The sequence below is a fragment of the Terrabacter koreensis genome (assembly GCF_054783315.1).
In genome coordinates, this window is record NZ_BAAGQU010000002.1 from 171,026 (window position 1) to 227,500 (window position 56,475).

52 protein-coding genes, 4 tRNA genes and 1 pseudogene (2 of these 57 only partly in view) are annotated in these 56,475 nt (G+C 71.8%); 36 read left to right on the top strand and 21 right to left on the bottom strand.

Features of this window, described 5'->3' with window-relative positions; all coding sequences use genetic code 11:
• Positions 1-374 carry the start of a nicotinate phosphoribosyltransferase gene (locus tag ACYVNR_RS01140; protein ID WP_461045989.1) on the bottom strand. Its footprint begins 940 nt before the window's first position, so only the first 374 of its 1,314 coding nucleotides appear in the window; the start codon lies at positions 372-374; its stop codon lies beyond the left edge, outside the window.
• 98 nt (positions 375-472) lie between these two features.
• Between ACYVNR_RS01140 and clpS the strand changes: the two genes are divergently transcribed.
• The 7 genes from clpS to ACYVNR_RS01175 all read left to right on the top strand — a co-directional run bounded on the left by clpS (position 473) and on the right by ACYVNR_RS01175 (position 6,345).
• A complete protein-coding gene (gene clpS / locus ACYVNR_RS01145; protein ID WP_045190263.1) occupies positions 473-778 on the top strand; it encodes an ATP-dependent Clp protease adapter ClpS in 306 nt (101 codons plus the stop codon).
• Positions 778-1,503 carry a DUF2017 domain-containing protein gene (locus ACYVNR_RS01150; protein WP_045190262.1) on the top strand — a complete coding sequence of 242 codons (726 nt, stop codon included), beginning with the start codon at positions 778-780 and terminating at the stop codon, positions 1,501-1,503. The genes clpS and ACYVNR_RS01150 overlap by 1 nt, the downstream gene beginning before the upstream one ends.
• A gap of 56 nt (positions 1,504-1,559) precedes the next feature.
• Entirely contained in the window at positions 1,560-2,327 is a 768-nt protein-coding gene (locus ACYVNR_RS01155; protein WP_045190261.1) for an MBL fold metallo-hydrolase, read from the top strand.
• A gap of 104 nt (positions 2,328-2,431) precedes the next feature.
• Positions 2,432-3,301 carry an aldo/keto reductase gene (locus ACYVNR_RS01160; RefSeq protein ID WP_045190260.1) on the top strand — a complete coding sequence of 290 codons (870 nt, stop codon included), beginning with the start codon at positions 2,432-2,434 and terminating at the stop codon, positions 3,299-3,301.
• A 55-nt stretch (positions 3,302-3,356) separates the two neighbouring features.
• Complete coding sequence (gene rph, locus ACYVNR_RS01165; RefSeq protein ID WP_461045992.1) at positions 3,357-4,166, top strand: ribonuclease PH; 810 nt, start codon at positions 3,357-3,359, stop codon at positions 4,164-4,166.
• A complete protein-coding gene (gene rdgB, locus ACYVNR_RS01170) occupies positions 4,163-4,783 on the top strand; it encodes an RdgB/HAM1 family non-canonical purine NTP pyrophosphatase (RefSeq protein ID WP_045190258.1) in 621 nt (206 codons plus the stop codon). Before rph ends, rdgB begins: the two co-directional genes overlap by 4 nt.
• Complete coding sequence (locus tag ACYVNR_RS01175) at positions 4,780-6,345, top strand: molybdopterin-dependent oxidoreductase (protein WP_045190256.1); 1,566 nt, start codon at positions 4,780-4,782, stop codon at positions 6,343-6,345. Before rdgB ends, ACYVNR_RS01175 begins: the two co-directional genes overlap by 4 nt.
• Here the strand turns inward: ACYVNR_RS01175 and ACYVNR_RS01180 are convergent.
• Complete coding sequence (locus ACYVNR_RS01180; protein ID WP_045190254.1) at positions 6,326-6,730, bottom strand: RidA family protein; 405 nt, start codon at positions 6,728-6,730, stop codon at positions 6,326-6,328. The genes ACYVNR_RS01175 and ACYVNR_RS01180 overlap by 20 nt on opposite strands.
• The gene (locus ACYVNR_RS01185; protein WP_045190252.1) at positions 6,727-6,945 is read right to left on the bottom strand and encodes a hypothetical protein; all 219 of its coding nucleotides are present in this window, start codon (positions 6,943-6,945) and stop codon (positions 6,727-6,729) included. The genes ACYVNR_RS01180 and ACYVNR_RS01185 overlap by 4 nt, the downstream gene beginning before the upstream one ends.
• Before the next feature lie 126 nt (positions 6,946-7,071).
• On the opposite strand from ACYVNR_RS01185, the gene ACYVNR_RS01190 reads away from it, so the two are divergent.
• The 4 genes from ACYVNR_RS01190 to ACYVNR_RS01205 all read left to right on the top strand — a co-directional run bounded on the left by ACYVNR_RS01190 (position 7,072) and on the right by ACYVNR_RS01205 (position 8,464).
• Positions 7,072-7,155, top strand: a tRNA-Leu gene (locus ACYVNR_RS01190).
• 159 nt (positions 7,156-7,314) lie between these two features.
• Positions 7,315-7,788, top strand: coding sequence for a thioredoxin-dependent thiol peroxidase (gene bcp / locus ACYVNR_RS01195; RefSeq protein ID WP_045190250.1), 474 nt, complete (start codon positions 7,315-7,317; stop codon positions 7,786-7,788).
• A 27-nt stretch (positions 7,789-7,815) separates the two neighbouring features.
• Complete coding sequence (locus tag ACYVNR_RS01200; RefSeq protein ID WP_045190248.1) at positions 7,816-8,070, top strand: DUF3618 domain-containing protein; 255 nt, start codon at positions 7,816-7,818, stop codon at positions 8,068-8,070.
• 52 nt (positions 8,071-8,122) lie between these two features.
• On the top strand, positions 8,123-8,464 hold the full coding sequence (locus ACYVNR_RS01205; RefSeq protein ID WP_461045996.1) for a GroES family chaperonin: 342 nt from the start codon (positions 8,123-8,125) through the stop codon (positions 8,462-8,464).
• 16 nt (positions 8,465-8,480) lie between these two features.
• On the opposite strand, the gene ACYVNR_RS01210 is transcribed toward ACYVNR_RS01205, so the two are convergent.
• From ACYVNR_RS01210 to ACYVNR_RS01225, 4 genes are all read right to left on the bottom strand, one after another.
• The gene (locus ACYVNR_RS01210) at positions 8,481-8,978 is read right to left on the bottom strand and encodes a VOC family protein (protein WP_461045998.1); all 498 of its coding nucleotides are present in this window, start codon (positions 8,976-8,978) and stop codon (positions 8,481-8,483) included.
• A gap of 98 nt (positions 8,979-9,076) precedes the next feature.
• The gene (locus ACYVNR_RS01215) at positions 9,077-10,408 is read right to left on the bottom strand and encodes a hypothetical protein (protein WP_461046000.1); all 1,332 of its coding nucleotides are present in this window, start codon (positions 10,406-10,408) and stop codon (positions 9,077-9,079) included.
• A 3-nt stretch (positions 10,409-10,411) separates the two neighbouring features.
• Positions 10,412-12,835: a zinc dependent phospholipase C family protein gene (locus tag ACYVNR_RS01220; protein ID WP_461046002.1), complete on the bottom strand. Its 2,424-nt coding sequence runs from the start codon at positions 12,833-12,835 to the stop codon at positions 10,412-10,414.
• 57 nt (positions 12,836-12,892) lie between these two features.
• A complete protein-coding gene (locus ACYVNR_RS01225; protein WP_461046004.1) occupies positions 12,893-13,660 on the bottom strand; it encodes a class I SAM-dependent methyltransferase in 768 nt (255 codons plus the stop codon).
• A gap of 109 nt (positions 13,661-13,769) precedes the next feature.
• On the opposite strand from ACYVNR_RS01225, the gene ACYVNR_RS01230 reads away from it, so the two are divergent.
• From ACYVNR_RS01230 to ACYVNR_RS01240, 3 genes are all read left to right on the top strand, one after another.
• Positions 13,770-14,246 (top strand): NUDIX domain-containing protein, encoded by a 477-nt coding sequence (locus ACYVNR_RS01230; protein WP_461046006.1) that lies wholly within the window; start codon positions 13,770-13,772, stop codon positions 14,244-14,246.
• Between the two features lie 242 nt (positions 14,247-14,488).
• Positions 14,489-15,583, top strand: coding sequence for a glycerophosphodiester phosphodiesterase family protein (locus ACYVNR_RS01235; protein WP_461046008.1), 1,095 nt, complete (start codon positions 14,489-14,491; stop codon positions 15,581-15,583).
• 56 nt (positions 15,584-15,639) lie between these two features.
• A complete protein-coding gene (locus ACYVNR_RS01240) occupies positions 15,640-17,655 on the top strand; it encodes a phosphocholine-specific phospholipase C (RefSeq protein WP_461046010.1) in 2,016 nt (671 codons plus the stop codon).
• 160 nt (positions 17,656-17,815) lie between these two features.
• Here the strand turns inward: ACYVNR_RS01240 and ACYVNR_RS01245 are convergent, their stop codons facing one another.
• From ACYVNR_RS01245 to ACYVNR_RS01270, 6 genes are all read right to left on the bottom strand, one after another.
• Positions 17,816-19,081 carry an alkaline phosphatase family protein gene (locus ACYVNR_RS01245; protein WP_461046012.1) on the bottom strand — a complete coding sequence of 422 codons (1,266 nt, stop codon included), beginning with the start codon at positions 19,079-19,081 and terminating at the stop codon, positions 17,816-17,818.
• 8 nt (positions 19,082-19,089) lie between these two features.
• Entirely contained in the window at positions 19,090-20,754 is a 1,665-nt protein-coding gene (locus tag ACYVNR_RS01250; protein WP_461046014.1) for an alkaline phosphatase D family protein, read from the bottom strand.
• Positions 20,755-20,983: 229 nt separating this feature from the next.
• Positions 20,984-21,056 (bottom strand) — tRNA-Lys (locus tag ACYVNR_RS01255).
• Positions 21,057-21,346: 290 nt separating this feature from the next.
• Complete coding sequence (locus ACYVNR_RS01260) at positions 21,347-21,976, bottom strand: LutC/YkgG family protein (protein WP_461046016.1); 630 nt, start codon at positions 21,974-21,976, stop codon at positions 21,347-21,349.
• A complete protein-coding gene (locus ACYVNR_RS01265; protein ID WP_461046018.1) occupies positions 21,973-23,478 on the bottom strand; it encodes a lactate utilization protein B in 1,506 nt (501 codons plus the stop codon). The genes ACYVNR_RS01260 and ACYVNR_RS01265 overlap by 4 nt, the downstream gene beginning before the upstream one ends.
• Positions 23,475-24,218 (bottom strand): (Fe-S)-binding protein, encoded by a 744-nt coding sequence (locus ACYVNR_RS01270; RefSeq protein WP_461046020.1) that lies wholly within the window; start codon positions 24,216-24,218, stop codon positions 23,475-23,477. Before ACYVNR_RS01270 ends, ACYVNR_RS01265 begins: the two co-directional genes overlap by 4 nt.
• Positions 24,219-24,393: 175 nt before the next feature.
• On the opposite strand from ACYVNR_RS01270, the pseudogene ACYVNR_RS01275 reads away from it, so the two are divergent.
• The 3 genes and pseudogenes from ACYVNR_RS01275 to ACYVNR_RS01285 form a co-directional block, all read left to right on the top strand.
• A pseudogene (locus ACYVNR_RS01275) lies at positions 24,394-24,609 on the top strand (hypothetical protein); the annotation flags it as partial.
• 56 nt (positions 24,610-24,665) lie between these two features.
• Positions 24,666-25,865: a right-handed parallel beta-helix repeat-containing protein gene (locus ACYVNR_RS01280; protein WP_461046022.1), complete on the top strand. Its 1,200-nt coding sequence runs from the start codon at positions 24,666-24,668 to the stop codon at positions 25,863-25,865.
• A complete protein-coding gene (locus ACYVNR_RS01285; protein ID WP_461046024.1) occupies positions 25,862-26,320 on the top strand; it encodes a hypothetical protein in 459 nt (152 codons plus the stop codon). The genes ACYVNR_RS01280 and ACYVNR_RS01285 overlap by 4 nt, the downstream gene beginning before the upstream one ends.
• A gap of 75 nt (positions 26,321-26,395) precedes the next feature.
• Here the strand turns inward: ACYVNR_RS01285 and ACYVNR_RS01290 are convergent.
• Together ACYVNR_RS01290 and orn are read right to left on the bottom strand one after the other, a co-directional pair.
• Positions 26,396-26,471, bottom strand: a tRNA-His gene (locus ACYVNR_RS01290).
• A 110-nt stretch (positions 26,472-26,581) separates the two neighbouring features.
• Complete coding sequence (gene orn, locus ACYVNR_RS01295) at positions 26,582-27,205, bottom strand: oligoribonuclease (RefSeq protein ID WP_461046025.1); 624 nt, start codon at positions 27,203-27,205, stop codon at positions 26,582-26,584.
• Between the two features lie 80 nt (positions 27,206-27,285).
• On the opposite strand from orn, the gene ACYVNR_RS01300 reads away from it, so the two are divergent.
• The 6 genes from ACYVNR_RS01300 to ettA all read left to right on the top strand — a co-directional run bounded on the left by ACYVNR_RS01300 (position 27,286) and on the right by ettA (position 34,742).
• The gene (locus tag ACYVNR_RS01300) at positions 27,286-28,476 is read left to right on the top strand and encodes a PrsW family intramembrane metalloprotease (RefSeq protein WP_458803144.1); all 1,191 of its coding nucleotides are present in this window, start codon (positions 27,286-27,288) and stop codon (positions 28,474-28,476) included.
• Between the two features lie 67 nt (positions 28,477-28,543).
• Positions 28,544-28,616: transfer RNA gene (locus ACYVNR_RS01305), tRNA-Arg, on the top strand.
• Between the two features lie 94 nt (positions 28,617-28,710).
• Positions 28,711-30,420: a GTPase family protein gene (locus tag ACYVNR_RS01310; protein ID WP_461046027.1), complete on the top strand. Its 1,710-nt coding sequence runs from the start codon at positions 28,711-28,713 to the stop codon at positions 30,418-30,420.
• Entirely contained in the window at positions 30,417-32,126 is a 1,710-nt protein-coding gene (locus ACYVNR_RS01315; RefSeq protein WP_461046029.1) for a GTPase, read from the top strand. The genes ACYVNR_RS01310 and ACYVNR_RS01315 overlap by 4 nt, the downstream gene beginning before the upstream one ends.
• A gap of 204 nt (positions 32,127-32,330) precedes the next feature.
• The gene (locus ACYVNR_RS01320) at positions 32,331-32,930 is read left to right on the top strand and encodes a single-stranded DNA-binding protein (protein WP_045190189.1); all 600 of its coding nucleotides are present in this window, start codon (positions 32,331-32,333) and stop codon (positions 32,928-32,930) included.
• Positions 32,931-33,059: 129 nt separating this feature from the next.
• Positions 33,060-34,742, top strand: a complete 1,683-nt coding sequence (ettA, locus tag ACYVNR_RS01325; protein WP_045190187.1) for an energy-dependent translational throttle protein EttA — start codon at positions 33,060-33,062, stop codon at positions 34,740-34,742.
• A 130-nt stretch (positions 34,743-34,872) separates the two neighbouring features.
• Here ettA and ACYVNR_RS01330 read toward each other — a convergent pair whose 3' ends face one another.
• The gene (locus ACYVNR_RS01330) at positions 34,873-35,928 is read right to left on the bottom strand and encodes a magnesium transporter CorA family protein (RefSeq protein ID WP_461046032.1); all 1,056 of its coding nucleotides are present in this window, start codon (positions 35,926-35,928) and stop codon (positions 34,873-34,875) included.
• 20 nt (positions 35,929-35,948) lie between these two features.
• On the bottom strand, positions 35,949-37,394 hold the full coding sequence (gene yczR, locus ACYVNR_RS01335) for a MocR-like transcription factor YczR (protein WP_461046034.1): 1,446 nt from the start codon (positions 37,392-37,394) through the stop codon (positions 35,949-35,951).
• Between the two features lie 61 nt (positions 37,395-37,455).
• Between yczR and yczE the strand changes: the two genes are divergently transcribed.
• A complete protein-coding gene (gene yczE, locus ACYVNR_RS01340; RefSeq protein WP_461046035.1) occupies positions 37,456-38,160 on the top strand; it encodes a membrane protein YczE in 705 nt (234 codons plus the stop codon).
• 16 nt (positions 38,161-38,176) lie between these two features.
• Here yczE and ACYVNR_RS01345 read toward each other — a convergent pair whose 3' ends face one another.
• Positions 38,177-38,689, bottom strand: a complete 513-nt coding sequence (locus tag ACYVNR_RS01345; RefSeq protein WP_461046037.1) for a 2'-5' RNA ligase family protein — start codon at positions 38,687-38,689, stop codon at positions 38,177-38,179.
• Between the two features lie 41 nt (positions 38,690-38,730).
• Entirely contained in the window at positions 38,731-39,399 is a 669-nt protein-coding gene (locus tag ACYVNR_RS01350; protein ID WP_461046039.1) for a TetR/AcrR family transcriptional regulator, read from the bottom strand.
• Positions 39,400-39,497: 98 nt separating this feature from the next.
• On the opposite strand from ACYVNR_RS01350, the gene ACYVNR_RS01355 reads away from it, so the two are divergent.
• The 12 genes from ACYVNR_RS01355 to ACYVNR_RS01410 all read left to right on the top strand — a co-directional run bounded on the left by ACYVNR_RS01355 (position 39,498) and on the right by ACYVNR_RS01410 (position 54,326).
• Entirely contained in the window at positions 39,498-40,643 is a 1,146-nt protein-coding gene (locus ACYVNR_RS01355; RefSeq protein ID WP_458803160.1) for an acyl-CoA dehydrogenase family protein, read from the top strand.
• Positions 40,643-41,401: an SDR family oxidoreductase gene (locus tag ACYVNR_RS01360; protein WP_461046041.1), complete on the top strand. Its 759-nt coding sequence runs from the start codon at positions 40,643-40,645 to the stop codon at positions 41,399-41,401. Before ACYVNR_RS01355 ends, ACYVNR_RS01360 begins: the two co-directional genes overlap by 1 nt.
• 135 nt (positions 41,402-41,536) lie before the next feature.
• Positions 41,537-42,265: an SDR family NAD(P)-dependent oxidoreductase gene (locus tag ACYVNR_RS01365; RefSeq protein WP_461046043.1), complete on the top strand. Its 729-nt coding sequence runs from the start codon at positions 41,537-41,539 to the stop codon at positions 42,263-42,265.
• A 125-nt stretch (positions 42,266-42,390) separates the two neighbouring features.
• A complete protein-coding gene (locus tag ACYVNR_RS01370) occupies positions 42,391-43,449 on the top strand; it encodes an iron-siderophore ABC transporter substrate-binding protein (protein WP_461046044.1) in 1,059 nt (352 codons plus the stop codon).
• Positions 43,446-44,495: a FecCD family ABC transporter permease gene (locus ACYVNR_RS01375; RefSeq protein WP_461046046.1), complete on the top strand. Its 1,050-nt coding sequence runs from the start codon at positions 43,446-43,448 to the stop codon at positions 44,493-44,495. Before ACYVNR_RS01370 ends, ACYVNR_RS01375 begins: the two co-directional genes overlap by 4 nt.
• 50 nt (positions 44,496-44,545) lie before the next feature.
• A complete protein-coding gene (locus ACYVNR_RS01380) occupies positions 44,546-45,559 on the top strand; it encodes a FecCD family ABC transporter permease (RefSeq protein WP_461046359.1) in 1,014 nt (337 codons plus the stop codon).
• A gap of 1 nt (position 45,560) precedes the next feature.
• The gene (locus ACYVNR_RS01385; protein WP_461046048.1) at positions 45,561-46,427 is read left to right on the top strand and encodes an ABC transporter ATP-binding protein; all 867 of its coding nucleotides are present in this window, start codon (positions 45,561-45,563) and stop codon (positions 46,425-46,427) included.
• On the top strand, positions 46,424-47,392 hold the full coding sequence (locus ACYVNR_RS01390; RefSeq protein WP_461046050.1) for a siderophore-interacting protein: 969 nt from the start codon (positions 46,424-46,426) through the stop codon (positions 47,390-47,392). The genes ACYVNR_RS01385 and ACYVNR_RS01390 overlap by 4 nt, the downstream gene beginning before the upstream one ends.
• Before the next feature lie 154 nt (positions 47,393-47,546).
• Positions 47,547-49,718 carry a glycogen debranching protein GlgX gene (glgX, locus tag ACYVNR_RS01395; protein ID WP_461046052.1) on the top strand — a complete coding sequence of 724 codons (2,172 nt, stop codon included), beginning with the start codon at positions 47,547-47,549 and terminating at the stop codon, positions 49,716-49,718.
• Positions 49,715-52,192, top strand: a complete 2,478-nt coding sequence (gene treY, locus ACYVNR_RS01400; protein WP_461046054.1) for a malto-oligosyltrehalose synthase — start codon at positions 49,715-49,717, stop codon at positions 52,190-52,192. Before glgX ends, treY begins: the two co-directional genes overlap by 4 nt.
• Positions 52,189-53,997 carry a malto-oligosyltrehalose trehalohydrolase gene (gene treZ / locus ACYVNR_RS01405; protein WP_461046056.1) on the top strand — a complete coding sequence of 603 codons (1,809 nt, stop codon included), beginning with the start codon at positions 52,189-52,191 and terminating at the stop codon, positions 53,995-53,997. The genes treY and treZ overlap by 4 nt, the downstream gene beginning before the upstream one ends.
• A gap of 119 nt (positions 53,998-54,116) precedes the next feature.
• On the top strand, positions 54,117-54,326 hold the full coding sequence (locus ACYVNR_RS01410; protein WP_458803180.1) for a dodecin: 210 nt from the start codon (positions 54,117-54,119) through the stop codon (positions 54,324-54,326).
• A 48-nt stretch (positions 54,327-54,374) separates the two neighbouring features.
• Here the strand turns inward: ACYVNR_RS01410 and ACYVNR_RS01415 are convergent, their stop codons facing one another.
• Positions 54,375-55,343 carry an acyl-CoA thioesterase gene (locus ACYVNR_RS01415; RefSeq protein ID WP_461046059.1) on the bottom strand — a complete coding sequence of 323 codons (969 nt, stop codon included), beginning with the start codon at positions 55,341-55,343 and terminating at the stop codon, positions 54,375-54,377.
• Positions 55,344-55,404: 61 nt separating this feature from the next.
• Positions 55,405-56,475, bottom strand: partial view of a RecQ family ATP-dependent DNA helicase gene (locus ACYVNR_RS01420; protein WP_461046061.1) — the 3' portion only. 1,071 nt of this gene lie beyond the right edge of the window; 1,071 of the gene's 2,142 nt are visible here — the last part of the coding sequence; its start codon lies beyond the right edge, outside the window; the stop codon is at positions 55,405-55,407.

Genomic DNA, 56,475 nt, shown 5'->3' on the forward strand with positions numbered 1-56,475 from the left:
CCCTCGGCGAAGGTGGACTCGACGACGAGCACGGGCGACTGCGGGAAGTAGCACTCGCCCTCGGCGTAGCCGCTCACGTCGCCCGAGAACCGGTAGGACGCGAGCCAGTCGACGGTCGCGCGGTCGACGACGTCGTTGTCCCTGAGGAAGCGCAGCTCGTCGTCGCCGAACCGGAACTGCTCGAGCGCCTCGAGCACCCGTCCGGTGCCGGCGATGACGCCGTAGCGGCGCCCGTCGGGCAGCCGACGCGCGAACGCCTCGAACACGCACCGGCGCTGCGCCTCGCCCGAGGCGAGGGCCGCCTGGAGCATGGTCAGCTCGTAGTGGTCGGTCAGCAGCGCCGTGCTCGCGGCGCGAGGGCTCGTCGGGCTCACCCTTCTCACCCTAGGGGTGCGCGGGCGCCGAACGCCCGAGGAGCCGTGGGGCTCGCCTCCGGGTCGGGGGCGGCCGCCCGGGGACCTAGGGTGGCTCTGTGACCGCAGCCACCCTCTCCCTGGCCCCCGTCGAGCAGGAGGTGACCTCGACCCAGGACGTCGTCGCGCCCGACCTCCCGTGGGTGACGATCGTCTGGAACGACCCGGTCAACCTCATGACGTACGTGACGTGGGTCTTCGAGACGTACTTCGGCTACCCGCGGCCCAAGGCGGAGAAGCTGATGATGGACGTCCACGTCAAGGGCAAGGCGGTCGTCTCCAACGGGCCCCGTGAGTCCATGGAGCGCGACGCCGAGGCCCTTCAGGGCTACGGACTCTGGGCGACCTTCGAGAAGGACGAGTGATGGCACGCGCCTTCCTGCGCGAGGACGACGACTACGTCGCGCTGCTCGACACGACCGAGCGCACGGTTCTCTACGGGTTGATGCAGCAGACCCGCACCCTGCTGTCTCCCGAGATCGAGCCCACGGGTGACACGTTCGACGACCTCGTCGCGACGATGGGGCTGTCCTTGAGCGCGAGCGACTCTGCGACGCAACCGGACTCGTCCGGCCTTGCTGACCGCGACCCCGCCCTCGACCGGCTCCTGCCGACCGCGCACCGCGGTGACGACCAGGTGGCGGCGGAGTTCCGTCGGCTCACCGAGGAGGGCCTGCGGCAGCGCAAGAGCGGCAACCTCGACGTCGCACTCGACCGCCTGTCGGACGCCTCCGGCGACCGGGTGGTCCTCGGCCCGCACCAGGCGCCGGCCTTCCTCATGGCGCTCACCGACGTGCGCCTGCTCCTCGGCGAGCGGATGGGCATGCGCACGGAGGAGGACGCCGAGGCGCTGCACGCCGCGATGGAGGTCATCGACGACGACGACCCGCTCGGCTACGCCATGGCCTGGTACGACTTCCTCACCTGGCTGCAGGAGACGCTGACCCACGCGCTCATGGGCACCGACCTCGCGCTCGGCGAGGCGGCCTACGACGAGGACGACGTCGACGACCTCACCGAGGACGACGACTACGACGACGTCGACGACCGCGACCACGACGTCGAGGACGGGCCGCGCGGGGCGGTGTGACACACCCGACGTCCGGGTCGCGGTCCGGCGTCGGCGTCGGCACCTAGGCTCGTCCCGTGGACGTCACGATCGTCGGGTGCTCGGGATCCTTCGCGGGGCCGCGCTCGCCCGCGTCGTCGTACCTCGTCCAGGCCGAGCACGAGGGGCGCACGTGGAGCATCGTGCTCGACCTCGGCAACGGGGCGCTGGGCGCCCTCCAGAACCACATCCAGCCGTATGCCGTCGACGCCGTCCTGCTCAGCCACCTCCACGTCGACCACTGCATCGACATGTGCGGCCTCTACGTCATGATGCGCTACGTGCCGGGTGGCCCCGGCCGTCCGGCGATGCCGGTGTGGGGTCCGCCCGGCACCGGCGTGCACCTGGCCCGTGCCTACGGCGGCGGCGACAGCGAGGACGTCTTCGGCACGTTCGACTTCCACGACCTGCGCGACCGCGAGCCGGTGTCCGTCGGGCCGTTCACGGTCACGCCGGTCCGGGTCAACCACCCCGTCGAGGCGTTCGGCTTCCGGGTCGAGGCCCACGGCCGCACCCTCGCCTACACGGGCGACACCGACACCTGCGACGAGCTCTCCGACCTCATGGCCGACGCCGACCTGGTCCTGGCCGACTCCGCCTTCGTCGACGGGCGCGACAGCGTGCCCGACATCCACCTCTCCGGCAGACGTGCCGCAGAGGCGGCCATCCGGGCCGGGGGAGTGGGACGCCTCATGCTCACGCACATCCCGGCGTGGAACGACCCCGAGGTCTGCCGCGACCAGGCCGCGGCCGTCTGGCCGGGCAAGGTCGAGCTCGCCGAACCGGGCGCCAGCTACACCCTCTGAGCCGGCCACGAGGTGGACGGCCGGGGTGGTCACGGCGGTCGCCCGGGTACGGAGACTCTCGGTGCGGGCGCCGACGGCCCCACCCCGAACCCACAGGAGGCACCGTGCAGCAGCGAACCATCGGGACGAGGAAGGTCAGCGCCATCGGGCTCGGCGGCATGCCGATGTCGATCGAGGGACGACCCGACGAAGAGCGCTCGATCCGCACGATCCACGCGGCCCTCGACGCCGGGGTCACCTTCATCGACACGGCGGACGCGTACCACCGCGACGCCGACGAGGTCGGGCACAACGAGTCGCTCATCGCCAAGGCGCTCTCGTCGTGGGCGGGCGGCGGGTCCGACGTGCTCGTCGCGACCAAGGGCGGCCACCTGCGCCCGGGCGACGGCTCCTGGACGCTGAACGGCCGTCCCGACCACCTCGAGGCGGCGGCCAAGGCCTCGCTGGCGCGGCTGGGCGGCGACGCCATCGGGCTCTACCAGTTCCACCGGCCCGACCCCGACGTGCCGTACGCCGAGTCGGTGGGGGCACTCGCCGACCTGCTCGACGAGGGCGTCATCGAGATGGCCGGCATCTCGAACGCCGACCCCGCCCAGATCCGCGAGGCGCAGGAGGTGCTCGGCGGCCGGCTCGTCTCGGTGCAGAACCAGTTCTCGCCGGCCTTCCGCAGCAGCACGCCCGAGCTCGAGCTGTGCGCCGAGCTCGGCATCGCCTTCCTGCCGTGGAGCCCACTCGGCGGCATCAGCAAGGCCGGCGAGCTCGGCAGCCGCCACGACGCGTTCGCCGACGTGGCCCGCGCGCACGACGTGAGCCCGCAGCAGGTCGCCCTGGCGTGGGAGCTCGCGCTCGCCCCGGTCGTCGTGCCGATCCCCGGTGCCTCGCGCCCCGAGAGCATCCGCGACTCGGTGCGGGCGGTCGACCTCGAGCTGTCGCCCGACGAGGTGGAGCGGCTGTCGGCGGCGTCCGCGGACTGACCACCCGGCACCCGCGGTGCGGACCCGCGCCCCCGGCATGGCTAGCCTCGACGTCATGACCAACCGACATGACGGACGTGCCCCCGACCAGACGCGCGAGGTGCGGATCACGCGCAACTGGCTCGACCATGCCGAGGGGAGCGTCCTCGTCGAGTTCGGCCGCACCCGGGTGCTGTGCGCGGCGTCCTTCACCGAGGGTGTGCCCCGGTGGCTCAAGGGCAAGGGCACCGGTTGGGTCACCGCCGAGTACGCCATGCTGCCGCGGGCCACGAACACCCGCTCCGACCGCGAGAGCGTCAAGGGCCGCATCGGCGGCCGCACGCACGAGATCAGCCGGCTCATCGGACGCAGTCTCCGAGCCGTCATCGACACCAAGGCGCTGGGCGAGAACACCATCGTCCTCGACTGCGACGTGCTCCAGGCCGACGGCGGCACCCGCACGGCTGCGATCACCGGCGCCTTCGTCGCGCTCGCGGACGCCATCGAGGACGCGCGCGCCAAGGGCCTCATCGCCAAGAAGGCCGAGCCGCTCACCGGTTCCGTGGCCGCCGTCTCCGTCGGCGTCGTGGGCGGGCAGGCCGTTCTCGACCTCGACTACCCCGAGGACTCCACGGCCGAGACCGACATGAACGTCGTCATGACCGGCGACGGACGCTTCATCGAGGTGCAGGGCACAGCCGAGGGCGAACCCTTCGACCGCGACCTGCTCGACCAGCTGCTCGACCTCGCGAAGAAGGGGTGCGCCGACCTCACCGAGCGCCAGCAGCAGGCGCTCGCCTCCCCGGCCCTCGACACGGTCGACACGGTCGACACGGTCGGCTCGGCCGGCACGGCGGACGTCGCCGACGGGGGGTCGGTCGCGTGACGAAGGTCGTCCTCGCCACCCGCAACTCCCACAAGGTCGAGGAGCTGCGCGAGATCCTCGCCGACGTGAGCGCCGAGCTCGGGCTCGAGATCGTCGGACTCGACGAGTTCCCCGACGCGCCCGACGTCGTCGAGGACGGCGTCACCTTCGAGCAGAACGCCATCCTCAAGGCCGCGTCGGCGGCGCACGCCACCGGTATGCCGGCACTCGCCGACGACTCCGGGCTCGCCGTCGACGTGCTCGGTGGAGCCCCGGGCATCTTCAGCGCGCGCTGGTCCGGTGGGGGCGGCGACCGCGCCAACCTCGAGCTGCTCCTCAACCAGCTGGGTGACGTGCGCGACGAGCACCGTGCGGCGGCGTTCGTCTGCGCGGCGGCGCTCGTACTGCCCGACGGACGCTCGGCCGCCGAGCTCGGCCGGTTCCCGGGCACGGTGGGCCGCGAGCCGCGGGGCACGAATGGTTTCGGTTACGACCCGATCTTCGTCCCATCCGACCAACCGGACGGCAACGAACGCACACTGGCGGAGTACGACGCCGACGAGAAGAACCACGTGTCGCACCGGTCGCTCGCCTTCCGAGCCCTGGTGCCGCACCTGAAGGAGCACCTGAGGCCATGACCGCAACCAGCCCGGCCACCCGTCCCGAGACCGCTCAGGAGCCGGTGGCTCGCCCACTGTGGTGGGGAGCCGTCGACGGGTTCGTGGCCGGGCTGGTCACCGTCGGTCTCGCGACCCTGGCGGCGGCCGCGCTCGTCGCGGTCGGCCAGTCCTCCGGACAGCCGGCGCCGATCGCGGCGGTGAGCGGAGCCTTCATCGACCGGACGCCGCCGTGGCTCAAGGACTTCGCCGTGTCCACCTTCGGCACGAACGACAAGCGAGCCCTGCTCGTCGGCACCGTGGTGGTGCTCGCGCTCGTCTGCGCCGCGATCGGCGCGGTCGCCATGCGGCACCTGGTGCCGGCGCTCGTCGCCTTCGCCCTCGTCGGGGTCGTCGGGGCCGCGGCCGTGATGACCCGACCGGGTGCCGGGCCGCTCGACGTCCTCCCGACCGTGCTCGGAACCGTCGCCGGGCTATGGTTCCTCAGCCGCGCCGCCCCAGCACCGACCGGCGCTGCCGGCGCTGCGAACCCGGGCAGGCGCTGGCTGCTCGGTGGCGCGGTGGGTGCCGTGACGGCATACCTCGGCGGTTATGCGGGTGGCGGCTCGTCGGCGGCCACCGTGTCGCGTGACGCGCTCAAGAGCGCGCCGGTCAAGGGCACGAAGCTCGCCATCCCTGCCGGGGCCGACCTGCGCATCCCCGGCCTGACGCCCTACATCGTCCCGAACGCCGACTTCTACCGCATCGACACGGCGATCGTCGTGCCGCGCATCGACGCCAACGACTGGAGGCTCAAGGTCACCGGCATGGTCGACCGTGAGGTCGAGATCGACTGGAAGACCTTGCAGGGCAAAGAGATGCAGGAAGCCCTCGTGACGTTGACGTGCGTCTCGAACGAGGTCGGCGGCGACCTCGTCGGCAACGCCGTATGGACCGGGTGGCCGGTGCGCGAGCTGCTGGCGCTCGCCGGGCCGAAGGCCGGCGCCGACATGGTGCTGCAGACGAGCATCGACGGCTTCACGGCCTCGACGCCGCTCGGGGCGCTCACCGACGACCGCAACGCGCTCCTCGCGATCAGGATGAACGGCGAGCCGCTGCCCTTCGAGCACGGCTTCCCCGTACGCGTCGTCGTCCCGGGCCTCTACGGCTACGTGTCCGCGACGAAATGGGTCACCGAGCTCAAGGTGACGACGTACGAGAAGGACGTAGCGTACTGGTCGACGCGTGGTTGGTCGGCGACCGGGCCGATCAAGACCGCCTCGCGCATCGACGTGCCTCGAGCCGGCGCCACCGTCAAGGCCGGGACGGTGGCCGTGGCAGGTGTCGCGTGGCACCAGCACACCGGCATCTCCAAGGTCGAGGTGCAGGTCGACCAGCAACCCTGGGCCGAGGCGCGGCTCGCCGCGGACGCCAGCATCGACACCTGGCGGCAGTGGGTCTACCAGTGGCAGGCGACGCCCGGCAGCCACGAGCTTCGGGTGCGCGCGTACGACGCGAAGGGCGAGGCGCAGTCACCGCTCGAGGCCCCGCCGGCACCGGACGGCGCGACCGGCATCCACGTCGTCACCGTGAAGGTGGAGTGACACCGCTGCCGACGACGGCCTCGGCCTCGATCTCGACGAGCAGCTCGGGCTCGACGAGCGCGCCGACCTGGACCATCGTCGACGCCGGCCGCACCTCGGCGAAGACCTCGCCGTGCGCGCGGCCGACGGCCTCCCAGTCGCGGATGTCGGTGACGTAGAGGCGGGTGCGCACGACGTCGGCGGGGGAGGCCCCGCACTCGGCGAGGGCAGCCACGACGATCTCGAGAGCCACCTGCGCCTGCCGGTACGCGTCGCCGGGCGCCACCACCTGCCCGTCGCGCACCGCGGTGGTGCCGGCGACGTGCACCGTGTCGCCGACGCGCACGGCGCGCGAGTAGCCGACCACGCCCTCCCACGGGCTCCCCGTGCCGATGTTGCGTCTCATGCACGCAGGCTAGCCACCGGCACGACGACGGTCGGCAGGCCGGCGGTCGGCAGGAGGAACCAGTGCCGCGCGAGACACACGACGCGGGCGTGCTCGACCGGTCCGTCGGTGCTGTCGAGCTGGTAGCGGTCGGTCAGCTCGGCGACGGCGCCGCACTCGGGACACACCGTCGTCTCCAGCCCCGGCGCGCCTGCGCCCGCGATCGTCTCGTCCATGTCGACCCCCCGGCTCGAATCCGTTCTTCCCAGACGGAGCCTCGGGAACGGTCCGGTGATACCGGCTCGCGTGCCTGCTGGCTCCTCGCGGCGAGCGGCCAACTACAGTGGGCGGCGCAGCAGTCGGCGGACGTGGTGGAACTGGTAGACACGCAGGATTTAGGTTCCTGTGCCTCAGGTGTGCGGGTTCGAGTCCCGCCGTCCGCACCAGCGGCACCGATCGGCCGCCCCGGGGGCGGCCGGATCGCCCGAGGCGGGTACGAGGGGTACCGATACGCTTCGTGAAAGCCTTTCGTCCAGCGCGAGATTCGTGCGCGCCCTGACCACAAGCAGCGGTCAGCCGGCGCGCACCGACCAGGAGGAGCCCCCGTGACGTCCAGACTCGAGCCCGGCGAGCAGGCACCGGCCTTCTCCCTCCCTGACGACGCCGGCAGCACCGTCTCGCTCGACGACTTCGCCGGCCGCAAGGTCATCGTCTACTTCTACCCGGCCGCCATGACCCCCGGCTGCACGAAGCAGGCGTGCGACTTCAGCGAGTCGCTCGACTCCCTCAAGAAGGACGGCTACGAGGTCGTCGGCATCTCGAAGGACAAGCCGGCGAAGCTCGCGAAGTTCCGCGAGCGCGACCACCTCACCATCCCGCTGCTGAGCGACGAGGACCTCTCGGTCCACCACGCGTACGGCGCCTGGGGTGAGAAGAAGCTCTACGGCAAGACCGTGGAGGGTGTCATCCGGTCGACGTTCGTCGTCGACGAGGAGGGCAAGGTCAGCCACGCGTTCTACAACGTCAAGGCGACCGGCCACGTGGCCAAGCTCCGCCGCGATCTCGGCCTCGCCGACTAGAGTCGAATCGTCCCGAAAGGAAGCCAGATGACCGACACCGCACGCATCGAGCAGGACATCCGGGCCGCCCGCGCGCGTCTCGAGGGCACCGTCAACGAGCTGGCCTACCGGGCGCAGCCGCAGGTCATCGCCGAGCGGCAGGTGCAGAGCCTCAAGCTGCGCCTCGCGTCGGCGACGCACACCGAGGACGGCGAGCTGCGCATCGAGCGCATCGGTGCGGTCGTGGCCGCCGCCGTCGTGGTCGTCGTGGCGGTGGGACTGCTCCGCCGCCGGCGCGGCTGACCCGGCCGCACCGGTCACCGACCAGCGCAAGCACGAGGCGGCACGGGTCACCATGGGCAAGAAGGACGCCGCCACGACGGCGCAGGAGCTGCCGGTGCGGATGCTGCACGACCGGGTGCTCGTCTCCCTCGAGAAGGAGGGGGACCGGCGCTCGGGCGGCGGCATCCTAATCCCCGCCACGGCATCCGTCGGCAAGCGCCTGGCGTGGGGCGAGGTCGTGGCCACCGGGCCGAACGTGCGTCAGGTGCAGCTCGGCGACCGGGTGCTCTTCGACCCCGAGGACCGGGCCGAGGTGGAGCTGCAGGGCACCGACTACGTGCTGCTGCGCGAGCGCGACATCCACGCCGTCGCGGCGCAGCGCACCGACGCCGGGCAGACCGGCCTCTACCTCTGAGCGCCCGGACCAGACCTCAGAGGACCGTGGAGCCGTACATCTCGCCGAGCGGGTCGCAGATCAGCTCGAGGCGGGCTCCGTTCGGGTCGCGGAAGTAGATCGAGGTCCCGCTCTCCTCGACGTACTCCACGCCGGCCCCTGTGAGCCGGCCCTTGAGCCTCTCCCACGTCGCGGGCTCGACCGAGATGGCGATGTGGTGCAGTCCGCCGAGCACCTCCGCGTACGGGCCGACGTCGAGGCCGGGGAAGTCGAAGAAGGCCAGGAGGTTGCCGTTGCCGATGTCGAAGAAGAAGTGGTTCGAGCCCCGGTAGTCGCGGTTCTCGAAGATCTCGGTCAGCGGGAAGCCGAGCACCTCCTGGTAGAACTTCACGGTCTCCTCGAGGTCGCGGGCCACGACGGCGAAGTGGTGCAGCCCCCGAGCGGTCGACGCCGGGCGGTTCTCGGGCGGCTGCAGGTACGCGGCACGCACCCGCTCGCGCTCGGCGTCGATGGCGGACAGGTCGATCTCGGTCACGGGTGCCTCGGATCCTGGAGTCGGTGTCGACAGGCGGTCGGCAGTTGCGCGTTCAACTCAGGCTAGCCCCGCGGTCGGCGGCTGGTGCCGAGTTGACCTCAGCCGACGACGGTGACCGAGTACCCACCGGACTCCTGCCGCTCGGCGTCGGTGTGCGAGAACCGGAGCAGGTGGGCGTGGGGTCCGCCCTCGGCGAGCGCGCGGGCAATGCCCTGCGCGTCGAGCCCATCGAGGTTCCACAGCCGGCCGAGGCCCTCGAGCAGGGCGTCGCCAGGCTCTGCGTCGCTGAGCACACCGAGCTGCTCGAACCGCTCGGGGCCGACCTTCTCGATGAGACGCCGCGTCCCGAGCGGTCTCGCGAACGGGTGGACGCGCTGCTTGTCGCGGCCGGGTCGTACGCGCTCGACGACCCCGAGCTCGACGGCGACGTCCCAGAGCCTGGCGCTGTCGGCGACGAGCCAGCCCCGGTCGGTGCGGAACATGGTCAGCAGGTGCTGGCCCGAGCCCGTCGGCACCCCCAGCCGCAGCGCCTTGGCTGACGGTGGCCTCAGTCGCGCTGCCGCACCGAGCTCGGTCTTCGTCGTGCCGAGGACGCCCTTGAGGAGCGGCGTGACGGCAGCACCGCCGTGGCGCAGCTCGAGCGTCCCTGTCGTCGTGACGAGGCCGCCGAGCGTGAGGAGCAACGACTTCGCCGAGTCCGTCCCCGCGAGGATGGTGAGGTTGCGCTGCGCCACGTGACGGTCGTGGTTGGCGTCGAGCGCCCCCGACCACTCGTCGAGCGGGCAGCTGACGCTGGCCATGAGGCACTCGTGCCCGGTGAGGTCGGCCGGGACGTCCCAGGTCCGGTCGAGCTCGACGACCCGCATCGCGCCGGGCTTGGTGCGGTCGTCGAGCTGCGGCACCACCGCCATGCCGATGGGCTGGGGCTGGTAGGCCGGGTTGCCGGGGTCGCCGCCGAAGAAGCCCGGGTTGACGAACCACGCCCGCACGTGGACCCCCACCGCGGGCAGCAGACCGAGGTTCCAGACCCGGACGAAGACCCGGTAGCGGCGGCCGGCGGTCGGGCTGGCGACGAGCTGCGCGGGCGAGAACGGGCCCGTGTACGCGGCGTCGACGAGCAGGATGTCGGGCGACTCCCAGCACGGGATGCTCGGCCAGGTGGGGCGGACGGCACGGTCTCCCGGGCTGTAGGCGCGGACGAGGAGGTAGGGGTAGACGTCCTCACGCCGGGGTCGCCGCTCGCCCCCGATCCGCTCGATGAGCTCCCTGGCAGCGTCCTCGACGCCGTGGCCGGGAGTCCAGTTCGGGTCGAGGTCTCCGCTCGGACGCTCGGTGTGCCCGAACGATCCCGGCGGGTCCTGCCCGCGCTGGGCGGCGTCCTCCTTGGGGGTGAGGACGGGGTGCTGCTGGTCGTCGCGGTGGCGTGCCATCGCTCAGCCCTCCTTGCGGTGCAGGCGCTCGCGCCATTCGGGGTCGGTGTTCGGCTCGTGCTCCTGGGGCCGGCCGCAGTCGGCCGGGCCCGAGCCGGGCAGGTAGTGGACGGCGAGATCGTGCGACTCGTCGTACCAGCGGTCTGGCTGCGTCGGGCAGTCGTGGTCGGCGTGGAAGAACTGGGGCGAGGTGCACGGCAGGTCGTAGCGGTAGTCCTCCGGCCCGACCGGGTCGATGTCGGGCACGCAGGGCACCGTGCTGCGGTCCCAGTCCCACGTGCGCCAGGCGTAGCCGCGGTCGGAGTCGAGGTTGAAGTCGGGCACCCCGAAGTCCTTCTGCCCGACCTCGTCCGCCATCCGCCCGACGAGGTAGAGGCCGTAGTCGACCGGGCCGCCGAGGTGCTGGTCCGCGGGCAGTCGCGCGTCGAGCACCTGCTCGGTCTCGCCGGGTGAGCCCGCCTTCTCGAGGTCGTGCCGCGCGCCGTCGTGGCCCGTCACGCCGGAGAGCAGGACGGTGGAGCGAGACCCGACGACGTAGGGCCCGGCGTGGGTCGGGGCACCCTCTTGGGCGACGCCGTCGCCGGCCTGGTTGGTCAACGGATACCGCCAGGGCGCAACCCATTCCGAAGGTTTGAACTCGTCGCCTGCGGCGTCGCCGGCATACCGGAGCGGTGACGTGAGCCCCAGCGCGCCGACGAGGTCGACGCGGCCGATCGACGACGGGAGGTCGCGGACGATGCCGCGCGGGTACGCGTGGTCGAGCCCTTGGGCGTCCGTGGCGTCGAGCCGGCCGGACGGCTCGGTGACCGGCGGCGGCGAGGTCGGGATCCCGAACGGGTTGTCGAGGGCGGACGCGATGTCGTACGTGCCCTCACGGCCGAGCGTCGTGAGGCCGGGGTTGATCTCGGCCGGCTTCGGCATGGCGAAGCCCGACATCACGAGGGCGCGGCGGGCCAGCAGGTAGAGGTTCCACGCCGGCACGATGACGGCCCAGTAGATGACCTGTCGCGCGGGGAACGTCGCGATGTCGACGATGAGGCCGGGCAGCACCGTCGCGAGCCACACCGCCACCTGGGCGAGGTAGACGGACCACGCGAAGAGCGCGAGGAGCAGGTCGAGCAGGGTGAACGAGTCGTCGTCGTCGACGTCGGCGCCGCGCGAGGGGTCGTCGTCGATGCCGGAGCCGCCGCCCCCGGGAGGCGTCGGGAAGGAGTGGTCGGTGAAGACCGATGGCGGTGGCGGGAGCCTGAGGCTGATCGCGTCGCTGCTCGTCATCTTGAGGTAGCGGTAGACGATCTCCCACATCTGCGCCAGCGCCGGCTCGTTCGGGCGCCCGTCCGGTTGCCCGGTCACGGGGTCGGTGGCCGAGAACGGCGGGTCCTGCAGCAGGATGTGCGGCCCGTCCGCGCCGTAGACGTCCCGCATCGCGTCGAGGAGTCCTTCGACGAGGTGGTCGGGCAGCGGCCCCGTGTCGAGGTCGAAGAACGTGTGCCGGAAGGCGGTCGCCGTCGGCCCGTCCCCGTTGTCGTATGCCGGGAAGCCGGCCCAGTAGTCGTAGGCGGGCGCGTCGTCGCGACCGTTGTACGGCGCGTCGTCGCGGTGGCGGAAGGCGAGCCGGAAGTGGAGCGCCGAGGTGCCGTACTCGCCGTAGAGGGCGCCGGGGTGCCGGGCGCCGTAGTTCTCGGAGTCCATGTGGTTCTCGACGAGGTGGTGGCGCTGCCAGTGGTCGCGGTAGGGGCCGCCGGACTTCGCGTTCGTGAACGGGTGCCCGGTGACGTCGGTGGCGCAGTGCGACATCCAGCCCACGGCGAAGGCGATGCGCGCCTCGGCGTCCTGCCGCTCGTCGTCGGTCGTCGCCGCGGCGAGCGCCTCCTGCGCCTGCTGGAAGAGGACGAACGGGAACTGGTACGTGCGCCGGTAGTGGAACATGTCGGACCAGTAGAAGGCGTCGTCGCCGAACCCCTGAGGCACGCCCGAGGTGAGCACCCCGAACCAGTCGCCCATCTCGGCGAGCAGGCCCTTGAAGGCGGTGATGATCGCGGAGGTGAGCGAGTCGAGGGCCTGCGCGAGCTGCGTCGAGAGCCCGCCGGTGAGCTGCGAGGCGAGCTGCGCGTTGTTCGTGGTGATCGGGTCGATCCACTTCTCCCACTTGCTGACGAACTCCGCGTCCACCACCTCCCACACGTCGAGGGCCCACTGGACGACCTGGCGGATGACCTGACCGGTGGTGTTCTTGAAGTCGGGCAGCAGGTAGAAGAGGTCTGGGCCGAGGGAGCCCAGCTCGAGGTAGTTGCGCCAGGTGTGGCAGTGCTCGCCGATGACCCGGGCCTGGGCCGGGTCGATGGCGAGGCTCGGCGGGACGGTCCCGTCGCGGAGGTTGCGGGCGGTGTCGTGCGCCGCCTCGAGGTGGACGTACCAACCGGGCATGTCGGACTCCTTCGCGGGAACGGGACCGATTGGTCCTCTTTTTCCAAGAGGTCCGACTCACCGGTGTGATACGCCGCCGGCTGCTCGGGCGTCGATGAGGTGCCGCGTCGAGTGGGCCACGAACGGCTCGCCGCCCCGCAGCTGCTCGTCGAGCCGACGCAGGGTCGTCTCGTACCGCTCGACCGTGAAGTCCGGCGCCCACCACACGCACTTGCGCAGGATCCACACGACCGCGCCGATGTCGTGGAACTCCATCCGGCACCGTGCCCGGTCCAGGCGCTCGACCACGAGCCCGTGCTGCTCTGCCGCGGCGCGCTCGCGCTCGGGGTCGCGTCCCCGGCGCTCCTCCGGCAGCGGGCCGAGGAAGTACTCGACGAGCTCGAAGGCCGACGCCGGGCCGACGTGCTGCGCGAGGTAGTGTCCTCCGGGCTGCAGGACCCTGGCGATCTCCGCCCAGTCGGGCCGCACGGGGTGCCGGGACGTGACCAGCTCGAAGGAGCCGTCTGCGAAGGGGAGCGGGCCGCCGTCGGTGGGGACGACGCGTACGCCACGTGGCTCGAGCGTCTGCCGGGCCTTCTCGGCGTTGGGCGCCCACCCCTCGGTCACGACCATGACGGGGGGCAGGGCCGCGGCCTCGGCGACCACCTCCCCGCCGCCGGTGTCGAGGTCGAGGGCCGAGCCCACCGTGGCGAGGCGTTCCGCGAGCAGACGGGAGAACCCCCACGGTGGCCGCTCCTCGGTCGCCCGGCCCTCGAGCCAGCCGAAACCCCACCCCGTGACGTCTGCCGCCTCAGCCTCCGACACCAGCTCCTCGAACGAACGCATGCCCGAAGGTTGGCAACGGGCCGCCAAGCGGGTCAACTGGATTCGGTTCCTCGGCCTCGTGGGCTGCGGTGGGCCGGAGTCTCACTCCGGGAGCAACTAGGGTGCCGGCATGGTCACCCGGACCCGGATCGCCGTGGCGGCGCTGGTGCGCGCCGACCAGATCCTGCTCGCGCACCGCCATCCGTCGCGTGAGCACTATCCGGACTGCTGGGACCTCGTCGGGGGGCATGTCGAGCCTGGTGAGTCGCCTCGACAGGCGGTCGGACGGGAGTGCCTCGAGGAGCTCGGTGTGCGCCTGCACGACCCTCGACAGATCCCGATGACCATCGCCGACCCCACCCTCGAGATGCACGCCTTCCTCGTCACCCGCTGGGACGGGGAGCCCGTCAACAGGGCACCCGAGGAGCACGACGACCTGCGCTGGTTCCGGCGGGGCGAGCTCGCTGACCTGACGATGGCGCACGCCGGCTGCCTCGCGAGCGCCCTGCACGCGCTGGAGCTGACGGCCGCGGAGCCGGGCTGGGGGGCGGTCCGGCCACCGGGCCAGGTGTCGACCCGGACCGTCGGGGACGTGCCGCAGGCGTGAGGAGGGCCTGGTCCGTGTGGACCGGGCCCTCCGCCCGAGTCGAACGAGGGCGGGCGCTCTCGCGAGACCCGGTGAACGTCATACGTCCTCGGGGCATTCTCAGCGCCCGCTCGGCATCCGGTCCGTGCCGGTCGGTCAGGGTTCGGCAAGGGTTCACGGGCACGCCACGTCGTGGGCACCGCGACCGGCCGCGACCTCCCTAGCGTCGAGTGGCCAGAACCCCCCACCCCAGAGGACCTCTGATGCAGCTCCGCCACCTCCTGACCGCCCTGGCCTCCGTCGCCCTGGCCGGCCCGCTCGCCACGGGTGCCGCGGCCCCCGCCACCGCGGGCGACTCCACCACGACCCCCGGGCCGGTCCTGCCACAGAAGACCCACTTCGACCTGCAGGCGCACCGCGGCGGCATCGGCATGACGACCGAGGAGTCCCTCGAGGGCTTCGGCAAGGCGATGCGCCTCGGCGTGACGACACTCGAGCTCGACACGCAGGTGACCAGGGACGAGAAGGTCGTCGTCAACCACGACCGCCAGGTCAGCGCCCAGAAGTGCCGCGACACGGCGCCGGTCACGCCCGGGGACCCGATGTACCCCTACGTCGGCAAGTACCTCAAGGACCTCACGCTCGCCCAGGTCAAGACGATGGACTGCGGCTACCAGCAGCTGCCCGGCTTTCCCGAGCAGGAGCAGGTCGCCGGCTTCCGCATCGTCGAGCTCAAGGACGTGCTGAACCTCGTCAAGGCGTACGACGCCAAGCAGGTCACGCTCAACATCGAGACCAAGGTCGAGGCCGGTGCGCCCGAGCAGACCGCGCCGCGAGCGCTCTTCGTGCGCCGCGTCTTCGAGGAGATCCGCGCCTCGGGCATCGAGGACCAGGTGACGATCCAGTCGTTCGACTGGGGCGCCCTCAACGAGATGCACCGCCTCGCGCCGACGTGGCCGCTCGTCGCCCTCACGAACCACGACTTCCTCCAGGTCGGCAAGCCGGGTGCGTCACCGTGGCTCGGCGGCGTCGACGCCGATGACTTCGGCGGCGACTTCGTGCGCACCGCCGCCGCCGCGGTGCCCGAGGGCCTCGTCGCGCTCTCGCCCAACTACGGCTTCCCGCAGAACGGCAAGGTCGGCGACGCCGGGTTCCGCTTCTACCCCGACGCCGCGATGGTCCGCGCCGCCCACGGTCGCGGCCTGAAGGTCGTCCCGTGGACGTGCGACGACATGGCCACGGTGAGCGCCCTCATCGACATGGGCGTCGACGGCATCATCACGAACTACCCGAACCGGGTCCGCCAGCTGATGGCCGACCGCGGCATGCGCCTGCCGAAGGCGTACGCGCCCCGCTGAGCCCGGCGGACACTTCGGCTTCAACCCACCAGCTCCGCACTCCCACAGGAGATCTCATGGTCAACCTCGACCGCCGCCGCTTCCTCCAGATCGCCGGAGGCGCCACCGCCGCCACGATGCTCGGCGACAGCATCGCCCGGGCCGCCTCCATCCCGGCGAACCGCCGCACCGGAACCGTCAAGGACGTCGAACACATCGTCGTCCTCATGCAGGAGAACCGCTCCTTCGAGCACTACCTGGGCAGCCTCCGCGGCGTGCGCGGCTTCGGCGACCCGCACCCGGTGCAGCTGCCCAGTGGGCGCTCGGTGTGGCACCAGTCCGACGGCGCACGCGACGTGCTGCCCTTCCACCCCACGGCCGACGACCTCGGCGCGGCCTTCCTCGAGGGCCTCCCGCACAGCTGGACCGACGGTCAGGCAGCCGTCAACAAAGGGCACTACGACGGGTGGGTGCCGGCCAAGGGGACGACGACGATGGCGTACCTCGAGCGTGAGGACGCGGCCTTCCACTATGCCCTGGCCGACGCGTTCACGGTCTGCGACGCCTACTACTGCTCCTTCATCGGCAACACCGACCCGAACCGCTACTACCTGTGGTCCGGCTGGACCGGCAACGACGGCAAGGGCGGCGGCCCCGTCCTCTACAACGACGAGCTCGGCTACGACTGGCGCACCTACCCGGAGCGCCTCGAGAAGGCCGGCGTCTCGTGGAAGGTCTACCAGGACGAGGGCACCGGGCTCGACGCGACGGGCTCGTGGGGCTGGACGTCCGACCCCTATATCGGCAACTACGGTGACAACTCGCTGCTCTACTTCAACAGCTACCGCAACGCCGCGGCGGGAACCCCGTTGTACGAGAAGGCTCGTCGTGGCACCAAGGCCCGCGACGGAGAGGACTACTTCGAGCTGCTGCGCCGCGACGTCCAGTCCGGCCAGCTGCCGTCTGTCAGCTACATCGCCGCGCCCGAGGCCTTCAGCGAGCACTCGAACTGGCCGACGAACTACGGCGCCTGGTACATCTCGAAGGTCTTGGACACCCTGACCTCGAACCCGGAGGTGTGGGCGAAGACGGTGCTGCTCATCACGTACGACGAGAACGACGGGTTCTTCGACCATCTCGTGCCGCCGCACGCGAACTCCCCTGTCATTCCAGGCGCCTCGACCGTGCCGACCGACCACGAGTTCTACGACGGGCAGCACGGTCCGGGGTCGTACGGCCTGGGGCCGCGCGTGCCGATGTTCGCCGTGTCGCCGTGGAGCACCGGCGGCTGGGTGGCGTCCGAGACGTTCGACCACACGTCGGTGATCCGGCTCATGGAGACCCGCTTCGGGGTGAGAGAGCCCAACATCACGCCGTGGCGTCGCGCCGTCACCGGCGACCTCACCTCGGCGTTCGACTTCTCGCGCACCGTCGAGAAGGTGCCGAGCCTGCCGAGCACGACGAGCTGGAAGCCGTTCGACGACAAGCGCCACCCGTCCTACCGCCCGACGCCGCCCGCGCAGGGGTCGATGCCGGCGCAGGAGCCGGGCACCCGCCCGGCGCGCCCGACGCCGTACGACCTCGACGTCCGCGAGCTGTCGACGCCGAGCGCGGTCACGCTCGAGCTGCACAACCGTGGGCAGCGGGGAGCGCACCTGCAGGCGCGCCTGATCGAGCCGGCTGGGGTGCCGCACAGCTACACGGTCGGGGCCGACGATCACCTGCGGGCCACCTGGCCGGTGAGCGGCGACTACGACATCCACCTGCACGGGCCAAACGGCTTCTTCCGCCGCTACGCCGGCGACTCTGCGAGCGACCCGGTCACGGTGCGAGTGGAACGCGTCGGTCGCACCCAGCACCTGTCCGTCACTGTCGGCGCACCGCGCGGCACGAGCGTGACGCTGGAGAACGCGTACGGCGGCCGAACGACTGTCGGCGCGCGTCCCGTCGTCGTCGACACCTCGTCCGCCGGAGGCTGGTACGACCTCACGGTCGTCGCCGACGGCGGCCGGTTCGTTCGGGCGTTCGCTGGGCACCTCGAGACCGGCCACCCCTCGGTCAGCGAGCCGGCACTGGGTCGCACCCGCGGCTGACCGCGCCACGCGGCGTATGCCGTCGCGCCGGGCTCCGGGTCCACCGACCCGGGAGCCCGGCGCCCACCTCCCTACTGCACGGCCAGCTCGCCGACGGCGCCTCGCCTGTGCACCCCAGCCGCGGTTGACAGCTGTTGCCGGAACGCACGGCCAGCGTGGCTCACAGCCGCGAGACGCCGTCGTAGCCGCCGCCGGGCGCGCCGAGCCCGAACACAGCACCGACGGTGGGGGCGACGTCGAGGGTGTGGGCCACGTCGGTGCGCACCGAACCTGCGGCGACAAGCGGCGAGCCGCCGGAGATGACGAACGGGATGGGTTCGGTGGCCGGGTGACCGTGGTTGCCGGGGATGGGGTTCGAGTAGACCTGCGGGTCGCTGAAGCGCCAGCCGGCACGGCAGTAGACGACGAGGTCGCCGGCCTCGGCGCCGAGGCGCAGCTCGCCGGGCAGGTGCGACTCGAGGACGCCGGGCACCGTCGCGACCACGCGGCGCATCCGGTCGACGGCTGCCCCCCGGTCGGCGTCGGCGCCGGTCCAGTAGAGGAGGTCGGCGCCGCCGTTCTGGGCGATCCGCACCCGATCGGCGAGTGCCGGGTCGGCGGCGAGCGCTGCGGCGAGCGATACGACGTTCGTCGGCACCGACCAGTCCATCGAGTGGTCGGCCAAGGTGATGACGACGCTGTTCGTCCAGCGGCCGGTGTCCCGGAGGTGCTGCACGAAGCGGCCCACCTGGACATCGCTTGACGTGAGCGCTGCCCTCCTGGCCACGGCGAGCGTCGTAGACCCGGTGAGGTCGGAGTGCCCGACCCGGTCGATGTCGCCGAGGTTGGCGAAGACGAGGTCAGGGTCCACGTTGTCGACCATCGCGAGCAGCGCGTCCATCGTCGCGGCGTCGGGCGCGTGGTTCGTCACCGGCAGCGTCGGCGACGGCTCCCATCGGTAGGTCGCGCGCGTCCCGAAGACGCCGTACAGGTACTTCTTCGACAGGACGGTCCCGGTGGTGCGGCCCGTCGCGTTGAGGCGCTCGATGACCGTCGGGAAGTGCAGGTCGGTCGGACGGTCCATGTCGCGCACCACCCCGTCGGCGCGGTCGAGGAACGAGTTGGCCGGCACGCCGGAGCGGTCCGGACGCACCCCGGTCATCATCATGACGTGGTTGGGGATGGTCTCCATGACCGGCAGGGACCGCGCGTTCGGGTACCACGTGCCGCCGTCGCGCAGGGCGACGAGGTTCGGCATCAGGGTGGCGTCGAGCTCGTCCGGTCTCATGCCGTCGGTCACGAGCACGTACACGCGGGTGCGGGAGGGGCCCCCGGGCGTGCCGGCCGTCGCCGGTGCGGCGGCCAGGGAGGCGCCGGCTGCCGCCGACAGCACGACGGCGGCACCACCCCCGCCTGCGAGCCGCAGGAAGGTCCGGCGGGAGGTCATGGGCGTACTCATCGGGCCGCCCCAGCCGCCGCCGTGAGGGCGTTCGTGCCGACGGGCACGGTGAACCCGGTCTCCCACGACGACGTCGCAGCGCGGTCGGTGCGGTCGGTGACGACGTACCAGTCCATCTGGGCGGCCTTGGGGGTGAGCGTCAGCACCGAGTATCCGTGGCTGTCGAAGTCGAGCCACTTCACGTGCCGGTTGTTCGCGCGGATGGCGTCCTCCACCGCGAGCGACGTGGTGCGCGGCGCCGCGCCGGTGAGGTCGTCGAGGTTGTTCGAGGTCACCGACGTCGCGACGAGCTCGACCCCGACGGTCCGGCTCAGCGGGTAGGTGCCCGCGTCGACGGGAAGCTCGCACGCCCAGCCGGAGTGGATGTCGCCGGTGATGAACACGGTGTTCGTCACACCGTGGTCGGCGAGGAACGTGACGAGCTCACGCCGGTCAGCGGTGTAGCCGTCCCACTGGTCGACGTTGTACGGGACGCCCTGCCGCGGCAGCAGGCCGGTCATGTCGGCGATCGGTCCCGCCACGTAGTTGTCGAGCGGCGGGAAGAGCACGGGGGTGACCATGACGGGGTTGCCGACGAGCTTCCACACCGCGTCGTTCTCGATGAGGCGGTCCTTGAGGAACTGCATCTGGGCGTCGCCGGTGATGGTCCGGGCCGGGTCGTCGACGGCGGCGAGGTCTGTCGTCGTGACCTGCTGGCTGCGGTAGCTGCGCAGGTCGAGCATCGTCAGGTCGGCGAGGCTGCCCCACTGGAGGTGCCGGTAGGCCTGCACGCCGTCGCCGAGGGCCGCGGTGCCGGAGAGGCGGATCGGCATCCACTCGTCGTAGGCGCGCCGGGCGGCCGCCTTGCGCGCGGCGAAGTCGCCCTCCCCGGGCTGGTGGTTCTCTGCGCCGCCGGACCAGGCGTCGTTCGCGGTCTCGTGGTCGTCCCACGTCGTCACCCAGGGCACGTGGGCGTGCAGCGCCTGCAGGTCGGTGTCGGTCTTGTACTGGCCGTGCCGCTGGCGGTAGTCCGCGAGCGAGACCATCTCGTGGGTCGGCTCATGCGGGCGCACGACGACGTTGGCCCGGCCGTTGGCGTACTCGCCGGTGCCGTACTCGTACACGTAGTCGCCGAGGTGGACGACGGCGTCGAGGTCGCCGCGCGCGGCGAGGTGGCGGTACGGCGAGAACCAACCGGCCTCCCAGTTCGAGCACGAGACGACCCCGAGCCGGAGGCGGTCGACGGAGGCGCCGCGAGCCGGGGCGGTGCGGGTGCGGCCCGTCCCGGAGACAGCGGACCCGAGGGTGAAGCGGTAGTAGTAGGTGGTTGCCGCGGCGAGGCCGGTGACGTCGACCTTGACGGTGTGGTCGCGTTCCACACCGGTCGTCACGGTTCCCTTGCGCACGACCGAGCGAAAGCCCGCGTCGGTGGCGACCTGCCAGGCGACGGTCGTGCTCGGGCCGGTGCCCGATCCCGGCGTCGCCTCGGCGGTGGGGGTCACGCGAGTCCAGATGACGACCGCTCCGGGGAGCGGGTCACCGGAGGCGACTCCGTGCCGGAAGGTGGCGGCGGACCCGGGGGTGCTGGCGCCGGCCGAGGGGGCGGCGCCGACCGCCAGCGCCACGGACCCGGCGGCGGCTGCGGAGCCTGCGAGGAAGCTGCGTCGTTCGATCATGGTCATGCAGCGTCAACGGTGCTTGTGTCCGGGGGGTGACGGAGACGAGCCGAACGTTCACCAAGGCGTCGTCTGTGGGTCACGTCCGTGCGTGAAGGGCCGGGTGCGCGGCGCCCGACGGCTCGCCGGACGTGACGACGACCACTCGTCATCGGAAACGGGCAGCCCGGACGAGACCGTTCTCGGGGACACGAGTAAGGCCCGGTCCGCATGGACCGGGCCTTACTCGTGAAAGTGCGCCGTCAGGGACTCGAACCCCGAACCCAGTGATTAAGAGTCACTTGCTCTGCCAATTGAGCTAACGGCGCAACGAGGGGAAACGTTAGCAGCCGCCCCCGGCCGGTACAAAATCGAGGGTCCGTCGGCCTCTCGAGAGCGCCGCGGCGGCGCGGGCAGCCCCTGCCGACGGGCGGATTCGTCCTCCCGGGGACGCGGGCCGAGGCCGCGCGCGCGTCACGGCGTCGCGCTCGCCGTGGAGATGAGCGACAGCGCCAGGCTGACGACGATCACTCCGATGACGATGCCGACGGTGATCCGCTGGGCCTTCTTCTTTCCCATGAGCATGTCACCCATTGTCGGGCACGGGCGGTCGTGCGTCTCAGCCGGCCAGCACGACGACGAGCGTGCGTGGGCCGTGGACGCCCTCGACACGGCTGAGCTCGATGTCGCTGGTGGCCGACGGCCCGCTGATCAGGGTGGTCGGCCGCGTCGGGTCGAGCCGGCCCAGGCCTTCGGGCACGGTCTGCACGACGTCCTGCACGCGTACGACGCAGACGTGCGTGTCGGGCACGAGGCTGAGCGCGCGCCGCCCGCAGAGTGGACCTCCGTCGAGCGCGATCGTGCCGGTCTCGGAGACCGCGGCGACACTGCCGGTGACGACGGCCGGCACCGCGTCGAGGTCACGGGCGGAGGCGGTGCCGTCGTCGCTGCGCGCCACGTGGACCCCGCGCACCCAGGCGTCGGGGACGCCGGGCGCGTGCAGCACCTCGTGGATGCCGCGCCCGGCGAGGGCGGCGGCGACGGCGGCGCCGATCGCGACGTCGTCGCCGCCGGCGCGGACCACGGTCGCCCGGTAGTCCTCGAGCCGGTCGACGAGCTGCGCGACGACCGCGTCGGAGCCGGGTGCGTGCTCCCCTGCGACGCGGTAGCTGCGGGGCACGGGCAGCCCCTCGGACGCGTCCCCGCGCGCCCGGCGGATGCGCGCGAGCATCTCGTCGCGGGCGCTCACGGCCGGTCACCTCGCGTCCGCGCCCACCAGTCGCGGAACGTCTCGGCGGGCGGGCTCGGCACGTCGCGCGACGCGGTCCAGCCGTTGAGCGGCGGCGGGAGCGGCAGCACCGGCTTGCCCTGTCGTATGCCGTGCCGACCCCTCGTCGCCGCGCGCCCCGCCCGCGCGAAGCGCTTCGGGTCGGCCATCACCCAGGCGGCTGCCCTCATCGCCGCGGCCTCGGATGTGGGGAGCCGGTGCTTGGCAGCGTGCGCCTCGGTGTGCTCGGCGCGCAGCTCGACGAGCAGGTCGGGGATGTTGATCTTGACCGGGCACACGTCGTAGCAGGCGCCGCAGAGGCTCGACGCGTACGGCAGCGAGTCGTTGGGGTCGGACCCGCCGGTGATGCCGGTGAGGAACGGGGTGAGCACGGCCCCGATCGGACCGGGGTAGACCGATCCGTACGCGTGCCCTCCGGTTCGCTCGTAGACCGGGCAGACGTTGAGGCAGGCCGAGCAGCGGATGCAGTGCAGCGCGGTGCGGCCGAGGTCGTCCGCCAGGGCGCGCGTGCGACCGTTGTCGAGCAGCACGAGGTGGAACTCCTGCGGCCCGTCGCCGGGCGTGACGCCGGCCCAGCTCGAGGTGTAGGGGTTCATCCGCTCACCGGTCGAGCTGCGGGGCAGCAGCTGGAGGAACACCTCGAGGTCTCGCCAGGTCGGCACGACCTTCTCGATGCCCATGACGGTGATGAGCGTCTCGGGGAGCGTGAGGCACATGCGCCCGTTGCCCTCGGACTCGACGACGGTCAGCGTGCCGGTCTCGGCCACACCGAAGTTGGCGCCCGAGACGGCCACCTTCGCCCGGAGGAAGACCTCACGCAGGTGGGTCCGGGCGGCCGCGGCGAGCACGGCCGGCTCGTCGGTGAGGCCGGGGTCGACACCCGGCATCTCGCGGGCGAAGATCTCGCGGATCTCCGAGCGACCCCGGTGGATGGCGGGCACGAGGATGTGAGACGGCTTGTCCTGGCCGAGCTGGACGATGAGCTCGGCGAGGTCGGTCTCGTGGGCGGTGATGCCGGCGCCCTCGAGGGCCTCGTTGAGGCCGATCTCCTGCGTGGCCATCGACTTGACCTTGACGACCTCGTTCTCGCCCGTCGCCCGCACGAGGTCGAGGACGATGCGGTTGGCCTCGGCCGCGTCGCGCGCCCAGTGCACGGTGCCGCCGCGCGCGGTGACGTTGGCCTCGAGCTGCTCGAGGAGCTCGGGCAGCCGGGCCATCGTGTCGGCCTTGATCGCCGAGCCGGCCTCGCGCAGCGCCTCCCAGTCGGGCACCTCGCCGACGACGGCAGCGCGCTTCGCGCGGATCGTCGAGGTCGCGTGGGCGAGGTTGCGGCGCAGCTGCGTGTTCGCCAGCGCGTCGCGCGCGGCGGCCGGGAAGGGCCGGTCGCCGGTGAGCTGGCCCACCGCAGTGTCGGCGGCGGGACCGGGGACCCGGCCCTGCGGCATACCCAGGAAGGTGCTCATGCGGTGCTCGCGAGGATCTCGGCGAGGTGCACCGGGCGCACTCCGGTGCGCAGCCGGGACAGGCCGCCGCCGATGTGCATGAGGCACGACGCGTCGCCGGCCGTGACGACCTCTGCGTCGGTCGCGAGCACCGCCGACATCTTGTCGGCGAGCATCGCGGTCGAGGTGTCAGCGTTCTTCACCGAGAAGGTGCCACCGAAGCCGCAGCACGAGTCCGCGGCAGGCAGCTCGACGAGGTCGATGCCCCGGACGGCCCGCAACAGCTGGAGCGGCCGGTCGCCGACCCCGAGCAGACGCAGCGAGTGACAGGTCGGGTGGTAGGTGACGCGGTGCGGGTAGGCGGCGCCGACGTCGGTGACCCCGAGCACGTCGACGAGCAGCTCGGACAGCTCGAAGGTGCGCGCGGCGACGGCCTCGGCGCGGACCGCGAGCGCCTCGTCACCGCTGCGCCTCGCGACGGCGGCGTGCTGGTGGCGCACCGAGCCGACGCACGAGCCCGACGGCGCCACGACGGCCTCGCAGCCCCGTGCCATTGCCTGCTCGAAGACGTCGACGTGGTGGCGCACCAGGCCGACGGCGTCGTGCTGGTAGCCGGTGTTGGTGTGCATCTGGCCGCAGCAGGTCTGCGCCTCGGGGAAGACGACCTCGTGGCCGAGCCGCTCGAGCACGGCCACCGTCGCCCGCGCCACGTCGGGGAAGAGCACGTCGCCGAGGCAGGTGACGAACAAGGCGATCCTCATGCGCACTCCTCTCGTCACAGCAACCTACCCGGTCGAGCCTCCGTGCTCGGGACGTGACTGGGGGAGTACACCATTCGACGTAGGCACCCCTCGTGCGCGGGAGCGAGGACGCGTCGCTCGCTCCTGCCCACAATGAAAGGTCCAAGAGCAGGACGAGAAAGACGGGGGCCCGCCGATGGCACGTCCAGTGGCACGCCGGCACGAACGGTCACGGCGACGGATCGGCCTCGCCACGAGCGTCGCCGCCGCACTGGGGCTGGCGACAGTCCCGCTCGGGGCCGCGGAGGGCGCGGTCAGCACCCTCTACGTGGCCAAGACCGGGTGCTCCGACACGGGGACGGGCACCTCGAGCGTGCCGTACTGCACGATCGCTAAGGCCGCCAAGGTGGCCGTCGCCGGCCAGACCGTGCTCGTCTCCAGCGGCACGTACACCGACGAGGTGTTTCCTTGGCACTCGGGCGTCTCCGGCTCGCCCATCGTGTTCCGGCCCGCACCCGGAGCCACGGTGACCATCTCGGGGGCCAAGCACGGTTCACCATCTCCAACCAGAGCTGGATCACGGTGTCGGGCTTCACCATCCAGCGCTCCACGAGCAACGGCATCTACGTCTTCAACGCGACCGGCCTGACCCTTTCGGGCAACACCGTGCGCACCTCGGGCCAGCGCGCGTCGGGCGTGACGGCATACGGGATGTACCTCAACTCGATGACCCGATCGGTCGTGCAGGGCAACCTCGTGACCGACAACTCGGCGTCCGGCATCTTCGTGACCAACGGCTCGACCGGCAACCAGCTCGTCGGCAACGAGAGCTCGTGGAACGCGTACGGCTACGTGCGCAACGCCGTCGGCATCGACCTGCGCGCACCGGGCAACCTCGTGACCGGCAACCGGACCCACGACAACGAGGACTCCGGCATCCAGTCGTACCCGGGCGGCGACCGCAACACCATCGTCGGCAACGTCAGCCACCACAACATGGGGTTCACCACCGCGGCCCTGTCGAACTGCAGCCCACCTCCCACCGGCAACACGTCGGGGTGCATCACGGGCGACCACGGCATCGACGACTTCGGGGTGACGGGAAGCTCCGTCGTGGGCAACACCGTCTACAACAACGTCAGCGCCGGCATCAACCTCGAAGGGGTCGCCTCGGGGACGTCGACCGGCTTCACCATCGCGAACAACGTCGCCGTCGACAACGCGATCGGCTGCCCCGACGGCGCCGGCGGCACGGTCAAGTGCCCGCGGACGAGAGGCAACATCCGCGTCGACTCCACGTCGCAGCTCGGCACCACGGTCGACTCCGACCTCGTCAACCTCAGCACGACCGGCACGATGATGGTCTGGGGGTCGACGTCCTACACCTCGATGGCCGCCTTCCGGACCGCGAGCGGACAGGAGTCGCGCGGACTGCAGGGCGACCCGAGGCTGGGCAACCCGACCGCAGGCGACTTCTCCCTGCGGGCCGGTTCGCCCGCGATCGACTCGGCGAACTCCGGCGCGCCCGGCGAGCCCACCACCGACGCGGCCGGTCGGGCGCGCGTCGACGACCCGGCCACGGCGAACACCGGCACCGGCCCCCGCGCGTACGACGACCGCGGCGCCTACGAGTACCAGCCTTCGACCCTGAGCCAGGTGACGCCATGAACCGGTCATCAGCCCGTCTCCGCCCGCTGCTGGGCGCCGCCCTCGCGCTCGGCGTGGCCGCGGGAGTCGCGGTCGCGGCGAACGGCGCCACCGGAGAGGCAGCGCGCGACGCGGCATCCGTCGTGTCGCGGACGGCCCCGGTGTCCTCCCTGCCGTCGACCGCCGAGTGCACCGCCATGGGCACCCTCGCGGAGGACGCGGCCGGCGCCGCCGCGTCCTCCGGCACGCCTGCGTCCGTGCACGCCCTCCGGGGCAGAGCCGCCGCCGCGGCGCGCGCCACGAGCTCGGACGACGTGCGTGAGGCGACCCAGAACCTCGCCGACGACCTCGCGGCCCTGCGCGTGGCCCTGGCGACCGTGGCGGGCGACCCGCCGGAAGCCGCCCACCGGCGCGCCGACATCGAGGCCGTGATCCGTGGCGACGTGGCGGCGATGCGTCGCCTCTGCGGCCGCTGACGCGTCGACCCGGACCGGGCGAGACCCGCGTCGACGCGCGAAGGGCCCCGCACCACGTGCGGGGCCCTTCGCTTCTGGGGTGAGTGACGGGACTTGAACCCGCGGCCACCTGGACCACAACCAGGTGCTCTACCAGCTGAGCTACACCCACCATGCACAACACGAGCCGGGCCCGAGGGCTCGGCGCCGTGTCACGGCGACGACAATGCTACAGGCTCTCCAAGGGTGCTCGTGACCACCCCGCGTCGTGCGGCGGACAGCTCAGTGCTCGATGACGTGCGGCGACGCGAGGGCCTTCGCCGTGGCCGAGTCCGGACCGGGCTGCGGCACGAAGACGGCCTCGCGGTAGTAGCGCAGCTCGGCGATCGACTCCCGGATGTCGGCCAGCGCCCGGTGGCCACCCGACTTCTTCGGTGCGTTGAAGTAGACCCGGGGATACCAGCGGCGCGAGAGCTCCTTGATCGAGCTCACGTCGATGATGCGGTAGTGCAGGTAGGACTCGAGCACCGGCATGTCGCGTGAGAGGAAGCCGCGGTCGGTGGCGACCGTGTTGCCGCCGAGCGGAGCCTTGCGCGGTTCGGGCACGAAGGTGCGGATGTAGTCGAGGACGATGTGCTCGGCCTCCTGGAGGGTCACACCCGAGTCGAGCTCGGTGATGAGGCCCGAGGTGGTGTGCATGTCGCGCACGAAGTCGTCCATCTGCTCGAGGGCCTCGGCCGGGGGCTTGATGACCACGTCGATGCCGTCACCGAGCTGGTTGAGCTCGAAGTCTGTGACAAGAGCGGCGACCTCCACGAGGGCGTCGGACTTCAGCGATAGGCCCGTCATCTCGCAGTCGATCCAGATGATCCGGTCGGCGATGGCTCGGTGGTTGGTGTCGCTCACCGCTCCACCATAGTTGTTCGGGCCTCACGGTCCCGGCGCACGGACGGCCGACGGGCACCGCCCTGCACTAGCCTGCCTGCATGACCTCAGGGGACGTGACGACCCAGCAGCCGGGAGGCGGCGCGGGCAACCATCCGCAGCAGTGGAGCCCGGTGCGCAACCCGACCCGCAGACCGATGCTCCGGACCGCGCTCACGATCGGGATCTCGGCCTCCGTCTTCCTCGTGTGCCTGCTGATCCTGCTCGGGATCCTCGGCGAGCGGCTCAGCTCGCAGACCATCGTCACGTCGGCGCTGATGGCGATCATCCCGCTGTTCATCATCGTGCCCACGTTCCTGTGGCTCGACCGCTATGAGGCGGAACCCGTTCGATACCAGTTGTTCTCGTTCCTGTGGGGCGCACTGGTGGCTGTCGTCGGAGCGTTCTTCCTCAACACGTTCGGCCTCAAGCTGCTCGTCGAGGCCAGCTGGACCGACCCGCTGCAGACCGGCGCCGTCTACCTCGCACCCGTCACGGAGGAGACGCTCAAGGGCCTGGGCATCCTGCTCATCTACCTGCTGCGTCGCCGCGAGTTCGACGGGATCGTCGACGGCATCGTCTACGCCGGTCTCATCGGTGCGGGCTTCGCCTTCAGTGAGAACATCCTCTACCTGGGCCAGGCCTACAACGAGTACGGCAACGAGGGCCTCACGTCCACCTTCCTCGTGCGCGGCCTGATGGGCCCATTCGGCCACCCGCTCTTCACGTCCCTCACCGGCATCGGCATCGGTATCGCAGTGTCCGCCCGCCGGCCCCTCGTGCGCGTGCTGGCGGTCCTCGTCGGCTGGGTGTGCGCGATGATCCTCCACGGCCTCTGGAACCTCTCCGCGCTCGCCGGCATGGACGGGTTCTTCGAGGCGTACGTGACCTACCAGGTCCCTCTCTTCCTCGCCTTCGTGGCCTTCCTCTTCTGGCTGCGCCGTCGTGAGGGGCGGCTCATCGGCCGCTACCTCTCGCCGTATGCCGACGCAGGCTGGCTGACGCACGCCGAGGTGACGATGCTGTCGCACCTGCGGCTGCGCCGGTCCGCGCGGGCGTGGGCGCGTCGCAACGGGGGCCGGGCGGCGAAGAGGTCGATGGACGCGTTCCAGGACAGTGCGAGCGACCTGGCGCTGCTGCGCTCGAGGCTCGTGCACGGCACCGCCGAGGACGGCGCGTCGGAGCGCGAGATGGTGCTGCTCGAGGCGATCACGGCGCACCGTCGCGCCTTCGTCGGCTCGCCGGTCACCTGAGCGAGGCGGGCGGTCCGGCGCGTCGCCGCCGGTGCCTATCATTGGACGGCGCCCGCTTCGGGCGCCCGCCCCTGTAGCTCAGCGGATAGAGCAAGAGCCTTCTAATCTCTTGGTCGCAGGTTCGAGTCCTGCCGGGGGCGCTCTCGCCATGGACGGCGCCACGACTGGGTACGTGTTCACGGCACGCCCGCCGATGGGTTTGGTTGTGCCGACGCAACACGGAAGGATTCAGGCGTGGCAGGTGATACAGGGGTGGGCAATGCCCGTCTCCTCTCGGCGGTGCAGGCGCTGCGATCCGCCGTCTCCGAAGCCACCCTCCCGCTCGACCTCCCCGGCGCCCCGGCCGCCCGGCTGACCCGCACGCGGCTGCTCGACCAGCTCGACGACTACGTCATCCCGAGGCTGACGTCGCTCGACGCCCCGTTGCTCGCCGTCGTCGGCGGGTCGACGGGCGCCGGCAAGTCGACCCTCGTCAACTCCGTCGTGGGCCGTGAGGTGACCCTGCCGGGGGTGCTTCGGCCGACCACCCGCTCGCCGGTGCTCATCCACCACCCGTCCGACGCGGCGTGGTTGTCCGGCCCCCGCATCCTGCCCGGCCTCGCCCGGATCACCGGCCGCCACTCGGCGTCCGACGGGCCGGACGCCGTGCGCCTCGTGCCCACCGACGAGGTGGCGGCAGGTCTGGCGCTGCTCGACGCCCCCGACATCGACAGCGTCGTCGAGGCCAACCGCGACCTGGCTGCCCAGCTCCTCGCCGCCGCGGACCTCTGGATCTTCGTGACCACCGCCGCCCGCTACGCCGACGCCGTGCCGTGGGAGCTGCTGCGCGAGGCGTCCGAGCGCGGCACCGCGGTCGCGGTCGTGCTCGACCGCGTGCCCCCCAACGCGGTCGACGACATCCGCACCCATCTGGCGGGGATGCTGCGCGAGCAGGGCCTGGACCAGGCGCCGATCTTCACCGTCGTCGAGTCCGAGCTCGTCGACGGCCTGCTCCCCGACGACCAGACCCAACGGCTGCGCGGCTGGCTCGCGGCGCTCGCGGGCGACGCCCAGGCGCGCGCCGACGTCGTCCGCCAGACGCTCCAGGGCGCCCTCGTCTCGCTCGACGCGCGCACCACGTCGCTCGTCACCGCCTCGAAGGAGCAGACGGCGGCAGGCCACACGCTCGTGGGAGCGGCCGAGGCGGCATACGCGGAGGCGAGTGCCCAGGTGCACGAGGGGATGGTCGACGGGACCCTGTTGCGTGGAGAGGTGCTCGCGCGCTGGCAGGAGTTCGTCGGCACCGGCGAGTTCTTCCGGCAGGTCGAGTCGACGGTGTCGCGCGTGCGTGACCGGTTCACGTCGTTCCTGCGCGGCGAGCCGGCCCGGGCCGACCACCTCGGGGAGGCGCTCCAGTCGGGGGTCGAGTCCCTCGTCGTCAACCGCGCCGAGCTCGCTGCCAGCTCCATCGCCCGGGTCTGGCGCACCTTGCCCGGCGGCGACCAGCTGATCGTCGCCCACCCCGGGCTCGCCCGCTCCAGCAACGACCTCGAGACCCGCATCCAGCGCCTCGTGCGCGACTGGCAGGGCGACATCCTGCAGATGGTGCGCGACGAGGGCAAGGACCGTCGCACGACCGCGCGCATCATGGCCTACGGCGTCAACGGGCTCGGCGTCGTGCTCATGCTCGTCACCTTCGCCAGCACTGCAGGGATCACCGGCGCCGAGGTCGGCATCGCCGGCGGCACCGCGGTCGTCGGCCAGAAGCTGCTCGAGGCCGTCTTCGGTGACCAGGCCGTCCGCGAGCTGGCGCGCAAGGCCAGGGAGCTGCTGACCACCCGCGTCGACGAGCTGTATGCCGTCGAGCTCGCCCGCTACGAAGGAGCTGTCTCGACGTTGCAGGTCGCCACCGACCAGACCGACCGGCTGACTGCCGCAGCTGCTGCCGTCGAGGACGCGCGATGAGCCCGATCAGGATGGGGCGCGCGTCGGTGCAGGCCGTCTCGGCTGCCGAGCTCGGCACCCGCACCACCGAGCTGTCCATGGCGCTGGTGTCCGGCGCCGACGAGCTCGACCCCACCCACGTGCAGGGCGCGCGCCGCGTCGTCGACAAGGCCGTGGAACGCCTGGGCATCGCCGGCGAGCACACCGTCGTCGCGCTCGCGGGCGCCACGGGCAGCGGCAAGTCCTCGCTCTTCAACGCGCTCGTCGGCGCCGACGTCGCCACCATCGGCGCGCGCCGTCCGACGACCTCGCTCCCGACGGCGGCCATCTGGGGTGACGCCGACGCGTCCGAGCTGCTCGACTGGCTCGGCGTGAAGGAGCGGCACGTCGTCGACGCCTCGGCTCCCCGCGGTGACGGTGCGGCGGCCCCCGGTCCCGTCCGGGTCGAGGTGGCGGGCTCGCTCGACGGGCTCGTGCTGCTCGACCTGCCCGACTTCGACTCGCGCGAGCTCTCACACCGGCGCGAGGCGGAGCGCATCCTCGAGCTCGTCGACGTCTTCGTGTGGGTGACCGACCCGCAGAAGTACGCCGACGCCCGCCTGCACGACGAGTTCGTCAGCCTCATGTCGCAGCACGACGCGGTGACGCTCGCCGTGCTCAACCAGGCCGACCGGCTCCCGGGCGAGGGGGTGAGGACTGTGGGCAAGGACCTCGCGCGGCTCCTGGTCGCCGACGGCGTCACCGGCGCACAGGTGCTCGCCACGTCCACGGTCACCGGCAACGGCGTCGCCGAGCTGAAGCAGCGTCTCGCCAATGCCGTTGCAGGACATGCGGCCTCGCGTCAACGGCTCAAGGCCGACGTGGTCGGCGCCGCCGCGCGTCTCCGGTCGGGAGTGGCGGACGGCGAGGCCGATGTCGGCGCGATCCCGCGCGACGAGCTCGACGCGTCGCTGGCACGTGCCGCCGGTGTGCCGATCGTGCTGGACGCCGTCGCCCGCGACTACCGGCGAGAGGCGTTCGCGCACACCGGCTGGCTCTTCGCCCGCTGGACCAAGGGCTTCGCGGCCGACCCGCTGCGCCGGCTGCGTCTCGACCGCACCGGCGGTCGGCCGCCGATCCCCGTCGCCATCGACGGCGCCGACGTGCGGGCCGTGCTCGGCCGGTCGTCGATCCCGGCCCCGAGCGTGTCGACGGTGTCGGCCGTCGACGTGGCCACCCGAGCCTTCGTGCGCGACGCGTCGGAGTCGCTCCCGGTGCGCTGGGCCCAGACCGTCGAGGACGCCGTCGACCGGGGCGAGGGCACCCTCACCGACGCGCTCGACCGCGCCGTCATCGGCACCTCACTGCGCGCCCGTCGCCCGGTGTGGTGGTTCACCGTCAACGTCATCCAGTGGGTGCTCGGCCTCGTCGCCCTGGCCGGACTCGTCTGGTACGCCGTGCTGTGGGGCTTCGCGCTGCTCCAGCTGCCGCGGCCCGAGACGCCTGCCGTCGGCATCGTGCCGCTGCCCCTCGTGATGCTCGTCGGTGGCGTGCTGCTGGGGTTGGGGCTCGGGGTGCTGTCGCGCTTCTGGGCGCGCATCGGGGCACGGCACCGGCGCGCGGTGGTCGGCAAGCGGCTCTCCGAGTCGGTGGCTGCGGTGGCAGACGAGCACATCCTGGTCCCGGTCGACGAGGTGCTCGCGCGCCACCGTGCGACCCGCGAGCACCTGGACGCCGCAGCCGGCTGACCCCCTCCTCCCCGGTCGAGGCCGTCGCGTGGGACGGCGCGAAACACCTCGGCGCGAGGCCTGCAGACGGGTCGTCCACATCCCCTCGGCGCCCGGCCCTGCTGTCCACAGCGGCGACGCGCAGGCTGTCGCAGCCGACGACCTGACCCGAGGGTGGGCTGCAGGCGGCACCGAGCCGTCACGCACGAGCCAAGGAGCCCACCAGTGAACGAGATCCGCATCACCCTGCACGGCAACGTCGTCAGCGAGCCCGTCGAGCGCGTCGCGCGCAACGGTTCCCCGTACACGACGTTCCGTGTCGCGACGACGCCCTACCGCCGCACCGCGGACGGCAAGTTCGTCGACGGCGAGACGAGCTTCTACGACGTGATCGCCTTCAACGCGCTCGCGGCCAACACGACAGCGGGGCTGCGCAAGGGCCAGCCCGTCCTCGTCGAGGGCAAGCTCGCGATCAGGACCTACATCGGGAACGACGGCAACGCGCACACCTCTCCCCAGATCGACGCAGACCACATCGGGCACGACTTCACCTGGGGGCGCGCGAGCTTCGAGCGCGTCAGCCGCGCGGCCGCGCTCGGCCACGACCGCACCGCCGACCCCGACGTCCAGCAGGCCGTGCGGGCGCTGGGCGGCGGTCAGGCCGTCGGCGACCGGCCCGACTACGTCGACGCCGACGGCGTGGTCGACGACGACTACCAGCCCGACGTCGACGCCATCGGCACCGAGGCCGGGCGGGATGCCGGGGTCCTCGCGACGGGCGACCCCGAGACGGACGACTACGAGGTCGTCGGCGCCTCGGCCTGAGTCGTCGGTGCCCGTGACGAAGGCGCACGGCTGCGGCGGCCGGACCACTCCCGTCGCCGCAGCCCGCAGCCGTCCTGGCAGGGCGGCACCGATTTCGGTGGGGCGTGCGCAGACAGATAGCGTGTGCGCATGGCCGAGTACATCTACACCATGACCCGTGCGCGCAAGGCGCACAACGAGAAGGTCATCCTCGACGACGTCTCGATGTCGTTCTACCCCGGCGCGAAGATCGGCATGGTCGGTCCGAACGGTGCGGGCAAGTCGACGATCCTCAAGATCATGGCCGGACTCGACCAGCCGAGCAACGGCGAGGCCCGCCTCGCCGCCGGCGCCAGCGTCGGCATCCTGCTCCAGGAGCCACCGCTCAACGAGGAGAAGACCGTCCTCGGCAACGTGGAGGAGGGCGCCGGCGAGATCAAGGCGAAGCTCGACCGCTACAACGAGATCTCCGCCGAGATGGCCGACCCCGACGCCGACTACGACGCGCTGCTCGCTGAGATGGGCAAGCTGCAGGAGGACATCGACCACGCCGACGCGTGGGACCTCGACAGCCAGCTGGAGCAGGCGATGGACGCCCTGCGCTGCCCGCCGGCCGACTCGCCGGTCACCAACCTCTCCGGTGGTGAGCGCCGACGCGTCGCGCTGTGCAAGCTGCTCCTCCAGAAGCCTGACCTGCTGCTGCTCGACGAGCCCACCAACCACCTCGACGCCGAGTCGGTGCTCTGGCTCGAGCAGCACCTCGAGGGCTACCCGGGCGCCGTCATCGCCGTCACCCACGACCGCTACTTCCTCGACAACGTCGCACAGTGGATCGCCGAGGTCGACCGCGGGCGTCTCTACCCCTACGAGGGCAACTACTCGACCTACCTCGAGAAGAAGTCCGAGCGCCTCCAGATCCAGGGCAAGAAGGACGCGAAGCTCGCCAAGCGTCTCAAGACCGAGCTCGAGTGGGTCCGCAGCAACGCCAAGGGCCGTCAGGTCAAGAGCAAGGCGCGCCTGGCCCGCTACGAGGAGATGGCCGCCGAGGCCGAGCGCACCCGCAAGCTCGACTTCGAGGAGCTCCAGATCCCCCCGGGCCCGCGTCTGGGCTCCACGGTCATCGAGGTCACGAACCTCAAGAAAGGCTTCGGCGACCGCGTCCTGATCGACAACCTCTCGTTCTCGCTGCCGCGCAACGGCATCGTCGGTGTCATCGGCCCCAACGGCGTCGGCAAGTCGACGCTCTTCAAGACGATCGTCGGTTTCGAGCAGCCCGACTCGGGCGAGGTCAAGATCGGCGAGACCGTCAAGATCTCCTATGTCGACCAGGGCCGTGAGGGCCTCGACCCCAAGAAGAACCTCTGGGAGATCGTCTCCGACGGGCTCGACTACATGAAGGTCGGCAACGTCGAGATCCCGTCGCGGGCCTACGTGTCGCAGTTCGGCTTCAAGGGCCCCGACCAGCAGAAGCTCTCGGGCGTGCTGTCGGGTGGTGAGCGCAACCGTCTGAACCTCGCGCTGACCCTCAAGCAGGGCGGCAACCTGCTGCTGCTCGACGAGCCCACCAACGACCTCGACGTCGAGACCCTCGGCTCGCTCGAGAACGCCCTGCTCGACTTCCCCGGCTGCGCCGTCGTCATCACCCACGACCGGTGGTTCCTCGACCGCATCGCGACGCACATCCTCGCCTACGAGGGCACCGAGGACGACCCGGCGAAGTGGTACTGGTTCGAGGGCAACTTCGAGTCCTACGAGGCCAACAAGGTCGAGCGGCTCGGCCCCGAGGCGGCGCGCCCGCACCGCGTCACCTACCGCAAGCTGACGCGCGACTGACACCAGGCTGAGACCCTGGGGCCTCGCCGTCGCAGGCCACGGGCCGGGCACCTCGGTGCCCGGTCCGTCGTCGTGCCGCGACTCGTGCTGGCTGCTCGTGACCGTCGACCCGGGGCCGGCTCTCGCGGGGTCAGATCCAGTTCCGGCGCCGGAAGACGACGTAGAGCGTGGCAGCGATCCCGAGGATGACGGCCGCGCTGACGAGCACTCCCACCGGCTGGCCGAAACCGGGGTAGGGCACGTTCTGGCCGTACCACCCGGTGACGGCCGTGGGCACCGCGATGATGGCGGCCCACCCGGTGAGCTTCTTCATGACGGTGTTGAGGCGGGCGTCCTGCAGTGACAGGTTGGTCTCGAAGACGGTGGTCACCATGTCGCGCAGCGACTCGGTCCACTCGGCCGCGCGCAGCACGTGGTCGTAGAGGTCGTCGTAGAACCCGTCGAGCTCGGGGTGGCGCTGCTCGAGGTCGCTGCGGTGGCGCAGCACGGCGTTGACGACGTCGCGCATGGGCAGCACGGCGCGGCGCAGCTCGACGAGCTCCTTGCGCAGCCGGTAGGTGCGCAGCTGTACGGCGTGCACGTTGCCGCTCTCGTCGAAGAGGAGATCCTCCAGCCCCTCGATCGCGTCGTCGAGCTGCTGGATCGCCTCGAAGTGCCCGTCCACGACGGTGTCGAGCAGCCCGTGCACGAGCGCGCCGACGCCGAGCCGCAGCAGCTCGGGGTCGTCGTTCCAGCGCTCCACCACCGGCTGCAGGTCGAACGAGTCGTCGCTGCGCAGCGTGATGACACCACGTGGCAGCACGAAGGCAGAGATGCGGGTCGTCCGGAGGCGCGACTCGCGAGCCGTCGGGTCGAGGCGCACGGCGCTGGGCGTCAGGGGTTCTGACCGCGCGGTGGCCGTGTCGAGCTTCGCCGCATAGACGGTGAGGAACGTGTGGCGCGCGTGGCGTGTGGCCTTGGGGCGCTCGCCGGCCGTCACCGCGTCCTCGACCGCGTGCGGGTCCAGGCCCAGCTCCTCGGCGAGGGCGAGCAGCCCCACGTGGTCGGGCTCGCACAGGTCGACCCAGACGAGCGAGGCCTCGTCGCCCAGGTGCTCGGAGACGTCGTCGAGCGGGAAGCCCTCCTCGACGACCTTGCCGTGCTCCCACCGGCAGCTGGTCACGCGTCCCGCTCCGCTGCTGCTCACGTCTTCAGTCTCGCAGCCGATCACGCGATCAGTGGCGTGACCTCGCGTGATGTCGGGCGCTCTCCGAGGGCGAGCTGCCAGGCGACGGCGAGCCGGCGGCCCACCTCGTCGGCCTCGTCGGGGGCCACGCAGAAGGGCACCCGCACCCAGCGCGTGAGGCCGCCCTCGACGCCGAACTGGCCGCCACGGGCGAGCCGCACCCCGGCGGACTCCGCAACGCGCGCGAGCTCGTCGCCGCGTGGGGCCGGCAGCTCGCACCAGAGGTTGAGACCGCCGCTGGGCACGTCGAACCGCCACTGCGGCACGTGCCGGTGCAGGGCGGCCACGAGCGCGTCGCGTCGTGCCCGCGCCTCGCGGCGGCGTTCCACGAGCAGCGTGTCACCTTGGCGCAGCAGGTCGGCCACGACGAGCTGTTCGAGGATCGCGGTGCCCAGGTCGAGGCTGTGCCGGGCCTCGATGACCGCCTCCACGGCGCCCTCGGGGGCCCGCACCCAGCCGACCCGCAGCCCACCCCACCACGTCTTGCCCGCGCTGCCGAGCGTGTGCGTCCCGCGCGAGGTGAGGGCGAAGGGCGGCGGGAGCGCCGACCCGGTGGGGTCGTCGAGGCCGAGCTCGACGAAGGTCTCGTCGACGACGGGGACCGTGCTCGACCGGGCCAGCACCGGCGCCAGGGCCTCCCGGGTGTCGCCGTCCATGACGAGACCCGTCGGGTTCTGGTGGTCGGGTATGAGGTATGCCGCTCGCGCGCCGCTCTGACGCAGCCCGACCTCGATGGCCTCGACGTCCCACCCCGTCGGCGTGAGCTGGGCCGGGACCGCGCGGTAGGACGAACGACGCACTCCCACAATGGCATTGGGGTAGGTGGGGCTCTCGACGAGCACGCGGTCGCCGGGCTCGAGGCACGCGCGCAGGACGGCGGACAGTCCGCCGTGGGCGCCGGACGTGATGACGACCTGGTCGGGCGACGTGGGCAGCCCGCGGCCCTCGAACCAGGCAGCCACCGCGGCGCGTGTCTCAGGGAGCCCTCTCGGGTCGTAGCCGGCCGTCGCGAGGTGGCGGGGCAGCTCGGTCAGGGCGCGCTCGTAGGCTGCAGTGACCCCCGCCGCGGCCGGGAGGGCGGCATACGTGAGGTCGATGACGTCCGGTGGCACATCGGTGGGGATGAGGCCGGCCTGCGACAACGCGAGGCCGGAAGGGCCGGCGGGCAGGCAGACGACGCTGCCGGACCCGCGGCGGGTGGCGATGAACCCCTCGTCGCGCAGCGCGTCCAGGGCGGCACCGACGGTCGTACGGCTGAGCCCGAGCTCGCCCGAGAGCGTGCGCTCGCTCGGCAGCCGGGTGCCGACGAGGACGCGGCCGTCCGCGACGAGGCGCCGGATGCCGTCGGCCAGTCCCCGGTACGTCGGCCGGGGGAGCGGGTCGGTCCCGAGAAGCAGGGCCAGAGAGCGAGCCGAGATGGTGCGCATCGGGCCACTCTTGCACGATTGGCCCTTAAAAGTCAGGCCAGTGGCCCTGAGGATGGACGACATGAGACGCCACGTGCCCCTCGCGAACCTCTCCCCGCGGCAGCAGCTGCGCGCCGGCCGCTTGCCGCGCCGCGTCGTCCAGCTGCTCGTGGGCCTGACCCTCTACGGCGTCTCGATGGCCATGATGATCCGCTCGACGCTCGGCCTCGACCCGTGGGACGTGTTCCACGCCGGCATCACGACGCACGTGCCGATGTCGTTCGGCACGGTGACGATCATCGTCGGGGCACTCGTGCTGCTGCTCTGGGTGCCGCTGCGGCAGTGGCCGGGTCTTGGCACCGTCGCCAACGTCGTCGTCATCGGCCTCGCCGCCGACGCGGGGCTGGCGCTCATCGAGGCACCTGAGTCGCTCTGGGCCCGCATCGTGCTGCTCGCGTCCGGCATCGTGCTCAACGGTGTCGCCGGCGGCCTCTACATCGGCAGCCAGCTCGGCCCGGGCCCACGCGACGGTCTCATGACCGGCTTCGCCCGCCGCACCGGCCTCTCGATCCGCCTCGTCCGCACGACGATCGAGGTCGTCGTGCTCTCGGTGGGCTGGCTGCTCGGCGGCCCCGTCGGGCTCGGCACCGTGCTGTATGCCGTCTCCATCGGTCCACTCGTCCAGTTCTTCCTCCCGCGGCTCACCGTCGAGCTCGCGCCCGCGGCGCCCCAGCCGGCCGCGGCTGCGGTCACCCCGCCGTCCGCCATCGGCGCGACGCCCTGCTGAGCGCGGCGCGCGTTCGTCAGCCCCCGAGAGGCCAGGTCTGCAGCACCCGGCAGGCGCCGGGCTCGTACCACGCGAGCTGCAGCTGCTCGGCGCGGCAGCGGGCCGGCAGCCACGGACCTACCGCCCGCGCCGTCGAGGCCTCGGTGACGTCCCCCGAGAGGGCGTCGAGCGTCAGGTGCGGCACCACGTCGCCGAACTCGCCGGCATACGGCGGGCACTCCGGGAAGGCCGCCCACAGCCGTCGGGTCAGGGACGCGAACGACGTCGCAGGGTCGGGCAGGAGGTGCACGATGCCGTTGGGGAAGGTGTCGATGCGCTGGAGGGTGAACTCGAATGACCTTGTCTCCGAAGCAATCTCGGCCACTGCCGCCAGAGTCGCAGGGGTCAGCGACTCGGCAGGCAGGAACGGCGCGAGCGCGGTGACGTGCGCGTGCCCGAAGTCGGGGTCGTCGGAGACGTACGCCTGGTCGTAGTGCTCGTGGCGCGTGCGCACGTAGGGCTCGAGCTGCGGCACCGGCACCTGCAGCACGCTGTGCCCGTGCGGCACCACCCGCCGGGCGTCCTCGCTGGTCAGCGCTCGGCGCCGACGAGCCGCAGGGCGAGGGCCGCGTTCGTCGACCCGATCTCGGCCGGCGTGCGCCGGATGGTGGGGGAGTACCACCGGGCGACGTCGACGACGATCGAGAGCAGCGCGAGCGCCGTGTGGGCGCTGTCGTCGACCGTGAAGGCGCCGTCGATGACGCCGCGCTCGAGGACGTCGCGCACGAGGGAGTCCATCTCCTTGCGCAGGGCCAGCACCTCGGCGTGGTGCTCGGGGGTGAGGTGGTGGTGCTCGTACTGCACCACTCGCGCGACCTGGTACTGCTCGACGTGCCACTCGGAGAACCGTGCCATGACGTTGGCGAGCTGGTCGGCAGGCGTCGGGCCCTCGGCGATGGCCGAGCGCAGCAGCCGCAGCGCCGACTCGTGTCCGCTGCGACTGAGGTTGAAGAGCAGCTCCTCCTTCGAACCGAAGTGGACGTAGACGCCGGCGGGGGAGAGTCCGGCGCCTGAGGCGATGTCGCGGGTCGTCGTGGCGTGGAAGCCCTTGTCGGCGAAGGCGTGGGCGGCAGCCTGCAGCAGGCGGTCGACGGTGGTCGCGTCGGGGTCGGACGTCGGCGCGCACGACGCGCCCGATGCGCCCGACGCGGCGGGCGCCGCTGAGGAGGTCGCGGAGGACGTCGTGGATGGCTGCGGCACGTTGACAGCATGCCGCAGCGGAGTCAGACTAAGCAAGCGCTTAGTTACCGATCGGTACTGGCGCGTCGCACCCGTGAGCACGCCCGATGGAGGACGCCATGCCCCGCAACATCTACGACGAGGACCACGAGGCGATGCGCGCCTCCGCGCGAGAGTTCGTCGCCCGCACGCTCGCCCCCCGTGCCGAGGAGATGGTCGAGCTCAAGTCGATCCCGCGCGACATCTGGACCGAGGCCGGCAAGCAGGGCTTCTTCGGCTTCGACATCCCCGAGGAGTTCGGTGGCGCCGGCGTCGACGACTACCGGTTCAACGCGATCGTCGCCGAGGAGATGTCGCGCTTCAACGCCGCGACGAGCTCGTGCTTCGGCATCCACTCCGACGTCTGTCCGCCCTACATCGTCGACCTCGGCACCGAGGAGCAGAAGCAGCGCTGGCTGCCCGGCATGGCGAGCGGCGACCTCATCTGTGCCATTGCGATGACCGAGCCCTCGGGCGGGTCCGACCTCGCAGCCCTCAAGACCACCGCGGTCCGCGACGGGGACGCGTGGCTGCTGAACGGGTCCAAGACCTTCATCACCAACGGCTACCAGGCCGACCTCGTCATCGTCGCCGCCCGCACCGACGCGTCCAAGGGCGCCAAGGGCATCACGCTCTTCATGGTCGAGCGCGGCATGGAGGGCTTCAACAACGGCCGCAAGCTCGACAAGGTCGGCATGGACGAGTCCGACACCGCCGAGCTCTTCTTCGAGAACGTGCGCGTGCCCGACGAGAACCGCCTCGGCGAGGAGGGGATGGGCTTCATCGCGATGATGCAGCGCCTCCCGCAGGAGCGCATCGGCGCCGCCGTCTCCAACGTCGCCCACGCGAAGAAGATCCTCGAGGAGACGATCCAGTACGCGAAGGACCGCAAGGCCTTCGGCCAGCCGATCGGTGCCTTCCAGCACAACAAGTTCCTCATGGCCGAGCTCGTGACGAAGATCGAGGTCGCCGAGGCGTACGTCGACGACTGCGTCGCGGCCCACGCCGACGGCAAGCTGTCGGCCGTCGACGCGGCCAAGGCCAAGTGGTGGAGCTCGCAGGTGCAGAACGAGGTGCTCGACCACTGCGTGCAGCTGCACGGTGGCTACGGGTTCATGAACGAGTACCGCGTCGCCCGCGCCTGGCGTGACGCCCGCGTCACGAAGATCTGGGCCGGCTCGAACGAGATCATGAAGGAGCTCATCGGCCGGGACCTCGGCTTCTGATGGGGGTCCACTCCGGAGCGGTCGCGATCGTCACGGGTGCGAGCCGCGGCATCGGCCTGGGCATCGCCGAGCGGCTCGTCGCCGACGGCGCCAAGGTCGTCATCACGGCACGCAAGCCCGAGGCGCTCGCCGAGGCGGTCGAGCAGCTCGGCGGCCCCGAGCACGCGCTCGGGATCGCCGGCAACGCCGCCGACGAGGCACACCAGGACGAGGTCGTCGCTGCGGCGCGCGAGACGTTCGGCGGTCTGCACCTGCTCGTCAACAACACGGGCATCAACCCCGCCTACGGCCCGATGCTCGACAGCGGCCTCGACGTCGCCCGCAAGGTGCTGGACGTCAACGTCGTGGCCGCGTTCTCGTGGATCAGGAAGGCGGTCGCGGCAGGCCTCGGCGACGCCGAGCACTCGGGCGCGGTCGTCAACCTCGCGTCGGTCGCCGGACAGGGCGCCAGCGGCGTCATCGGCTGGTACGGCGTGTCCAAGGCCGCGCTCATCCACCTGACGACCGAGCTCGGCTACGAGCTGGGTCCCGACGTGCGCGTCAACGCCGTCGCGCCGGCTGTCGTCAAGACGAAGTTCGCCGAGGCGCTCTACGAGGGGCGCGAGGAGAAGGTCGTCCGCGCGTACCCCATGAAGCGTCTCGGCCTTCCCGAGGACGTCGCGGGCGCGGTCAGCTTCCTGCTCAGCCGCGACGCCTCGTGGATCACCGGCCAGACGCTGACCATCGACGGTGGCGTCACCCTGGGCGGCGCCCTGTAGCGAGTCCCCTTGGCCCACAGCGGCATACGTCGATCACGTATGCCGCCGTGGGCCATGGGTGGACAGGAACCTTCCCCGGGTCGGCCCGGTGGTGCCAGCGTTGACCTGGCACTCACCAGGACCCAGGAGGAAGTCGTGTCCGACACTGTCGCACTCGTCACGGGAGCCGCACGCGGGATCGGGCGCCAGGTCGCCGCCGACCTCGCCGCGCGGGGGTTCACCGTCGTCGTCTCGGGCCGTGACGCGGCCGCGGCTCTGGCGACGGCGGCCGAGCTGTCCGACCGGGGCGACGTGCGAGCCCTGGGGCTCGGCCTCGACGTCGCCGACGTGCGAGCCGTCGCGGCGGTGCCGGCCGCGGTCCGGGACGTCACCGGGCGGCTCGACGTGCTCGTCAACAACGCGGCCGCCTTCGTCGACTGGACCGAGGTCGCCTCGGCCGCCGATCTCGACGTGGCGCGAGACGTCATGGACACCAACCTCTTCGGCGCGTGGCGCATGGTCCAGGCGCTGCTGCCGATGCTGCGGGAGAGCCCGCACCCACGAGTCGTCAACGTCTCGAGCGGCGGAGGGTCGCACGGGGACGAGCAGTTCGGCCTCACCCGTCGCGGTGGTGCCGCCGCGAGCTACGGCATCAGCAAGGCCGCCCTCAACGCCCTGACGGCCACCCTGGCGGCCGAGCTCGCCGGGACCGGGGTCCTCGTCAATGCCGTCTGCCCGGGCCTCACGGCCACGTGGCCGGGCGCGGAGCAGATGGGCGCGCGGCCCGTCGAGGAGGGGGCGGCCTCGGTCATCGCGGCTGTCGTCCTGCCCGACGGCGGTCCGTCCGGCGCCTTCCTGCGCGACGGACACCCGATCCCGTGGTGACCGGGTGCCGAGCTGGGACGAGTTGACACGATTTAGGCAGGCCTTACTAAGGTGAGCCTTACCTAAGTCCGCTCGGGTGTCCGAGGTGGACCGGGTTCCCGTCACCTCAGAGAGAGACCGTCGCCGTGCCCCGCCTCAGAACTGCCCTCCTCACCGCTGCCGCGGCGCTGCTCGTGCTCGCGGGCTGCACCACCGGACCCACCGGCGGCGGCGCCGACCCGGCCCCCGCCAGCGGGACGAGCGGGCCGGGAGGGGCCGACGCGACGCCATACCCCGTCACGCTCACCGACGCGTTCGGCAGCGTCACCATCACGAAGGAGCCGAAGCGCGTCGTCACCCTCGGGTGGTCCGACGCCGACCACGTCGCGGCCCTCGGGGTCGCCCCGGTCGGCGCCCCCAAGGTCACGTGGGGCGGCAACGCCAACCTCTCCACCGACTGGTTCGACACGCAGCTCGCCGCCATCGGCGGAGCGCAGCCGACCCGCTTCGACGACGCCGACGGCAACCCGGTCGAGGAGATCGCGAAACTGCAGCCCGACCTCATCCTCGCGACGAACTCCGGCATCACGAAGGAGGAGTACGACAAGCTGCGCAAGCTCGCACCCGTCGTCGCCTACCCCGAGGTCGCCTACGGCACCCCGTGGCAGGACTCCCTCGAGACGATCGGCAAGGCCCTCGGCCGCACGACGCAGGCCGCAGAGGTCGAGAAGAGCACCGTCGCCGCCCTCGACGCCGCCAAGGCGAAGTACCCGCAGCTCGCGGGCAAGACGTTCATCTACGGCTACATCGCCCCGACCGACCTCTCGCAGATCGGCTTCTACACCCCGAGCGACCTGCGTCCGCGGATGCTCACCGAGCTCGGCATGAAGAACGCCCCCTTCGTGGAGCAGCGGGCCAGGAACTCCAGGGAGTTCTACCTGACGGTCAGCTCCGAGCAGGCCGCCTCGCTGACCTCAGACGTGTTCCTCACCTACGTCACCGAGGACTCGCAGGTCGCCGCCATGAAGGAGGACCCGCTCGTCGGGCAGGTTCCGGCGATCCGATCCGGCGCCCTGGTCGCGACCAAGGACGAGAAGGTCGGGCTGACGATGAGCTCGCCCACCCCGCTGTCGATCCCGTACATGACCGAGCTGTTCGTCCCGCTCGTCGCAGCCGCCGCCGACAGGGCCGACGCCCCTTCATGAGCACCACACGGACCGCCGACCGGACGGGTGTCACGCCTCCGGCCGCCACCCGCTCCGGCAGCGGCCCGGTGCTCGTCGCCGTACTCCTCGTGCTGCTCCTCGTCGCCGTGCTCTCGTCGATCACATTGGGCTCCAAGGCGGTTCCCTTCACCGATGTCGCACGAGTGCTGACCGGTGACGGTGACGGCATCGCCGACCGGGGCATCATCGAGGCGCGGGTCGCCCGCACCGTCGTGGGGGTCCTCGTGGGCGCAGCGCTGGCCGTCGCAGGCGCGGCCATGCAGGGACTGACCCGCAACCCGCTCGCCGACCCCGGACTGCTCGGGGTCAACGCCGGCGCGAGCCTAGCCGTCGTCGTCGCGATCGCCGTCTTCGGCGTCGGGTCGCTCACCGGCTACGTCTGGTGGGCGATGGCGGGCGCCGGGCTCGCCGCGGTGCTCGTCCACGCGCTGGCCGGTTTGGCCGGGGGAGGGGTGACGCCGCTGCGGCTCACCCTCGCGGGGGCGGCGGTCACCGCCGGCCTCGCAAGCTGGTCGTCGGGACTCCTCGTGTCGAGCAAGCAGTCCTTCGACTCCTTCCGCTTCTGGCAGGTCGGCACGATCGGGGGCCGCGGGCTCGACCTCGTCGTCACCGTGCTGCCCTTCTTCGCCGTCGGTCTCGCCCTCGTCCTCCTTACCGTGCGACGGCTCGATGCACTGGCGCTGGGCGACGACCTCGCGCGCGGCCTCGGTGAGAACCTCGTGCTGGCCCGCGCCGCGGTCGCGCTCGGGGTCGCGGTCCTCTGCGGCGCCTCGACGGCGCTTGCCGGACCGATCGGCTTCCTCGGCCTCGTCGTTGCGCACGGCGCGCGCTTCGCCGTCGGACCCGACCACCGCCGCATCATCCCCGTGTGTCTCATCGGCGGGCCGGCGCTGCTGCTGCTCGCCGACACGGTCGGCCGACTCGTCGCCCAGCCCAGCGAGGTGCAGGCCGGCATCATGACCGCCGTCGTCGGCGTGCCCATCTTCGTGCTGCTCGTGCGTCGCGGACGGATGGCGAGCCTGTGACCGCCACGGCCGTTGCCCCGGCGCCCGCCGCATCCTCCGCCGTGGACCGCGTGCGGCGCGCACGGCGCCGGCCGGCCCGCCGGGTGCGGCTCGTGCTGACGACGCTCGCCGCCGCCGCCTGCGCAGCCGTGCTCGTGCGGGTGCTCCTCGGCGAGTACGTCGTGGCCCTCGCCGACCTCGTGCCCATCCTGCGCGGCGAGCCGCTGCCGAACGCCCCGGGCGCCTCGTTCATCGTCATGGAGGCCAAGCTGCCCCGTGCCCTCCTCGGCGCCCTGGCCGGGCTGGCCTTCGGCGCCGCGGGCGCGATGTTCCAGACGACGCTCCGCAACACGCTCGCGAGCCCCGACATCATCGGCATCAGCCTCGGCGCGTCGGCCGCGGCCGTCGTCGCCCTCACGACGCTCGACGCCCAAGGGCTCTGGCTGCCCGCGGCGGCCCTCGCCGGCGCGCTCGCCGTGAGCCTGCTCATGCATGCCGTCGGGCGCGGGACCGGGCTCGCCGGCCAGCGGATGGTCCTCGTCGGCATCGGCATCGCGGCGATGCTCTCGAGCGTCATCCAGCTCGTCATGACCCGCACGTCGATCCAGGACGCGCAGGCCGCGCTCGTCTGGCTCACCGGCTCGCTCGCCCGGGCGACGTGGCCGGTCATCGGGCTGCTCGCGGTCGCGCTGGTCGTGCTCGCGCCGGTCCTCGCCCTCTGCGCTCGCTGGATGCGGCTGGCCGAGCTCGGCGACGACCTCTCGACGACCCTCGGGGCGCCGGCCGGACGGGCCCGGCGGGGTCTCGTGGTCGCGGTCGCGATGGCGGCTGTCGCGACGAGCGCGACCGGTCCGATCGCCTTCGTCGCCTTCCTGTCGGGCCCCATCGCCCGGCAGCTGTGCGGCGGCCGGCCCTCGCTCTGGGCAGCCGCCCTCGTCGGCGCCGTCGTCGTCGTGCTCTCGGACTTCGCGGGCGACTACCTCATCCCCGACGTCAACCTCCCTGTCGGCGTCGTCACCGGCGCCCTCGGTGCCCCCCTCATGCTCGCGGTCCTCGTCACCGCGGGTCGAGCCGGAAAGGCGTGACATGACCACCACGACCCTCACCCCCGCGTCCACCGACGTCGCGGGTCCCCGCACCCCCGCGATGAGCGCCCGCGGGCTCACGCTCTCCCACGCCGGCCGCACGGTCGTCGACCGTCTCGACCTCGACGTCCCGGCCGGGCAGGTCACGGTGGTCGTGGGCCCGAACGGTTGCGGCAAGTCGACGGTGCTGCGCGGCCTCTCCCGACTGCTCAGGCCGAGCGCGGGCGCGGTGCGCCTCGCGACGGACGGCGCGGAGGCGGACATCTGGTCCCTGCGGCCGAAGGAGTTCGCACGACGGGTCGCGCTGCTGCCGCAGAGCCCGCCGCTGCCCGACGGCATCACCGTCGTCGACCTCGTCGGCCGCGGCCGCCACCCGCACCACACGCTCGCGCGCCGATGGTCGGCCGCCGACGACGATGCGGTCGCCCGAGCCATGCACGCCACCTGCACGCTCGACCTCGCCGACCGGCACGTCGACGAGCTCTCCGGCGGCCAGCGCCAGCGGGTCTGGATCGCCCTGACGCTCGCGCAGGAGACCGACGTCGTCCTGCTCGACGAACCGACCACCTACCTCGACGTCGCCCACCAGATCGACGTGCTCGACCTGCTGCGCGACCTCAACCGCCGCGACGGAACCACCGTCGTCATGGTGCTGCACGACCTCAACCTCGCGGCGCGCTACGCCGACCACGTCGTGGCCCTGCGCGAGGGCCGCCTCGTCGGCTGCGGTGCCCCTGCCGACCTCGTCGACGAGGACTTCGTCGCCCGCGTTTTCGGGCTCGGCAGCCGAGTCATCGCCGACCCCGTGACGGGCTCTCCGCTCGTCGTGCCCGCCCCCACGCACGAGCAGACCGGAGCCACGCCGTGACCACGACCACCGTCAACCCCCTCCTGCTGCTCACCGCGGCGGTGCGCCGCGTCGAGCGCCTCAGTCCTTCCTTCGTGCGAATCCGTTTCGGGGGAGAGGGTTTCGAGCACCTGGGCCCCGAGGGGCCGACGCTCGACCAGCGCGTCAAGCTGCTCATCCCGACGCCCGGGCACGTCGTGCCACGCCTTGACCCGACGGCGTGGTATGCCGCCTGGCTGGCGCTGCCCGAGGAGGAACGTGGCGTCGTGCGCACCTACACGGCCCGCGCCCTCGAGGGTGAGGGTGACGAGCGACAGCTCGTCGTCGACTTCGTGCTGCACGGCGCGGTCGGGCCCGCGGCAGCCGGGCCGGCAGCCACCTGGGCCGAAGAGGCCCGCGTCGGTGACGAGATCGGGCTCCTCGCGCCGCGCCGTGGTCACGAGCGCTCGTTCGGCGGCATCGAGTTCGCGCCCGCCGACGCACGACGGCTCATCCTCGTCGCCGACGAGACCGCCGTGCCCGCCCTCGCCTCGATCGCCGAGGCGCTGCCTGCGGACGCCGACGGCGTCGTCGTCGTCGAGGTGCCCGACGCCACCGACTTCCTCGACGTCCCCTTCCCGCCCGGCATCGAGGCGCACTGGATCGCCCGCGGCGACCGGCCCCGAGGCGCCCAGACGGTCGCCACGCTTCGCGAGTGCCTGCACCTGGACATCCTCGGCCGTCGCGTCGACGACCAACCGTCGCCCGTTCGGGCGGACGACCTCGACGACGACGTCTGGGAGACCGCGATGTACAGCTCCTCAGGCGACGACGTGGCCGGCGCCCGCGACGAGGCCGCCCACCTCGGACCCGACGACACGTACGCCTGGGTGGCCGGCGACTCCGACACCGTCAAGGCGTGCCGGCGCCTGCTCGTGGGCGAGGGCGGCATGCCGCGTCATCAGGTGGCCTTCATGGGGTACTGGAAGCAGGGACGCGCGAGCTGACCCCGACCACGCGACGCGCCGACCGGCATACGGCCGGTGTTGCGTGGTTCCGGGGCAGGCAGGCAAGAATGGCGCCTGCGGCCACCGTCGTCCGCCCAGTGCCACGAGGTGGCACCGCGGCCATCCGGCCGCAACCGACGACGGAAGAAGGTCCATGGAGATCTGGCCCGGCAAGCCCTACCCCCTTGGGGCCACCTACGACGGCTCGGGAGTCAACTTCGCGGTCTTCTCCGAGGTCGCCGAGCGCATCGAGCTCTGCCTGCTCGACGACGACCTCAACGAGACGCGTCTCGACCTGCCCGAGGTCGACGGCTTCGTCTGGCACGGCTACGTGCCCTACGTGCAGCCCGGGCAGCGCTACGGCTTCCGGGTGCACGGTCCCTACGACCCTGCGAACGGGCACCGCTGCAACCCGAGCAAGTTCCTCCTCGACCCCTACGCCAAGGCCATCGAGGGGCAGGCCGAGAACGACCAGTCGCTCTACTCGTACACCTTCGGCGACGCCAAGGCCGCCACGACGACGAAGATCAACACCGACGACAGCGTGCGCCACACGATGCACTCGATCGTCATCAACCCGTTCTTCGACTGGGGCGACGACCGTCCGCCGCGCCACGAGTACCACGAGACTGTCATCTACGAGGCCCACGTCAAGGGCCTGACGAAGCTGCACCCCGAGATCCCCGAGGAGATCCGCGGCACGTACGCCGGCATCGCGCACCCCGCGATGATCAAGCACCTGGGCGACCTCGGCATCACCGCCATCGAGCTCATGCCCGTGCACCAGTTCGTCCAGGACGCGCCGCTCGTCGACCGCGGCCTGTCGAACTACTGGGGCTACAACACGATCGGCTTCCTCGCTCCGCACAACGAGTACGCCGCCGGAGGGCAGCGCGGGCAGCAGGTGCTCGAGTTCAAGGCCATGGTCAAGGCGCTGCACGCGGCCGACATCGAGGTCATCCTCGACGTCGTCTACAACCACACCGCCGAGGGCAACCACATGGGCCCGACGCTCGCCTTCCGCGGCCTCGACAACAACAGCTACTACCGGCTCGTCAGCGACGACCTCAGCCACTACTACGACACCACCGGCACCGGCAACAGCCTGCTCATGCGCAGCCCGCACGTGCTGCAGCTCATCATGGACTCGCTGCGCTACTGGGTCACCGAGATGCACGTCGACGGCTTCCGCTTCGACCTCGCGGCGACCCTGGCCCGGCAGTTCCACGAGGTCGACAAGCTGTCCGCGTTCTTCGACCTCATCCAGCAGGATCCGGTCGTCAGCCAGGTCAAGCTGATCGCCGAGCCGTGGGACGTCGGCGAGGGCGGCTACCAGGTCGGCAACTTCCCGCCGCTGTGGACCGAGTGGAACGGCAAGTTCCGCGACACCGTGCGCGACTTCTGGAGGGGGGAAGGCGGCGCGCTGGGTGAGTTCGCCTCTCGCTTCACGGGTTCCAGCGACCTCTACGAACACTCGGCGCGCAAGCCCATCGCCTCGATCAACTTCGTCACCGCCCATGACGGTTTCACGCTGCGCGACCTCGTGTCCTACAACGAGAAGCACAACGAGGCCAACGGTGAGGGCAACAACGACGGCGAGAGCCACAACCGCTCGTGGAACTGCGGCGTGGAGGGCCCCTCGGACGACCCGACCGTCCGCGACCTCCGGCTGCGGCAGCAGCGCAACTTCCTCACGACCCTGCTCTTCTCGCAGGGCGTGCCGATGATCCTGCACGGCGACGAGCTCGGCCGCACCCAGCAGGGCAACAACAACGGCTACTGCCAGGACAACGACATCTCGTGGATCCAGTGGATCCTCGACGAGGACGACCAGCAGCTGCTCACCTTCACGCAGTCGCTCGTCAAGCTCCGCCGCGAGCACCCGGTCTTCCGTCGCCGGCGCTTCTTCGCCGGCAGCGCGGACCACGGTGGCGAGAGCGAGCTCGGTGACATCGCGTGGTTCACCCCGGACGCCCAGCACATGGACGACGAGGCGTGGAGCAACGGCCTCGCGAAGTCGCTCATGGTCTTCCTCAACGGCTCGGCCATCCCCGAGCCCGACCCGCGGGGGCAGACGATCTACGACGACTCGTTCCTCGTGATGTTCAACGCCCACGACGAGCCGCTCACCTTCACGCTGCCAGACGACGAGTACGGCGCCGAGTGGATCCCGGTCATCGACACGGCCCTGCACGACGTGCAGGTCAACCGTCTCGAGCCCACGTGGCAGATCCAGGTCCAGCCCCGCAGCACCGTCGTGCTGAGGTGCCCGCGCGAAGTCGTCTCGCCCATCATCCCGGGCGTCACAGAGGAGGCCACCGCGTGAGGTATGCCAGCGCGCCCGTCTCGACCCACCGGCTCCAGCTCGAACCGGACTTCACCCTCGACGACGCGGCGGCGCTGGTCGACCACCTCGCGAGCCTCGGCGTCACGCACCTCTACCTGTCGCCGATCCTGCAGGCCGCGTCCGGGTCGAAGCACGGCTACGACGTCATCGACCACTCGAAGGTGGCCGAGGGACTCGGCGGCGGCGCGGCATACGCCCGCCTCGTCGAGCGTGCCCACGCCGCCGGCCTCGGCATCGTCGTCGACGTCGTGCCCAACCACATGACGACGCCGACTCCCTTGTCGCTCAACGTCCCCTTGTGGTCGGTGCTGCGCGACGGGCGCACGTCGCCGTATGCCGTGTGGTTCGACGTCGACTGGGACGCCCAGGACGGGCGCCTCCTCCTCCCGGTGCTCGGCGGGCCGCTGGAAGACGTGCTCGCCGGCGGGGAGATCACGCTGGGGAAGCAGGACGGCGAACCGGTCGTCCGCTACTACGACCACGTCTTCCCGGTGGCACCCGGCACCGACCTCGACCAGCCGCTCGGTGCGCTGCTCGACGCCCAGCACTACCGGCTGGCGTCGTGGACCGTCGGGGACTCGGAGCTCAACTACCGACGCTTCTTCGACGTCACCTCGCTCATCGCGGTGCGCGTGGAGGAGCCCGAGGTCTTCGACGCGACGCACGAGCTCCTCGTCGAGGGCGTGCGGTCTGGCTCGATCCAGGGGCTGCGCATCGACCACCCCGACGGCCTCGCCGACCCCGAGGGCTACCTCGAGCGGCTCGCCGACGCCACCGACGGCGCGTGGGTCGTCGTCGAGAAGATCCTCGAGGGCGACGAGCCGCTGCCGCAGGGTTGGAAGACGGCGGGGACGACCGGCTACGACGCGATGTTGCGTATCGGCGGCCTCTTCGTCGACCCGACCGGCGCGATGCCGCTCACCCGCCTCTCGGACGAGATCCTCGGCGAGTCGCAGGACCTCGACGCCATCGTCGCGGAGTCGAAGCGGTGGGTCGTGTCGGTGATGCTGGCGACGGAGGTCAGCCGCCTCGTGCGCCTCGTGGAGCGTGCCCGGCCCGACCTCGACGAGGCCGAGGTGAGGCGTGCCCTCGAGACGATGCTCGTCGGGATGGACCGCTACCGCATCTACCGTCGGCCCGGCACCGAGCCGACGGCGGCGGACGTCGGCGAGCTCGAAGCAGCCGTCGTCCGCGGTCGGGAGTCGCTCGAGGGGCTCGACCTCGACCCCGCGGTCGTCCAGGGTCTCGTCGACCTCGCCCTCGGCAGGGGCGAACGGGCCGACATCCCGGCCGCCGACGAGTTCCTCGTGCGCTTCCAGCAGACGTGCGGCCCCGCAATGGCCAAGGCGATCGAGGACACCGCGTACTACCGCTACGTGCGGCTGGTGGGCCTCAACGAGGTGGGCGGCGACCCCCGACAGGTAGGCGTCCCGGCCGAGGCGTTCCACCATTTCGCCGGACGGATCCTCGACACCTGGCCCCAGACGATGACGACGCTGTCCACCCACGACACCAAGCGTTCCGAGGACGTGCGGGCGCGGCTCTTCGTGCTCGCGGAACGCCCCGAGGCGTGGGCTGGCTGGGTGCGCACGGCGCGTGAGCTCGCCCGCGGGTTCCGCGGCGCGGAGCTCGACGCGCTCACCGAGTACTTCCTGTGGCAGACCGTCGTGGGAGCCTGGCCGATCACCGAGGAACGGCTGCAGGCCTACGCCCTCAAGGCGATCCGCGAGTCGAAGCTGCACACGCGGTGGACCGAACCGAACGAGACCTACGAGTCGGCGGTCGAGGACTTCCTGTCCGGAGTGCTGTCGACCCCCGAGGTCGTCGCTCACGTCGAGACGTGGGTCGCCGACACCGCCGACGAGACGCGCGCCAACGTGCTGGGGCAGAAGCTGGTCCAGCTCACGATGCCCGGCGTGCCGGACGTCTACCAGGGCACCGACCTCGTCGACCTCTCGCTCGTCGACCCCGACAACCGGCGCCCCGTCGACTACGACGACCGGCGCGAGCGGCTGGCCCGGCTCGACGCAGGCGGCGCGCCGGCCGACCTGTCGGACGAGAAGCTCCTCGTCACCGTCGCCGCCCTGCGCACCCGCCGCGACCGACCCGAGTGCTTCACCGGCGAGGCGGCGACCTACCAGCCACTGCCGAGCGGCTCGGACCACGCGGTGGCCTTCGGTCGGGGCACCTCGACGGGTGTCGACGTCGTCACGGTGGTGACCCGCCTCGCCGGCCGTCTCTCCGACGCCGGCGGGTTCGGCGACGAGAGCCTCGACCTGCCGGATGGCCGGTGGTCCGACGTCCTCTCGGGCCGCACGCTCGGCGGCGGCAGTCTGCGGCTCGCAGAGCTCGTCGGCGGCGAGGCCGGCGACAGTGGGCTGGACAGTGGGCGGGACAGTGAGCGGAACGCCTTGCCGGTGGCCCTGCTCGTGCGGGTACGTGACGACGCATGACCGCCGAAGCGATCCGCGTCTGGGCCCCCTCGAGCGATCGTGTCCACGTGCTCGTCAGCCCGGTCACCGGCACCGTCGCTGCCGGGGAGCGGCACGCGATGGAGCCGACCGGGGGCGGCTGGTGGTCCTGGACGCCCTCGACCGACGGGCCGTTGGACTACTCGTTCAGCCTCGACGGCGGCGACCCGAGACCCGACCCCCGCAGCGCGTGGCAGCCGCACGGGGTGCACGGCCCGAGCCGCACCTTCGCCCCTGCGGCCCACACATGGGGCGACACCGACTGGCCCGGCACCCGGGAGGGCCGCGGCGTGCTCGGCGGGGTCGTCTACGAGCTGCACCTCGGCACCTTCACGCCGGAGGGCACCCTCGATGCCGCGATCGGCCACCTCGGGCACCTCGTCGAGCTCGGTGTCGACGTCGTCGAGGTCATGCCCGTCGCGGCGTTCGGTGGCACGCACGGCTGGGGGTACGACGGCGTCGCGCCGTACGCCGTCCAGCACGCGTACGGCGGCCCGGCGGCCTTCCAGCGCTTCGTCGACGCCTGCCACGCCACGGGGCTCGGCGTCTGCCTCGACGTCGTCTACAACCACCTCGGCCCGACCGGCAACTACCTCGCCGAGTTCGGCCCGTACTTCACGGACACCCACACCACGCCGTGGGGCCCCGCCGTGAACCTGGACGCCGACGACAGCCACGAGGTGCGCCGGTGGGTCGTCGACAACGCGCTCCGCTGGTTCCGCGACTTCCACGTCGACGCGTTGCGCCTGGACGCCGTCCACGAGCTGCGAGACGGCTCGGAGCGTCACCTCCTTGCCCAGCTGTCCGACGAGACCGCCTCTCTCGCAACGGAGCTCGGTCGCCCGCTCGACCTCATCGCCGAGAGTGACCTCAACGACCCGGTCATGGTGACGCCGACCGCCGAGGGCGGCCGCGGTATGACGGCGCAGTGGGACGACGACGTCCACCACGCCCTCCACGTCACGCTCACCGGCGAGACGCAGGGCTACTACGCCGACTTCGCCGGTGGCACGCGGGCCTGGCCGGACGGCGGCCCGGTGTCGGTGCTGGCCAAGACCCTGACCGAGGCGTTCCTCCACGACGGTCGCTACTCGACGTTCCGCGACGCGGAGTGGGGGGCCAAGGTGGACAAGGAGACCCGGTCGGGCCACCAGTTCCTCGCCTACCTGCAGACCCACGACCAGGTGGGCAACCGCGCGACCGGCGACCGCATCAGCGAGCAGGTCTCCCCGGGGCAGCAGGCCATCGGGGCTGCGCTCTACCTGCTCTCGCCCTACACGGCGATGGTGTTCATGGGTGAGGAGTGGCGGGCCAGCACGCCCTTCGCCTTCTTCACCTCGTTCGAGGAGGAGTGGCTCGCCGATGCCGTGCGGTCGGGTCGCCGCGCGGAGTTCGCGGCCCACGGCTGGGACGAGGCCGAGGTGCCCGACCCACAGGACCCTGCCACCCGCGACGGGAGCGTGCTCGACTGGGGCGAGCCGACGGCGCCGGGCCACATCGAGATGCTGCACTTCTACCGAGAGCTGATCCGGGTGCGTCGGACCCAGCCCGACGTCGCGTCCGGCGACCTGCGCGCGACGTCGACGGCCTACGACGAGGCGGGCGGCTGGCTCATCATGTCGCGCGGCTCCGTGCACGTGGTGTGCAACCTCGCCAGCCGCAGCCAGGTCGTGCCCTTCGACGGCGACGTGCAGCACGTCCTCGCGTCGTGGGGCCGTGCGCCCATCGTCGACGAGCACGGCGTCTGGCTCGACGGCCACGACGTCGCCGTGGTGCGCACCGCCTGAGGGCCGTGCCGTCCGCCGCGAAGATCGGGTCCGGAAGCCGGGTCGGTGCTCGGGGTCCGGGTCTAGTTTGGTTCGAGGCGGCTCGGAGAGCCCGGGTGCCCTGAGCGAATCGAGAAGCCATGGCCAACCACGTGTATTCGATCTCCGAGGTCGTCGGGTCGTCTCCTGAGGGCATCGAGGCAGCGGTCGGCAACGCCGTCGCCAAGGCGAGCTCGACGGTGCGCAACCTCGACTGGTTCGAGGTGACCGACATCCGTGGCCAGCTCGCCGACGGTTCCGTCGCGCACTGGCAGGTCACGGTCAAGCTCGGCTTCCGGCTGGAGGACTGAGCGCTCGCGCCCCGGTCGCGGGGAGGAGGCTGCCTCAGCGCCGCTGGGTCAGGACTCCTTGACCCTGACCATGCCCTCCTGGGCGGTCGTGGCCACGAGCGTGCCGTCCTGCGTGTACATCTCGCCGATCGCGAGCCCACGGCCGCTGATCGCCGACGGTGACTGCTGGGCGTAGAGGAGCCACTCGTCGGCGCGCGCGTCGCGGTGGAACCACATCGAGTGGTCGAGGCTCGCCACGCGCAGCCGCGGGTCGGTCCAGACCAACCCGTGACGCCGCAGGACGGGCTCAAGCAGCGAGTAGTCGCTCGAGTAGGCGAGCACCGCGGCGTGGAGCAGGGGATCGTCGGGCAGCCGGTCGATCGCCCGCATCCAGACGTGGTTGGTGGCCACCTGCTGCTCGCCCGCGTCGACGAAAATGTTGCTCTCGACGGGACGCATCTCGATCGGCCGGGACTCGGCGATGTGCCTCGCGCCGGGGTGGTCGACGCCGCGGAAGGCGTCGGCGAGCGACGGGAGGTCGTCGGGGCCGGTGACCTCGGGCATGGGGTCCTGGTGGTCGAGGCCGCCGGCACGCTCCTGGAACGAGCACGTCATCGACATGATGGGGGCGCCCTTCTGCACGGCGTGGACGCGCCGCGTCGAGAACGAGTTGCCGTCGCGCATCTCCTCGACCGCGAAGCGGATCGGCAGGGTGTCGTCGCCGGGGCGCATGAAGTAGCCGTGGAGCGAGTGGATCGGTCGGGAGCCGTCGCCGTCGTTGACGTCGCGCACGGTGATGCCGGCGGCCATGACGCACTGGGCGAGCACCTGACCGCCGAACACGCGGCCGTGCGGCATCTTCTGGCTGCGGCCCTCGAAGACGCGCGCCGAGGTCGCCCCGATCGACTCGGCGGCGTCTCGCCCGAGCACGTCCGTGACGGCTATCCGCGCGGTCCCGATGTCGCGGAGGGTCAGCACGTCGAGGAGGTCCTCGAGGGGTGGCAGCGGGCGCGGCTCAGCGGGGGCGTCGGCACTCACACGTCGACCCTACTGGCCCGGCGGTCGTGCTCGTCGGGTGTGCCTGCCGGGGCGACGAGTGTCACGCCTCGAGCGCGAGGGCGAGCGGGAGCACGGCAGGAGCCCCGGCCTCGCGCAGCAGCCCCGCGCAGACGGTGAGCGTCCAGCGTGAGTCGCTGACGTCGTCGACGAGCAGGACGGGTCCGGGCACGCCCGCCAGCGAGGCCGCGAGCTCGGGGCCGACCGCCAGCCGGCCCCACACGTTCGCGAGGCGGAAGGCGCTGTTGCCGCCGGGGTCGCCGACAGGCCCGCCCTCGACGAGGTCGAGCGCGCCGAGATAGGGCAGCCGCCCGAGCTGTCCGAGACCGGCCGCCAGCGACCCGACGAGCTGTGGTCTGCGGCGCGACGGCACCGACACGATCGCCGCGGGGCGCTCGGCCCATCCCCAACCGGCGAGAACGTCGACGCAGGCCCTGACCACTTCCTGGGGGATCTCCCGGTCGTCTCCGCGGAGCAGCTCGCGCAGGCGCTGACCCCAGCCGAGGTCGCTGAGGCGGGCGACCGCCCGGCCCTCGCCCATGGCGATGGCGGGGGCGATCTTCCCCTTGAGCGGCACACCGAGACGGTCCATGCCGCTGGGCCACTGGGCCCGGGGCTCGAGGACGACGCCGGGACGCTCGAGGCGCGAGCGGGCCGTGTTGACGGCCGCCTCGGGGATCGTGGCGTCGAACCAGGCGCCGGCACACCGGTCGCACCGGCCGCACGCCTCGGCCGAGTCGTCGTCGAGGCACTCCTGCAGGAACGCCATGCGGCAGCGGTCGGTGCGTTCGTAGTCGACCATCAGCTGCTGCTCGCGCTCGCGGGCCTCCGTGACTCGGCCGTAGCGCTCGGCGTCGTAGGCCCAGGGCTCGCCCGTCGCGGTCCAGCCGCCGGGGACACGCTGCACGGCACCGTCGACGTCGAGCACCTTGAGCAGCAGCTCGAGACGGGTGCGGCGCACGTCGACGATGGTCTCGAGGGCCATCGTCGACAGGGGCCGCTCCGACTCGCTGAGGGCGCGCACGACGGCGTCGGCCTGGTCCTGCCGCGGCATTGAGGCCGACGCGAAGTAGCGCCAGATGTCCTTGTCCTCGGGCCCCGGCATGAGCAGCAC

Bases quoted from the DNA above. Each gene is read 5' to 3' on its own strand.
- ACYVNR_RS01150 (WP_045190262.1), top strand. From the start codon at position 778: ATGGCACGCGCCTTCCTGCGCGAGGACGACGACTACGTCGCGCTGCTC.
- rph (WP_461045992.1), top strand. From the start codon at position 3,357: ATGACCAACCGACATGACGGACGTGCCCCCGACCAGACGCGCGAGGTG.
- ACYVNR_RS01175 (WP_045190256.1), top strand. From the start codon at position 4,780: ATGACCGCAACCAGCCCGGCCACCCGTCCCGAGACCGCTCAGGAGCCG.
- ACYVNR_RS01180 (WP_045190254.1), bottom strand. From the start codon at position 6,730: ATGAGACGCAACATCGGCACGGGGAGCCCGTGGGAGGGCGTGGTCGGC.
- ACYVNR_RS01185 (WP_045190252.1), bottom strand. From the start codon at position 6,945: ATGGACGAGACGATCGCGGGCGCAGGCGCGCCGGGGCTGGAGACGACG.
- ACYVNR_RS01200 (WP_045190248.1), top strand. From the start codon at position 7,816: ATGACCGACACCGCACGCATCGAGCAGGACATCCGGGCCGCCCGCGCG.
- ACYVNR_RS01205 (WP_461045996.1), top strand. From the start codon at position 8,123: ATGGGCAAGAAGGACGCCGCCACGACGGCGCAGGAGCTGCCGGTGCGG.
- ACYVNR_RS01215 (WP_461046000.1), bottom strand. From the start codon at position 10,408: ATGGCACGCCACCGCGACGACCAGCAGCACCCCGTCCTCACCCCCAAG.
- ACYVNR_RS01220 (WP_461046002.1), bottom strand. From the start codon at position 12,835: ATGCCCGGTTGGTACGTCCACCTCGAGGCGGCGCACGACACCGCCCGC.
- ACYVNR_RS01225 (WP_461046004.1), bottom strand. From the start codon at position 13,660: ATGCGTTCGTTCGAGGAGCTGGTGTCGGAGGCTGAGGCGGCAGACGTC.
- ACYVNR_RS01230 (WP_461046006.1), top strand. From the start codon at position 13,770: ATGGTCACCCGGACCCGGATCGCCGTGGCGGCGCTGGTGCGCGCCGAC.
- ACYVNR_RS01235 (WP_461046008.1), top strand. From the start codon at position 14,489: ATGCAGCTCCGCCACCTCCTGACCGCCCTGGCCTCCGTCGCCCTGGCC.
- ACYVNR_RS01240 (WP_461046010.1), top strand. From the start codon at position 15,640: ATGGTCAACCTCGACCGCCGCCGCTTCCTCCAGATCGCCGGAGGCGCC.
- ACYVNR_RS01245 (WP_461046012.1), bottom strand. From the start codon at position 19,081: ATGACCTCCCGCCGGACCTTCCTGCGGCTCGCAGGCGGGGGTGGTGCC.
- ACYVNR_RS01250 (WP_461046014.1), bottom strand. From the start codon at position 20,754: ATGACCATGATCGAACGACGCAGCTTCCTCGCAGGCTCCGCAGCCGCC.
- ACYVNR_RS01265 (WP_461046018.1), bottom strand. From the start codon at position 23,478: ATGAGCACCTTCCTGGGTATGCCGCAGGGCCGGGTCCCCGGTCCCGCC.
- ACYVNR_RS01270 (WP_461046020.1), bottom strand. From the start codon at position 24,218: ATGAGGATCGCCTTGTTCGTCACCTGCCTCGGCGACGTGCTCTTCCCC.
- ACYVNR_RS01285 (WP_461046024.1), top strand. From the start codon at position 25,862: ATGAACCGGTCATCAGCCCGTCTCCGCCCGCTGCTGGGCGCCGCCCTC.
- ACYVNR_RS01300 (WP_458803144.1), top strand. From the start codon at position 27,286: ATGACCTCAGGGGACGTGACGACCCAGCAGCCGGGAGGCGGCGCGGGC.
- ACYVNR_RS01315 (WP_461046029.1), top strand. From the start codon at position 30,417: ATGAGCCCGATCAGGATGGGGCGCGCGTCGGTGCAGGCCGTCTCGGCT.
- ettA (WP_045190187.1), top strand. From the start codon at position 33,060: ATGGCCGAGTACATCTACACCATGACCCGTGCGCGCAAGGCGCACAAC.
- yczR (WP_461046034.1), bottom strand. From the start codon at position 37,394: ATGCGCACCATCTCGGCTCGCTCTCTGGCCCTGCTTCTCGGGACCGAC.
- yczE (WP_461046035.1), top strand. From the start codon at position 37,456: ATGAGACGCCACGTGCCCCTCGCGAACCTCTCCCCGCGGCAGCAGCTG.
- ACYVNR_RS01355 (WP_458803160.1), top strand. From the start codon at position 39,498: ATGCCCCGCAACATCTACGACGAGGACCACGAGGCGATGCGCGCCTCC.
- ACYVNR_RS01360 (WP_461046041.1), top strand. From the start codon at position 40,643: ATGGGGGTCCACTCCGGAGCGGTCGCGATCGTCACGGGTGCGAGCCGC.
- ACYVNR_RS01375 (WP_461046046.1), top strand. From the start codon at position 43,446: ATGAGCACCACACGGACCGCCGACCGGACGGGTGTCACGCCTCCGGCC.
- ACYVNR_RS01385 (WP_461046048.1), top strand. From the start codon at position 45,561: ATGACCACCACGACCCTCACCCCCGCGTCCACCGACGTCGCGGGTCCC.
- glgX (WP_461046052.1), top strand. From the start codon at position 47,547: ATGGAGATCTGGCCCGGCAAGCCCTACCCCCTTGGGGCCACCTACGAC.
- treZ (WP_461046056.1), top strand. From the start codon at position 52,189: ATGACCGCCGAAGCGATCCGCGTCTGGGCCCCCTCGAGCGATCGTGTC.
- ACYVNR_RS01410 (WP_458803180.1), top strand. From the start codon at position 54,117: ATGGCCAACCACGTGTATTCGATCTCCGAGGTCGTCGGGTCGTCTCCT.